This is a genomic window from Streptomyces sp. NPDC020742 (genome assembly GCF_040641675.1).
Taxonomy (GTDB): Bacteria; Actinomycetota; Actinomycetes; order Streptomycetales; family Streptomycetaceae; genus Streptomyces.
The window spans coordinates 1-55,521 of the sequence record NZ_JBFAEA010000002.1 but is presented as its reverse complement, the minus strand read 5'-3'; the positions used below and the strand labels follow the sequence as shown (position 1 = coordinate 55,521).

58 protein-coding genes and 2 pseudogenes (1 of these 60 only partly in view) are annotated in these 55,521 nt (G+C 72.3%); 23 read left to right on the top strand and 37 right to left on the bottom strand.

The features are described from left to right. The 5 genes from AB0G84_RS04280 to AB0G84_RS04260 form a co-directional block, all read right to left on the bottom strand. On the bottom strand, window positions 1-909 hold the 5' portion of the coding sequence (locus tag AB0G84_RS04280) for a lysylphosphatidylglycerol synthase transmembrane domain-containing protein (RefSeq protein WP_361315291.1). The gene continues 102 nt to the left of window position 1, outside the view; only the first 909 of its 1,011 coding nucleotides appear in the window; it begins with the start codon at window positions 907-909; the stop codon falls past the left edge of the window. After that, entirely contained in the window at window positions 906-1,751 is an 846-nt protein-coding gene (locus AB0G84_RS04275; protein ID WP_361316769.1) for a class I SAM-dependent methyltransferase, read from the bottom strand. The genes AB0G84_RS04280 and AB0G84_RS04275 overlap by 4 nt, the downstream gene beginning before the upstream one ends. A gap of 5 nt (window positions 1,752-1,756) precedes the next feature. Then, window positions 1,757-2,875 carry a glycosyltransferase family 4 protein gene (locus AB0G84_RS04270; RefSeq protein ID WP_361315289.1) on the bottom strand — a complete coding sequence of 373 codons (1,119 nt, stop codon included), beginning with the start codon at window positions 2,873-2,875 and terminating at the stop codon, window positions 1,757-1,759. After that, on the bottom strand, window positions 2,872-3,270 hold the full coding sequence (locus AB0G84_RS04265) for a 6-carboxytetrahydropterin synthase (RefSeq protein ID WP_361315286.1): 399 nt from the start codon (window positions 3,268-3,270) through the stop codon (window positions 2,872-2,874). Before AB0G84_RS04265 ends, AB0G84_RS04270 begins: the two co-directional genes overlap by 4 nt. A 99-nt stretch (window positions 3,271-3,369) precedes the next feature. Continuing rightward, window positions 3,370-4,359, bottom strand: a complete 990-nt coding sequence (locus AB0G84_RS04260; protein WP_361315283.1) for an FAD-dependent oxidoreductase — start codon at window positions 4,357-4,359, stop codon at window positions 3,370-3,372. Window positions 4,360-4,470: 111 nt separating this feature from the next. Between AB0G84_RS04260 and AB0G84_RS04255 the strand changes: the two genes are divergently transcribed. Then, on the top strand, window positions 4,471-5,232 hold the full coding sequence (locus tag AB0G84_RS04255) for a CDP-alcohol phosphatidyltransferase family protein (protein WP_361315281.1): 762 nt from the start codon (window positions 4,471-4,473) through the stop codon (window positions 5,230-5,232). On the opposite strand, the gene AB0G84_RS04250 is transcribed toward AB0G84_RS04255, so the two are convergent. Beyond that, window positions 5,201-5,377, bottom strand: coding sequence for a hypothetical protein (locus AB0G84_RS04250; protein ID WP_361315279.1), 177 nt, complete (start codon window positions 5,375-5,377; stop codon window positions 5,201-5,203). The two genes, AB0G84_RS04255 and AB0G84_RS04250, sit on opposite strands and share 32 nt — an antisense overlap. Window positions 5,378-5,602: 225 nt before the next feature. Further along, the gene (locus tag AB0G84_RS04245; RefSeq protein ID WP_361316766.1) at window positions 5,603-5,971 is read right to left on the bottom strand and encodes a metalloregulator ArsR/SmtB family transcription factor; all 369 of its coding nucleotides are present in this window, start codon (window positions 5,969-5,971) and stop codon (window positions 5,603-5,605) included. A gap of 380 nt (window positions 5,972-6,351) precedes the next feature. Here AB0G84_RS04245 and AB0G84_RS04240 point away from each other — a divergent pair, with 380 nt between their 5' ends. Continuing rightward, window positions 6,352-6,726, top strand: coding sequence for a VOC family protein (locus AB0G84_RS04240; protein WP_361315276.1), 375 nt, complete (start codon window positions 6,352-6,354; stop codon window positions 6,724-6,726). 12 nt (window positions 6,727-6,738) lie between these two features. On the opposite strand, the gene AB0G84_RS04235 is transcribed toward AB0G84_RS04240, so the two are convergent. After that, entirely contained in the window at window positions 6,739-7,638 is a 900-nt protein-coding gene (locus AB0G84_RS04235; RefSeq protein WP_361315274.1) for a siderophore-interacting protein, read from the bottom strand. A 256-nt stretch (window positions 7,639-7,894) separates the two neighbouring features. Between AB0G84_RS04235 and AB0G84_RS04230 the strand changes: the two genes are divergently transcribed. From AB0G84_RS04230 to AB0G84_RS04220, 3 genes are all read left to right on the top strand, one after another. Further along, the gene (locus tag AB0G84_RS04230; protein WP_361315271.1) at window positions 7,895-8,695 is read left to right on the top strand and encodes a TetR/AcrR family transcriptional regulator C-terminal domain-containing protein; all 801 of its coding nucleotides are present in this window, start codon (window positions 7,895-7,897) and stop codon (window positions 8,693-8,695) included. Window positions 8,696-9,166: 471 nt separating this feature from the next. Then, a complete protein-coding gene (locus AB0G84_RS04225; RefSeq protein WP_361315269.1) occupies window positions 9,167-10,228 on the top strand; it encodes a right-handed parallel beta-helix repeat-containing protein in 1,062 nt (353 codons plus the stop codon). A 24-nt stretch (window positions 10,229-10,252) separates the two neighbouring features. Then, a complete protein-coding gene (locus tag AB0G84_RS04220) occupies window positions 10,253-11,281 on the top strand; it encodes a methyltransferase (RefSeq protein WP_361315266.1) in 1,029 nt (342 codons plus the stop codon). Window positions 11,282-11,411: 130 nt separating this feature from the next. On the opposite strand, the gene AB0G84_RS04215 is transcribed toward AB0G84_RS04220, so the two are convergent. From AB0G84_RS04215 to AB0G84_RS04185, 7 genes are all read right to left on the bottom strand, one after another. Then, window positions 11,412-11,744, bottom strand: a complete 333-nt coding sequence (locus AB0G84_RS04215) for a TcmI family type II polyketide cyclase (RefSeq protein ID WP_361315264.1) — start codon at window positions 11,742-11,744, stop codon at window positions 11,412-11,414. A 56-nt stretch (window positions 11,745-11,800) separates the two neighbouring features. Then, entirely contained in the window at window positions 11,801-12,274 is a 474-nt protein-coding gene (locus AB0G84_RS04210; RefSeq protein WP_361315261.1) for an SRPBCC family protein, read from the bottom strand. A gap of 1 nt (window position 12,275) precedes the next feature. Then, window positions 12,276-12,566: an acyl carrier protein gene (locus AB0G84_RS04205; RefSeq protein ID WP_361315258.1), complete on the bottom strand. Its 291-nt coding sequence runs from the start codon at window positions 12,564-12,566 to the stop codon at window positions 12,276-12,278. Between the two features lie 15 nt (window positions 12,567-12,581). Beyond that, window positions 12,582-13,832 carry a ketosynthase chain-length factor gene (locus tag AB0G84_RS04200; protein ID WP_361315256.1) on the bottom strand — a complete coding sequence of 417 codons (1,251 nt, stop codon included), beginning with the start codon at window positions 13,830-13,832 and terminating at the stop codon, window positions 12,582-12,584. Continuing rightward, entirely contained in the window at window positions 13,829-15,097 is a 1,269-nt protein-coding gene (locus AB0G84_RS04195) for a beta-ketoacyl-[acyl-carrier-protein] synthase family protein (protein ID WP_361315253.1), read from the bottom strand. Before AB0G84_RS04195 ends, AB0G84_RS04200 begins: the two co-directional genes overlap by 4 nt. A gap of 100 nt (window positions 15,098-15,197) precedes the next feature. Beyond that, entirely contained in the window at window positions 15,198-15,632 is a 435-nt protein-coding gene (locus tag AB0G84_RS04190; RefSeq protein ID WP_361315250.1) for a cupin domain-containing protein, read from the bottom strand. A 68-nt stretch (window positions 15,633-15,700) separates the two neighbouring features. Next, the gene (locus AB0G84_RS04185; RefSeq protein ID WP_361315248.1) at window positions 15,701-16,819 is read right to left on the bottom strand and encodes a SchA/CurD-like domain-containing protein; all 1,119 of its coding nucleotides are present in this window, start codon (window positions 16,817-16,819) and stop codon (window positions 15,701-15,703) included. 252 nt (window positions 16,820-17,071) lie between these two features. On the opposite strand from AB0G84_RS04185, the gene AB0G84_RS04180 reads away from it, so the two are divergent. Together AB0G84_RS04180 and AB0G84_RS04175 are read left to right on the top strand one after the other, a co-directional pair. Next, window positions 17,072-18,721: an FAD-dependent monooxygenase gene (locus AB0G84_RS04180; RefSeq protein WP_361315246.1), complete on the top strand. Its 1,650-nt coding sequence runs from the start codon at window positions 17,072-17,074 to the stop codon at window positions 18,719-18,721. Window positions 18,722-19,173: 452 nt separating this feature from the next. Continuing rightward, entirely contained in the window at window positions 19,174-19,662 is a 489-nt protein-coding gene (locus tag AB0G84_RS04175; RefSeq protein WP_361315243.1) for a glutathione peroxidase, read from the top strand. 15 nt (window positions 19,663-19,677) lie between these two features. Here the strand turns inward: AB0G84_RS04175 and AB0G84_RS04170 are convergent, their stop codons facing one another. Then, window positions 19,678-20,112 carry an STAS domain-containing protein gene (locus tag AB0G84_RS04170; RefSeq protein ID WP_361315240.1) on the bottom strand — a complete coding sequence of 145 codons (435 nt, stop codon included), beginning with the start codon at window positions 20,110-20,112 and terminating at the stop codon, window positions 19,678-19,680. 491 nt (window positions 20,113-20,603) lie between these two features. Then, window positions 20,604-21,017: a cytidine deaminase gene (locus tag AB0G84_RS04165; protein ID WP_361315238.1), complete on the bottom strand. Its 414-nt coding sequence runs from the start codon at window positions 21,015-21,017 to the stop codon at window positions 20,604-20,606. A 421-nt stretch (window positions 21,018-21,438) separates the two neighbouring features. On the opposite strand from AB0G84_RS04165, the gene AB0G84_RS04160 reads away from it, so the two are divergent. Next, entirely contained in the window at window positions 21,439-23,001 is a 1,563-nt protein-coding gene (locus AB0G84_RS04160; protein ID WP_361315236.1) for a GAF domain-containing protein, read from the top strand. A 113-nt stretch (window positions 23,002-23,114) separates the two neighbouring features. Here the strand turns inward: AB0G84_RS04160 and AB0G84_RS04155 are convergent, their stop codons facing one another. The 5 genes from AB0G84_RS04155 to AB0G84_RS04135 all read right to left on the bottom strand — a co-directional run bounded on the left by AB0G84_RS04155 (window position 23,115) and on the right by AB0G84_RS04135 (window position 27,710). Then, window positions 23,115-23,606, bottom strand: a complete 492-nt coding sequence (locus AB0G84_RS04155; protein WP_361315234.1) for a hypothetical protein — start codon at window positions 23,604-23,606, stop codon at window positions 23,115-23,117. Between the two features lie 90 nt (window positions 23,607-23,696). Next, entirely contained in the window at window positions 23,697-24,206 is a 510-nt protein-coding gene (locus tag AB0G84_RS04150; RefSeq protein ID WP_361315232.1) for a hypothetical protein, read from the bottom strand. 158 nt (window positions 24,207-24,364) lie between these two features. Next, on the bottom strand, window positions 24,365-25,075 hold the full coding sequence (locus AB0G84_RS04145) for a DUF4328 domain-containing protein (RefSeq protein ID WP_361315230.1): 711 nt from the start codon (window positions 25,073-25,075) through the stop codon (window positions 24,365-24,367). Window positions 25,076-25,212: 137 nt separating this feature from the next. After that, window positions 25,213-26,730, bottom strand: coding sequence for a transferase (locus AB0G84_RS04140; RefSeq protein ID WP_361315228.1), 1,518 nt, complete (start codon window positions 26,728-26,730; stop codon window positions 25,213-25,215). 143 nt (window positions 26,731-26,873) lie between these two features. Next, window positions 26,874-27,710 carry an ATP-grasp domain-containing protein gene (locus AB0G84_RS04135; protein ID WP_361315225.1) on the bottom strand — a complete coding sequence of 279 codons (837 nt, stop codon included), beginning with the start codon at window positions 27,708-27,710 and terminating at the stop codon, window positions 26,874-26,876. Window positions 27,711-27,937: 227 nt separating this feature from the next. Between AB0G84_RS04135 and AB0G84_RS04130 the strand changes: the two genes are divergently transcribed. The 7 genes and pseudogenes from AB0G84_RS04130 to AB0G84_RS04100 form a co-directional block, all read left to right on the top strand. Continuing rightward, entirely contained in the window at window positions 27,938-29,965 is a 2,028-nt protein-coding gene (locus tag AB0G84_RS04130; RefSeq protein WP_361315223.1) for an ABC transporter ATP-binding protein, read from the top strand. Window positions 29,966-30,027: 62 nt separating this feature from the next. Further along, on the top strand, window positions 30,028-30,510 hold the full coding sequence (locus AB0G84_RS04125) for a nuclear transport factor 2 family protein (RefSeq protein ID WP_361315221.1): 483 nt from the start codon (window positions 30,028-30,030) through the stop codon (window positions 30,508-30,510). Window positions 30,511-30,618: 108 nt separating this feature from the next. Beyond that, a complete protein-coding gene (gene lnt / locus AB0G84_RS04120) occupies window positions 30,619-32,151 on the top strand; it encodes an apolipoprotein N-acyltransferase (protein WP_361315219.1) in 1,533 nt (510 codons plus the stop codon). Window positions 32,152-32,427: 276 nt separating this feature from the next. Beyond that, a complete protein-coding gene (locus AB0G84_RS04115) occupies window positions 32,428-33,528 on the top strand; it encodes a hypothetical protein (protein WP_361315216.1) in 1,101 nt (366 codons plus the stop codon). A 23-nt stretch (window positions 33,529-33,551) separates the two neighbouring features. After that, window positions 33,552-33,842: a hypothetical protein gene (locus AB0G84_RS04110; RefSeq protein ID WP_361315214.1), complete on the top strand. Its 291-nt coding sequence runs from the start codon at window positions 33,552-33,554 to the stop codon at window positions 33,840-33,842. A 145-nt stretch (window positions 33,843-33,987) separates the two neighbouring features. Continuing rightward, window positions 33,988-34,351: pseudogene (locus AB0G84_RS04105) on the top strand (IS5/IS1182 family transposase); the annotation flags it as partial. 14 nt (window positions 34,352-34,365) lie between these two features. Then, window positions 34,366-34,512, top strand: a pseudogene (locus AB0G84_RS04100) (TetR/AcrR family transcriptional regulator); the annotation flags it as partial. 160 nt (window positions 34,513-34,672) lie between these two features. On the opposite strand, the gene AB0G84_RS04095 reads toward AB0G84_RS04100, so the two are convergent. Beyond that, window positions 34,673-35,590, bottom strand: coding sequence for a Gfo/Idh/MocA family oxidoreductase (locus AB0G84_RS04095; protein WP_361315211.1), 918 nt, complete (start codon window positions 35,588-35,590; stop codon window positions 34,673-34,675). Continuing rightward, window positions 35,587-36,948, bottom strand: coding sequence for an FAD-dependent monooxygenase (locus AB0G84_RS04090; protein ID WP_361315209.1), 1,362 nt, complete (start codon window positions 36,946-36,948; stop codon window positions 35,587-35,589). The genes AB0G84_RS04095 and AB0G84_RS04090 overlap by 4 nt, the downstream gene beginning before the upstream one ends. Window positions 36,949-37,064: 116 nt before the next feature. Between AB0G84_RS04090 and AB0G84_RS04085 the strand changes: the two genes are divergently transcribed. Then, complete coding sequence (locus tag AB0G84_RS04085; protein WP_361315207.1) at window positions 37,065-37,727, top strand: TetR/AcrR family transcriptional regulator; 663 nt, start codon at window positions 37,065-37,067, stop codon at window positions 37,725-37,727. Window positions 37,728-37,743: 16 nt separating this feature from the next. On the opposite strand, the gene AB0G84_RS04080 is transcribed toward AB0G84_RS04085, so the two are convergent. The 11 genes from AB0G84_RS04080 to AB0G84_RS04030 form a co-directional block, all read right to left on the bottom strand. Beyond that, window positions 37,744-38,283 (bottom strand): hypothetical protein, encoded by a 540-nt coding sequence (locus tag AB0G84_RS04080; protein ID WP_361316762.1) that lies wholly within the window; start codon window positions 38,281-38,283, stop codon window positions 37,744-37,746. A 141-nt stretch (window positions 38,284-38,424) separates the two neighbouring features. Continuing rightward, window positions 38,425-39,105: a uracil-DNA glycosylase gene (locus AB0G84_RS04075; protein WP_361316759.1), complete on the bottom strand. Its 681-nt coding sequence runs from the start codon at window positions 39,103-39,105 to the stop codon at window positions 38,425-38,427. Window positions 39,106-39,449: 344 nt separating this feature from the next. Continuing rightward, window positions 39,450-40,220 (bottom strand): SDR family oxidoreductase, encoded by a 771-nt coding sequence (locus AB0G84_RS04070; RefSeq protein ID WP_361315204.1) that lies wholly within the window; start codon window positions 40,218-40,220, stop codon window positions 39,450-39,452. Between the two features lie 27 nt (window positions 40,221-40,247). Then, window positions 40,248-41,009: a 3-oxoacyl-ACP reductase FabG gene (gene fabG / locus AB0G84_RS04065; protein WP_361315201.1), complete on the bottom strand. Its 762-nt coding sequence runs from the start codon at window positions 41,007-41,009 to the stop codon at window positions 40,248-40,250. Between the two features lie 239 nt (window positions 41,010-41,248). After that, entirely contained in the window at window positions 41,249-41,644 is a 396-nt protein-coding gene (locus AB0G84_RS04060) for a DUF3037 domain-containing protein (protein ID WP_361315199.1), read from the bottom strand. After that, complete coding sequence (locus AB0G84_RS04055; protein ID WP_361315197.1) at window positions 41,641-42,465, bottom strand: HipA family kinase; 825 nt, start codon at window positions 42,463-42,465, stop codon at window positions 41,641-41,643. Before AB0G84_RS04055 ends, AB0G84_RS04060 begins: the two co-directional genes overlap by 4 nt. A gap of 40 nt (window positions 42,466-42,505) precedes the next feature. Next, window positions 42,506-43,081: a hypothetical protein gene (locus AB0G84_RS04050; protein WP_361316756.1), complete on the bottom strand. Its 576-nt coding sequence runs from the start codon at window positions 43,079-43,081 to the stop codon at window positions 42,506-42,508. Between the two features lie 426 nt (window positions 43,082-43,507). Continuing rightward, window positions 43,508-43,828, bottom strand: coding sequence for a DUF3817 domain-containing protein (locus tag AB0G84_RS04045; RefSeq protein WP_361315194.1), 321 nt, complete (start codon window positions 43,826-43,828; stop codon window positions 43,508-43,510). Further along, window positions 43,825-44,301 (bottom strand): hypothetical protein, encoded by a 477-nt coding sequence (locus AB0G84_RS04040; protein ID WP_361315191.1) that lies wholly within the window; start codon window positions 44,299-44,301, stop codon window positions 43,825-43,827. Before AB0G84_RS04040 ends, AB0G84_RS04045 begins: the two co-directional genes overlap by 4 nt. Beyond that, complete coding sequence (locus AB0G84_RS04035) at window positions 44,298-44,615, bottom strand: hypothetical protein (RefSeq protein WP_361315188.1); 318 nt, start codon at window positions 44,613-44,615, stop codon at window positions 44,298-44,300. Before AB0G84_RS04035 ends, AB0G84_RS04040 begins: the two co-directional genes overlap by 4 nt. A gap of 70 nt (window positions 44,616-44,685) precedes the next feature. After that, the gene (locus AB0G84_RS04030; protein WP_361315185.1) at window positions 44,686-45,375 is read right to left on the bottom strand and encodes a DJ-1/PfpI family protein; all 690 of its coding nucleotides are present in this window, start codon (window positions 45,373-45,375) and stop codon (window positions 44,686-44,688) included. 197 nt (window positions 45,376-45,572) lie between these two features. Here AB0G84_RS04030 and AB0G84_RS04025 point away from each other — a divergent pair, with 197 nt between their 5' ends. Together AB0G84_RS04025 and AB0G84_RS04020 are read left to right on the top strand one after the other, a co-directional pair. Next, the gene (locus AB0G84_RS04025) at window positions 45,573-46,511 is read left to right on the top strand and encodes a helix-turn-helix domain-containing protein (protein WP_361315182.1); all 939 of its coding nucleotides are present in this window, start codon (window positions 45,573-45,575) and stop codon (window positions 46,509-46,511) included. 416 nt (window positions 46,512-46,927) lie between these two features. Next, entirely contained in the window at window positions 46,928-47,719 is a 792-nt protein-coding gene (locus tag AB0G84_RS04020) for a DJ-1/PfpI family protein (protein WP_361315180.1), read from the top strand. Window positions 47,720-48,453: 734 nt separating this feature from the next. Here AB0G84_RS04020 and AB0G84_RS04015 read toward each other — a convergent pair. Both AB0G84_RS04015 and AB0G84_RS04010 read right to left on the bottom strand, forming a co-directional pair. Continuing rightward, on the bottom strand, window positions 48,454-48,996 hold the full coding sequence (locus tag AB0G84_RS04015; protein WP_361315177.1) for a DUF1707 domain-containing protein: 543 nt from the start codon (window positions 48,994-48,996) through the stop codon (window positions 48,454-48,456). Between the two features lie 250 nt (window positions 48,997-49,246). Beyond that, window positions 49,247-49,900: a GntR family transcriptional regulator gene (locus AB0G84_RS04010; RefSeq protein ID WP_361315175.1), complete on the bottom strand. Its 654-nt coding sequence runs from the start codon at window positions 49,898-49,900 to the stop codon at window positions 49,247-49,249. Window positions 49,901-50,000: 100 nt separating this feature from the next. Between AB0G84_RS04010 and AB0G84_RS04005 the strand changes: the two genes are divergently transcribed. The 5 genes from AB0G84_RS04005 to AB0G84_RS03985 are packed head-to-tail and all read left to right on the top strand — an operon-like array spanning window position 50,001 to window position 55,382. Further along, the gene (locus AB0G84_RS04005) at window positions 50,001-50,297 is read left to right on the top strand and encodes a hypothetical protein (protein WP_361315174.1); all 297 of its coding nucleotides are present in this window, start codon (window positions 50,001-50,003) and stop codon (window positions 50,295-50,297) included. Continuing rightward, window positions 50,297-51,589: a sarcosine oxidase subunit beta family protein gene (locus AB0G84_RS04000; protein WP_361315173.1), complete on the top strand. Its 1,293-nt coding sequence runs from the start codon at window positions 50,297-50,299 to the stop codon at window positions 51,587-51,589. The genes AB0G84_RS04005 and AB0G84_RS04000 overlap by 1 nt, the downstream gene beginning before the upstream one ends. Window positions 51,590-51,614: 25 nt before the next feature. Next, window positions 51,615-51,941 (top strand): sarcosine oxidase subunit delta, encoded by a 327-nt coding sequence (locus AB0G84_RS03995; RefSeq protein ID WP_361315171.1) that lies wholly within the window; start codon window positions 51,615-51,617, stop codon window positions 51,939-51,941. Beyond that, complete coding sequence (locus AB0G84_RS03990; protein WP_361315168.1) at window positions 51,938-54,799, top strand: 2Fe-2S iron-sulfur cluster-binding protein; 2,862 nt, start codon at window positions 51,938-51,940, stop codon at window positions 54,797-54,799. The genes AB0G84_RS03995 and AB0G84_RS03990 overlap by 4 nt, the downstream gene beginning before the upstream one ends. Next, window positions 54,789-55,382 (top strand): sarcosine oxidase subunit gamma family protein, encoded by a 594-nt coding sequence (locus AB0G84_RS03985; RefSeq protein ID WP_361315165.1) that lies wholly within the window; start codon window positions 54,789-54,791, stop codon window positions 55,380-55,382. Before AB0G84_RS03990 ends, AB0G84_RS03985 begins: the two co-directional genes overlap by 11 nt. Window positions 55,383-55,521: the final 139 nt, after the last annotated feature.

The window sequence follows — 55,521 nt, the reverse complement described above, 5'->3', positions numbered from 1 at the left end:
CAGCACCGCGGCGCCGGGCAGGCTCGCCGCGAAGGCGAGCACGCCGTAGACCACGGCGCTGGTCAGGCCCTGGGCGGCGCCCAGTCCGGCGGCGCCGAAGGCCCAGGCGGCGACGCCCTCGCGGGGGCCCCAGCCGCCGACGTTCAGGGGCAGGGCCATGGCCAGCAGCGCTAGCACGATCAGCGGGAGCAGTTCGGCGAGCGGCGCGCTGACCCCGGCGACCCGGGCGGCCAGCACGAACATGGCGAGGTAGCCGGCGAGCACCACCGCGGACGAGAGCGCGACGCCGGGCCAGATGCCGGGGCCGAACAGGCCCTGGCGGGCCTCGGCCAGCGCCGCGCGCAGGGCCCGGGCACCGCGCGAGGTGCCGCGGCGCCGCCGCAGCCACAGCGCGACGGCGAGCAGCAGTACCGCCGCCCCCGCCACCGGCAGGGCGACACCGGGCGCGGCCAGGGCCCGTCGGGCCGGTGCGGGCACCGTCGACGGCCGGACGAGCAGCGCCACCGCCCCGGCGACGCACAGCACCAACTGGCCGGCGGCGCGTTCCAGCACCACGGCGCGCACGCCCCGGCCGAGGTCCCCGGCGGACCGGCCGTGCCGTACGGCGCGGTGGACGTCTCCCAGTACGCCCCCGGGCAGCGCCGCGTTCAGGAACAGCGCCCGGTAGTAGTCCGCCACGGCCGGGCCGAGCGGCAGCCGCAGCCCCAGCCCGCGGGCCACCAGGCACCAGCGCCAGGCGCTGAACACCGTGGTCAGCAGGCCGAGTCCGAGCCCGGCCAGCAGGGTGCCGGCGTCGATCCGGCGCAGCCCGTCCAGGAAGGCGGCCGAGCCCAGGTGCCCTACCAGCACCGCCAGGATGCCCACCCCCGCGAGCATCCGCAGCCACCCCGCCCAGCCGGGCCGCTTCATCCCCCGCCCCCCGGCAGCGCCAGCAGGTCGGTGTGGTGCACCGTCACCGCCAGCTCGCCCGCCGCGTTGGCCTCCAGCCGCCGCTGCAGATAGCCGGCCGCCTCGGCCGCCAGCTCCGGGCGCTGGACCTGTGCGGCGGCGACCCAGCCGCGCAGCCAGGGGTCGATCAGCGTCGACTCCGCGGAGCCGAGCCGCCAGGGGCTCGGCATCAACCGGACCGCGGCGCCCCGTCGTTCGAACGCCTCGGCCGCCGCCTCGATCGCGTCCGGGCCGAGCAGGGCCCGGCCCTGATCGGCGCGCCGCTGGTGCGCGTTGAAGGCGTCGGTCAGCGCGCCGTCGAGCGGATCGGCCGGGGTCAGCTCGACCCGTCCGGCGACGGAGAGCGCCAGCAGCACCGGGACGCCGGCCCGGGTGCAGGCCTCCGCGAGGCCCTCTACCTCGTCGAGGGTGAGCAGGTCGAGCAGCGCCGAGGCGGTGACCAGGGAGGTGCCGGTCAGGTCCGCGGCGGTGAGGCCGGCCAGGTCCCCGCGCATGGTGGTGGCCGTGACGGGGGTGCCGTCGGCGGCCGATCCTGGCATCCGCCGGGCGGCCAGCGCCAGCAGGTCGGGGTCGTGGTCATGGAGCGTCCAGCGCTGCGGACCGGGCAGCCGGACGGCGAGCCAGCGCGCCATCGAGCCGGTGCCGCAGCCCAGATCGCGGATCACCAGGCCGTCCGGGCTTGGGTGGGCGGACAGCCGGGCGCGCAGCGGGTGCAGCAGTTCGGGCGCGCGGGCCGCGGCGTCCGCGCGTTCGCGCAACTCCAGCCAGCGCGGCGCGAAGCGGGGGCTGCCCACCGCGTCCACGGCGTTCACCGGTCGCCCCGGGGTGTGTGCCGGAGCCGTTCCAGCGCTCCGGCCAGACTGTGCGACGTCATCTCCCACTCCTCCAGCATGGCACGGCGTCCGCGTGCCGATTTCCTGAGTTGGTCCCGCAGTTCGGGGTCGCCCAGCCAGTCGGCCAGTGCGCCGGCCAGCGCGTGCGGCCGGTCGGACGGGACGAGCAGGCCCGGCAGACTGCCGTCCGGCGCCCGTCCCAGGGCCTCCGGCACCCCGTCGACGGCCGTCGCCAGCACCGGGATCCCGCGGGCCAGCGCCTCGGTGACCACCATCCCGTAGGTCTCCGCGTACGAGGGCAGTACGAGCAGGTCGGCGGCGGCATAGCGGGCGGCCAGGTCGGCGCCGGCCAGCGGCCCGGTGAAGCCGACCCGGTCGCCGAGTCCCGACTCCTGGGCGAGGGAGCGCAGTTGGTCGAGGTATCCCGTGTCATGTCCGGCCCCGCCGACCAGGGTGCAGCTCCAGGGCAGGCCGGCCAGCGTCGCCAGGGCCTCGATCAGCCGGTGCTGCCCCTTGCGCGGGGTGAGCGAGGCGACGCACAGCAGCGCGCCGGCGCCGTCGGTTCCGGGCGCGAGGGGCGCGGGGTCGGTGCCCGGGCGGGCGACCGTAACGCGCCCGGCCGGCAGGCCGTGGTGGGCAGCGAGCCGGTCGGCGGCCCACGTGCTGGTGACGACCACGGTCTGCACGGAGTGCAGGGTGCGGCGTTCCAGGGCGTCGAGCTCGGCCGCCACCTCGGGGGCGAGCCCGGTCTCGTCGCCCAGCGGCAGGTGCACCAGTACGGCGAGCCGCAGCCGCGCGGACTCGGGGGCGAGCACCTCCGGCACACCGCAGGCGACCAGGCCGTCGAGCAGCACCACCGCGCCGTCGGGCAGCGCCGCCAGACGGTGCGCCAGCCCGGCCCGGGCGGTGCGGTCGGGCCGCGGCCAGCTGCCGGGCAGGGCATACCGGCTCACCTGCCACCCCGCCGCCGGCAGGTCCCGGCAGACCCGGAGGTCGTAGGTGTTGCCGCCGCTGGGCGCCGTCGGATCGTCGACCCCGCCGGGCAGCAGGAAGTGCACCCGCCGGGCCGTCGGGCCGGCGCCGGTGTCCGTCACAGGGCGCGCTCGTAGGTCGCCCAGGCGATGTGCGATTCATGCAGCGTGACGGATATGCCCGCCAGCTCGCGGGCACCCTCGCCCAGGCCGCCGGCGTGCACCCGGTCGGCGAGCCGGTCGGCGATGACCTTGGCGAGCGCCTCGGTCGAGGTGTTGATTCCGGCGAAGGCCGGCTCGTCGTCGAGGTTGCGGTAGTTCAACTCACCGACCACGGCGTTGAGTTCCCGGGTGGCCAGGCCGATGTCGACGACGATGTTGTCCTCGTCGAGCTCCGGTCGGCGGAAGGTGGCGTCCACGAGGAAGGTCGCGCCGTGCAGACGCTGCGCGGGTCCGAAAACCGCGCCGCGGAAGCTGTGCGCGATCATCAGGTGATCGCGGACGGTGATGCTGAACACGGGTGTTCCTCCGGTGTGATGTCGGTCTCGGTGACGGGGGTGGACGAGGGGGCGGGGCCTGGCCGGGCGGGACCGGGCGGGGTGGCCCGGCCGGGTGCCCTAGGAGCCGTCCGGGGGCGCGTACCGGATGCGGTGGCAGAGCGCCGGCAGCGCGCCGGAGGCGAGTTCGGGCAGCACCGACGGCAGGTCCTCGAAGGCGGATTCGCCGGTGACCAGCGCGTCGAAGGCGGGGTCGGCGAGGAGGTCCAGGGCGAGCGCGAGCCGGTCGGCGTAGGTCCGGCCGGGCCGGGCGGCCGGGGAGACGGTGCCCACCTGGCTGCTGCGGACGGTCAGCCGACGCGCGTGGAAGGCCTCCCCCAGCGGCAGGCTGATCCGCCGGTCGCCGTACCAGCTCAGCTCGATGACGGTGCCTTCGGGCGCGAGCAGTCCGAGCGCGTGCGTCAGCCCCTCCTCGGTGGCGCTGGCGTGCACGACCAGGTCACAGTCGCCGAGCGCGTCCTGCGGCAGAGCGAAGTCCACCCCGAGCGCCGCGGCGGTCTGCGCGCGGGCCGGGTCGGCGTCCACCAGCTGTACCCGGAGCCCGGGGTACCGGGCGAGCAGCGCGGCGACGCTACAGCCGACCATGCCCGCGCCGACCACCGCGATCCGGTCCCCGACCTGTGGTGAGGCGTCCCACAGGGCGTTCACCGCGGTCTCCACGGTGCCCGCCAGTATCGCGCGGCCGGCAGGGACCGTCTCCGGTACCGGGGTGACCGCGCTCGCCGGGACGACGTAGTGCGTCTGGTGCGGGTAGAGGCAGAAGACCGTACGGCCGGCCAGCTCGGGCGGCCCCTCCTCGACGACGCCGACGCTGAGGTAGCCGTACTTGACCGGTGCCGGGAAGTCCCCGTCCTGGAACGGCGCCCGCATCGCCTGGTGCTGGCTCGTGGGCACCCCGCCGCGGAAGACCAGGGTCTCGGTGCCGCGGCTCACTCCGGAGTACAGGGTGCGCACCAGCACCTCGCCGGGGCCGGGGGCCGGAAGCGTCACGGTACGGATCTCTCCCCGGCCGGCAGTCCTTAGCCAAAACGCACAAGCAACGCGTGCCACCGGGGATCCTCCTGGACGCTACGACGGGGGTTCGTTGATGCTGGAGATCATCAGGGTGCCGTCACCATACGCGGCGCTCCTGGACTGCGCCACAAGTCGAAGGGAGGCACGGTGGCCCTGCAAGAGCACTACGACACGCGGCTCTTCGTGCCGGACACCACGGCCGGCCTCGGCGTGCAACTGCTGGTGTTGGAGGTGCTGTGCCGGCTGGCCGGCCTGGGCACCCTGGGCTGGCTCACCGGGTTCGCGTTCACCGTGATCACCTGGGTGTTGCTCACGCTGGCGCTCCAGCGGTCGTGGACCGGGCCGTTCGGCCCGGCCAACCGCGTCACCCTGGCCCGGACGATCCTGGTCGGCGGGGTGACCGCGCTGGTCGCGGACTCCTTCGACCGGCCGCCGCCGGTCACGGTGCTGGTCGCGATGGCCACCGTCGCGCTGATCCTGGACGGGGTGGACGGGAAGGTGGCCCGGCGCACCGGTACGGCCACGCCACTGGGGGCGCGCTTCGACATGGAGGTCGACGCCTTCCTCATCCTGGTCCTGTGCGTCTACCTCGCGCTCCCCCTGGGGGCCTGGGTGCTGGCGATCGGCCTGATGCGGTACGCCTTCGTCGCGGCGTCCTGGGCACTGCCCTGGCTCCAGGGCGCTCTACCGCACAGCATGGCCCGCAAGACCGTGGCCGCCCTCCAGGGCATCGTGCTGGTGCTGGCCGCGGCCGGGATCGTGCCGCAGGCCCTGGCCGCGGGCGCGGTGGCGCTGGCGCTGGCACTGTTGGTGTGGTCGTTCGGCCGGGATGTGGTGTGGTTGTGGCGGACCAGGGACCGGACCGGTGCCGGGCCGCTCAGGTCCCCGCGTGCCGCCCCAGGTAGATGACGAGCGCGAGGAAGACCAGCACCAGGTTCGTGACGACGATGTAGAGCAGCACCTGTCGCAGCGGGCTGCGCCGGGACGGCCGGTGGGCGAACAGCACCGAGCCCGGCAGCCGCGCCAGTTGGGCTCCCGGACGGACCGCGGCCATACCGGGCCGCCGGACTCCGCAGCGCGGGGAGGAGCGGTGCCGGGCGGGGGCCTCCGGGCAGGCGCGGCCGTGTCCCCGGGGCGTGCGCAGCGGCCCCGGCGCCGGTGGGCGGCCCCGGCAGGGGCGGGTGGTACCCGGCCCGGAGGGCGAGGGTATGCAGGTGCGGGAGCGGACCGCCCGCCAGGGCGGGGGCCCCTTGCGTCGCGGTGTGCCGGGCATCGACGATCACCCCGCCCCGGCCACCGGCACCGCGCCCGTCTCGGCCTGCCGCAGCTCGGTCAGCAGCGCGTGCTGTCCGGTGAGCACATCGGCGAGGACCCGCCGGGCGGCGCACAGCAGCTCCGCGACGTGGCAGCCGGCCAGTTCGTAGACGACGGTGGAGCCGCTGCGGGTGGCGGACACCATGCCGGCCCGGCGCAGCACCGCCAACTGCTGGGAGAGCGCGGACGGTTCGACCTGGAGCTCGCCGAGCAGCGCGCGTACCGGCATCGGCCCGTTCTGCAGCAGCTCCAACACCCGGATGCGCAGCGGATGTCCCAGCATCCGGAAGATTTCGGCCTTGGCCTGATAGAGCGGGATCCGGTCGCCGTTCATCTCCCCGCCCCGCTTCCGCGTGCCGTGCTCACCGCGCGCACCCGCTCCCCTGCCGATCCGGCGCACTTGCCCACGCATGCCCTCCGCGCCAGGGCCGCCGGCCCTCGCGTCACCTGTTGAATTGCGGAATTCTGCAACTGTAGACGACACGGGCCGGGAGCTGAACGGCGGTGGAACAACGGGCCGTCCAATCCCGGCCACCGGCACCGGTATCGGACAGGTGCCGGGGGCCGGGTCGAGTGGCGGGGTTGGGTGCCGGGGGCCGAGTTGGGTGCCGGGGGCCGGGCCCGGGCGAGGTGCCGGCCACCGGGCAGCCGGTCCCGCCGCGATTCCCCGGAACCCGGTGGACAGCGCCTCCTCGCCCTTGCACAGTGACGCCCATGACCTCACTGGTACGCCACCTCACCTTCGACTGCACCGACGCCTACCGGCTGGCCCGCTTCTGGGCAGAGGTGCTGAACGGTTCGCTGGCCGACGACGACGTCCCGGGGGACCCGGAGGCCACCGTCACCTCCGCCGGCGCCGCGCTGCTGTTCGTCTCCGTGCCGGATGCCAAGACGGTGAAGAACCGGGTGCACCTGGACCTCCAGCCGCAGGACCGCAGCCGGGACGAGGAGGTCGAGCGGCTGCTGGCGCTCGGTGCGACGCTGGTGGCCGACCACCGCCGTCCGGACGGGACGGGGTGGGCGACGATGGCCGATTTCGAGGGCAATGAGTTCTGTGTGGAGCGCAGCGCGGCGGAGCGGGCCGGCTGAGTCGGCGTTCCGTCAGCCCCGGCCGGTCCGGGCGGCCTCGACGCGCTCCCGGGCCTCGGCGAGGTCCTCCTCGGTGGGGGCGTCGTCCTGGCTGAGCCGGCGGCGCCAGTAGCCGGTGAAGTCGATCTGCCGCTTGTCGAGGCCGCGTTGGGCCACCAGGTGGCGCCGTAGCGTCCGGACCGTGCCGGCCTCACCGGCCAGCCAGACGAACGGTGCGCCGGCCGGGAAGGACAGGGCTCGGACGGCGGCCGGCAGTGCCTCGCCGCCTCCGGGCGGGGCGCCGTCGCGGTGCACCCAGTGCACGGTGAGGTCCGCCCGGGTCGTGAACGTCTGCTCGTCGGCCGCACCGTCCACCTCGATGCAGGCCAGCGCCCGGATGCCGGGCGGCAGCGACTCGACCAGGGAGCCGATGGCCGGCAGCGCGGTCTCGTCGCCGGCCAGCAGCAACCAGTCGGCGCTGGCCGTCGGCAACGGCCGGGCGTAGTCCGCCGAGGGGCCGTAGCGGGCGAGGGTGTCGCCCACCGCGGCGGCAGCCGCCCAGCGGGTCGCCGGTCCGCTCTCCGGAGCGCCCGCCGGTCCGTCCGGCCCGGCGGCACCATGGAGGACGAAGTCGACGGTGAGCCAATGCCGTTGGGGGTCGTAGGAGCGCACCGTGTAGCTGCGCATCCAGGGCCGTTCGTCCTCGGGGAGGGCGAGGTACGCCTGGTACCAGCGCATCGCGTCGCCACCCGCGGACGCCTCGGGCAGCCGGGGAGCGGACTGCCCGGGCCGGGGGAACAGCAGCTTGAGCTGCTGGTCCGGCCAGGTGGGGAAGGCATCGAGGCCCTCCCCGGCGAAGCTGATGCGAACCATGTGCGGGGTGATCCGCGCTACGTCGGTGACCTGGATGAACGCGACGGGCACAGCCGTCATCGGAGCCTCCTTGAGGACGTGGGGGGGGTGGGCCGGAAGGTGGCGGGGCAGGGCGGAACGGGTCCCACCGCGCGGGCGGTCGGAGGCGGCCCGGCGGGCGCGGACGTCGGCGAGTCGCCGGCGGCGACCGGCTCGGCGCCGCACCGTTCCGGGCCCACCAGCCCCCTTCCCCCGCCCGCCTTGACCTCCCCCTGATATCTTTACGCCGTAAAGAATTCGCTCCGCGACGTTACTTTATGCCGTAAGGAGACTGCAAGTGGTGGTATTCGCCGGCCAGGGGGACCCCCGCCGTTCACTGGCCCTGCTCTGGCGCGCCGAGGCCACCGACGGGCCGGGGGCCAAGAAGGGGCCGGGGCCCAGGCCCGCGCTGAGCGTCGAGGCAATCGTCACGGCCGGGATCGCGGTCGCCGACGCTGAGGGCATGGCGGCGCTGTCCATGCGCGCCGTCGGCGAGCGACTGGGGCGGACCGCGATGGCGCTCTACACCTACGTCCCCGGCAAGGGCGAGCTGGTGGACCTGATGTACGACCAGGTGCTGGCCGAGTTGCCGGAGGACTACGACCTCACGCCGGGCTGGCGGGCCGCGCTGACGGCCTGGGCCGAGGACACCTGGGAGTTCCACCTCCGTCACCCCTGGGTCCTCCAGGTCTCCCAGGCCCGGCCGGTGCTCGGCCCCCACGAATACCGCACCCTGGAGACCCTGCTGCGGCTGCTGCACGCCACGGAGCTGAGCCCGGGGGTGCTGCGCCGGATCGTGGGGACCCTGCTGCACTTCGTACGGGGTGCCGCGGGGACCGTCGTGGAGTCCCGGCTGGCCGCCGCGTCGACCGGGGTCTCCGACGAGGAGTGGTGGCGGGCACGGTCCGGCACGCTCCTGGAGGTGGTCCCGGACTTCGCGGAGCGCTTCCCGCTCCTGGTCCGGCTGGAGACCGAGGGTGCGGCGCCGGTCGCCGACGCGTCCGTCCCCTATCTGGAGCGCGAGGCGCGCGAGACCTTCGAGGTCGGGCTGGCCGTCGTCCTGGACGGGATCGCGGCGGCCGTCGCACGGGCCCGCTGAGCCGGCCGCTGGGGCGCGGCACCCCTCCCCCGCACGGCCGTTGGGGTGATGAAAGCGGGCGCGGCGGCCCGGTGCGGGTGTCGTCGGGCGCGCTCCGTGCGTTGATCTCCCATGACTGTCTTCCGCGTCCGACCGTGGTTCCTGCCGACCAGCCTCACGGTGTTCCTGACCGAGGCATGGCCGGACGGCCCGGCTGACGCCCCGTCGGATACCGAGTGCGACAGTCAGGGCGAGACCCACCCCGATACTCGGTCGGCCGAGGCAGGGCCGACCGGGTGTCCTCCGTCCGCCGATCCCTCCGGCGCCGCAGCCGAGGACCCTTCCGGGCCCGCTGACCGGGCCTGATGCACCGCCCGGCGGGTCGCGGGGGAACCGGAGTTGACGGCGTGTCGAAAGCTGGCGTCCGCACGCACCGTCGTCATCGGGTCACCACATGTGGCGGGCGGTGGTGATCGCCCATAGCTTCGCCTCATGGCGCTACGACAGATCAAATACATGGGCTGCGTCGCGGCGGTGCTGGCCGGCGGACTGGGCGCGGCCGACCCCGGAGACGCCGAGAACCGGCATGTCATCCGCCCCGGCCACTCGATCCAGGCTGCGGTGGACGCGGCCAGGCCGGGCGACACCATCCTGCTGCGACCCGGGGTCTACCGCGGGAGCGTACTCATCAACAAGCCCCGGCTGCGGCTGATCGGCGCGGGGCGGAAGACGGTGATCGTCCCCGGCGGCCGGCGGGCCGCCGCGAACGCCTGCGGGCGGAGCGGCAGCGGAATCTGCGTGCTGGGCGGCCGCCGCATCCTGCGGGACGTCAGCATCCGCTCGCTGACCGTCGAGGGCTTCAAGCGGAACGGCATCTGGGCCTCCCGCACCGACCGGATGTCCGTGCACCGGGTGACCGCCCGGAGGAACGGTGTGTGGGGCATCGCGCAGGAGAAGTCCACCCGCGCGGTGATCCGGGACAACTACGTCACCCGCAACGGCGACTCGGGCATCTTCCTCGCCAACGCGATCAAGGAGGAGGGCGGAGCCACCGACACCCGGGGCGCACTGATCACCCAGAACCTGCTCACCCGCAACCGGATCGGCGTGACGATCCGGCGGGTCAGAAATCTGACGGTGGGCCACAACACCATCATCAGGAACTGCGGCGGGGTCTTCATCGTCGGCGACGAGTCCCGCCCGCGGGCCGGCGCACTGACCGTACGGGACAACGACATCTCCCGGAACAACAAGCACTGCCCCGCCACCAAACGGCTGCCCTTCCTCCAGGGCTCCGGAGTCGTGCTCACCGGCACCGAGCGGGCCCTGGTGCGGCACAACCTGATCCGCGACAACCGGGGGAGGTCCCCGCTCTCCGGCGGTGTCGTCCTGTTCCCCAGCTTCGTCAAGGCGCTCAACGAGCGCAATGTCATCGCCGACAACATCGTGCTGCGCAACAGGCCGGCAGACCTGATCAACAAGGACCGCCGCGGCAAGGGCAACCGATTCATCCGCAACGTGTGCCGGACCTCGAAGCCGGCCCGGCTGTGCTGACGTCCAACGGAGAATAGAGGCGGAATGACCACCGTAAGTCCCAGCCCCCAGCCGGCGATGCGGCTGCGGGAGCTCATCTTCGGGGCCGCGTGCGCGGCGGCGGTACGGGCCGCGGCACGGCTCGGCGTCGCCGACGCGCTCGACGACCGGCCCGCCACGGCCGAGGAGTTGGCCGCCGCCGTGCACACCGAGCCACGGCCACTGCAGCGGCTGCTGCGCGCGCTGTCCTGCTACGGGATCTTCGCGGAGACCGACGACGGGAAGTACGAGCACACCGAGATGTCCCGGATGCTGCGCGAGGACGTCCCGGGCAGCCTGCGCTACATCTCCCTGTGGTGCACCGAGCCGTGGACCTGGGAGGCCTGGCCCCGGCTCGACGACGCGGTGCGCACCGGCCGCGGCGTCTTCGACGACCTGTACGGCAAGGGCTTCTTCGACTACCTCCACGAGGACGCGCCCGAGTCCGCACGGGTCTTCGACCGGGCCATGACCACCTCCAGCAAGCAGTCCGCCGAGGACCTCGCCGGACTGCTGGACCTGACCGGGGCGTCGTCGGTCGCGGACATCGGCGGCGGCCAGGGCCATGTGCTGGCCAGCCTGCTGGAGAAGTACCCGGACCTGCACGGCACGCTGCTCGATCTGCCCTCGGTGGTGGCGCATCCGGACCCCCGGCTGCGCTCGGGCGGCGCGCTCGCCCCGCGGGTGCGCATCGTCCCAGGGGACTGCCGCGAGGAGATCCCGGTACAGGCCGATGTGTACATCATCAAGAACATCCTGGAGTGGGACGACGAGAGCACCAGCCGGACCCTGACCAATGTGGTCAAGGCCGCCCGCGCCGGAGCCCGTGTGGTGATCATCGAGAACATCGTCGACGACAGCCCCTCGATGCGCTTCACCACGGCCATGGACCTGCTGCTGCTCCTCAACGTCGGCGGTGCCAAGCACACCACGACGAGCCTGGTCGGCCGGATCGCCGAGGCCGGGCTGGAGGTCGGCGAGATCCGGCCGGTCAACCCGTATCTGCACGCCTTCGAATGCACCGTCCCGGCGTGACCAGGTCGGTTCCGTGAGGACGCCCGCGCACAGCAGGCCGCCCGGCGAGGAGAGCTCTCCTCGCCGGGCGGCCCTGCCGGTTCCCGGGCCGGCGCACGGGCCGGGGGATCGCCCCGGACCCACCAGTGCGTCAGCCGCTGCCGTCGCGCTCCCAGGAGTAGAACTGCTGGGCCATCGCGTCCTTGGGGCTCCGCCAGGTCTCCGGGTCGTACGCGCTGACGAAGGCGGACAGCTTGTCGCTCACCGCGCGGAACTCGGGGTGCTCGGTGACCTTGGCGATCTCCGGTCCCGGCGGCCGGTCGGATTCGATGAGGTGCAGGTACACGTCACCGAACTGGAAGAGGGTCCGCCGCGACACGCCGACCAGGTGCGGCAGTTCCGTACGGTCGGAGGCCCGGAAGACCTCGGCGATGTCCGGAGCCGAACCGGGTTTCATGCGGGCGACGATCAGAGCGTGATGCATCGGGGGGTTCCCTTCGTTGCCGCCGGGTGGCGGTCCGGACGCGGCCTCGCGGTCCGTCAGCGGACGGGGGCGGAGCGGAGCTCGCGGTCCCGCTGCTCGATCTTGTCCCGGATGAGCTCCATCTGGATCCGGGAGTTGCGGTTGATGAGCTCGGTCATCCCCTTGTCGTCCACCGGGGCCTGGGGCTTCATCGCGAAGTCCTGGGTCCAGTGCATCGAGGTGCCGCCCGGGATCTCGGTGTACTTCCAGTGGATGTCCATGTGCTCGAACGGACCGGTCTCCACCCGGCGGGCGCGCACGGTGCGGTTCCTGCGGTCCATGACGCGCTCGGAGACCCAGCTCCAGACGGTGCCGTTGTCGTCCGGGTGCATCGTCAGCCGGAAGGTGGTCTTGTCGCCCTCCCGGGACAGCACCTCGACCGCGGCGTACTCGCTGAACAGCTTCGGCCAGTCCTCGATGTCGTTGGTGATGTCCCAGACGAGGTCGAGCGGGGCCGCGATGGTGATCTCGTTCTCGGTGTGGCCGGGCATGTCAGGCTCCTCTCGTGGGCACGGTCGCCTTTTCGGCGTCGGCCTTGGCGTTGTGGGTGTTGACCAGCGCGAGGAAGTCGCGCGGGGTCTTGCAGCGCTCCGCGTCGGTCGGCATCGGCCGGCCGTGCCGGTTCTCCAGCTCGCCGACGATGCCGAGCAGGCCGAGCGAGTCGAGGCCGAACTCGGCGAAGGACGCATCGGCGCGGTTGGCCAGGTCCTTCGGGTCGACGGTGAGGCCGGCGGCCGACTTCATCAGCGCTGCCAGCTCATTGAGCGTCAGTTGAGCGGTCATGTGGATTTCTCCTTCTCACGAGGGGGACGCAGGGCCCTGCCGCAGCACCATTGCCGCGTTCGAGCCCATCAGTCCCCGACTCAGCACCAACGCCGTCCGCAACGCGGCGGGCCGGGCACGGCCCGTCACCACGTCAAGGTCGTGGCACACGTCGACGACGTTGGGGGTGGGCGGCACCACGCCGTTCTCCATGGCGAGCACCGCTGCCGCGATGTCCAGGACGGGAGCACCGCAGTACGCCCGTCCGGTGCCGGTCTTGGGAGCGGTCACCGGGACCCGCGTGGCGTGCCGGCCCAGGGCGTCCGCGAGCGCCAGTGCCTCGGCCCGGTCGGCCGAGGGGACACCGAGCGCATCGGCGAACACCACGTCGATCTCCTCCGGGGCGCACCGCGCATCGGCCAGCGCACCGCGGACCGCGTGGGCGAGCCCCTCCCGGGACTCCTCCCACCGCGAGGCGCCGGTGAAGGTCGCGGCGTGCCCGGCGAGCACGGCCCGCGCGGGGGCGCCACGGCTCTCGGCCGCCGACTCCTCCTCGACGACCAGCATCGCGCCGCCCTCGGCGGGTACGAATCCGCAGGCGCCGTCGGTGAACGGGCGGTAGGCCCGGTCCGGCTCCTCGCTCCTGCTCAGGTCCTCGTAACCGAGCTGACAGACCACCGAGTACGGGGCCAGCGGCGCCTCGGCGGCGCCCACGACCACGGCGTCGGTGCCGCGCCGGATGGTGCGGCAGGCGTGCGCCAGGGCGTCCAGGCCGCCCGCCTCGTCGCTGGCGACGACTCCACAGGGCCCCTTGAAGCCGCCGCGGATGGAGATCTGTCCGGTGCTGGCCGCGTAGAACCAGGCGATGGACTGGTACGGGCCGACGTGCCGGGAGCCCTGGCCCCAGAGCCGTTGCAGCTCCCGCTGGCCGAACTCACCGCCGCCGGAGCCGGCGGCAGTGACCACACCCACCGCAAACGGGGAGTCGCCGTAGTCGGCGCGGCCCAGGCGGGCGTCGTCCAGGGCCAGGTTGGCCGCGGCCATGGCGAAGTGCGTGAACCGGTCGGTCTGGACGAGGTAGCGCTCCTCGATCAGATCCGCCGGGTCGAAGCCGCGCACCTCACCGGCGACCTTCAGCGGCAGGTGCTCGCATCCGTCGCGGGTCACCCGGTCCAGGACGCTGATGCCCTCTCTGGTCGCCTTCCAGAAGGCGTCGGTGCTCACCCCGTTGGGGGCGATCACGCCGATGCCGGTGACGACCGAGCGTCTCTCCTTGGGGGATCTCATGCTGCCCTCCCGCCCTGTCGGGTGAGTACCACCGCTGACTGGAACCCGCCGAAGCCGCTGCCGACCGAGAGGACCGAGCGCAGCGGCAGCTCCCGCGCCGTCCTGGGTACGTAGTCGAGGTCGCACTCCGGGTCCGGAGTCTCGTAGTTCGCCGTGGGCGGCACGACCTGGTGGGTCAGCGCCAGCACACAGGCGACGATCTCGATGGCGCCGATCGCGCCGAGCGAGTGGCCCACCATGGATTTGATGGAGCTCATCGGCACGTTGTAGGCGTGCTTGCCGAGCGACCGCTTGACGGCGGCGGTCTCGTGGCGGTCGTTCTGCTGGGTGCCCGAGCCGTGCGCGTTGACGTAGTCGACCTGAGTGGCGTCGACCCGGGCGTGGCTGAGGGCGTGGTTGATCGCCTCGGCCATCTCCAGGCCCTCCTGGGTGAGCCCGGTCATGTGGTAGGCGTTGCCGAAGGTGGCGTAGCCACGGATCTCGCAGAGGACGGTCGCACCGCGGGCGCGGGCGTGCTCCAGCTCCTCCAGCACGAGGACGGCGCCGCCCTCCCCCATGACGAATCCGTCGCGGTGCGCGTCGAACGGCCGGGAGGCGTGGGCGGGGTCGTCGTTGTTCGCGGAGGTCGCCTTGATCGCGTCGAAGCAGGCCACCGTGATCGGGGAGATCGGCGAGTCCGAGGCCCCGGCGACGCAGACGTCCACCCGGCCCTCCTCGATGGACTGGAAGGCGTACCCGATGGCGTCGAGGCCGGAGGTGCAGCCCGTCGAGACGGTCTGCACCGGGCCGTGCGCACCGACCTGCTCGGCCACCGCGGAGGCGAGCGAACTCGGGGAGAACGCCCGCTCCAGGTAGCGGCCCGCCGGCCGGTGGTCGACGTCCCACCGCTGTCCACGGCTGCTGACGGCGACGTAGTCGTGCTCCAGCCGCGTCGTGCCGCCGACCGCGGTGCCCAGGGACACCCCGATCCGCCAGGGGTCTTCCTTCTCCATGTCCAGGCCGGCCTCCCGGAGAGCCTCCTCGGCGGCGACCATGGCGAACTGGATGTACCGGTCCGAGCGGGCGATCTGCTCCTGGGTCAGTCCGTGGGCCCGGGCGTCGAAGTCGCACTCGGCGGCGATCCGTGAGCGGAAGCCCTCCGGGTTGAAGAGGGTGATGCCGCGGGTCGCCGTACGCCCGGCGGACAGCAGGTCCCAGAAGGCGGGCACTCCCACCCCGCCGGGCGCGACGATCCCGACCCCGGTGACCGCCACGCGGCGGCTCATGCCGAGACCTCGCCGCGCTCGGCCCCGCGTTCGCGGGGCGCGCACCCATCGACGGATCTCCCCCGGTCTCCGACCGGGGGGACCCCCATGCTGTGCTCGCTCATGACACCGGCTCCGTCCGTTCGGGGGGCGCGGCCGCCGTGCCCTCCTCGGTTCCCTCGGTGTCGACGTGACCCAGCTCGGGGCGCGGGGCCAGCGGACCGAGGTGGAAGACCATCCGGGCCTCCACGTCCCCCACATTGCGGAAGCGGTGCCGCATATAGGGGGGAATGAGTAGCCCCTGGTCGGGGCGCATCGGGTACGCCTCGCCGTCCAGGTCCACCTCGAGCGCGCCCTGGACGACGTACACGAACTCCTCGGAGTACGGGTGGTAGTGCTCACCGATGCGCTCCCCGGGCTGCACGAGTGCCATGCCCATGAAGCCGCTCGTGGCGCCCACCGCGCTGGGTGTCAGCATGGCGCGCAGATCACCTCCGCGCCGGCGGTTGGGCTGGGTCTCGCTGAGGTCCACGATGCGTGGGCGGTGCGTGGTCATGGCTGATTCCTCCAGGGGCGTGAAGCCGGCGGGTTGGGTGGGGTGAGGGGCCTGCGACGCCGGTGCGGTCAGGCGTCCGAGGCCCGGCGGTCGGTGATCAGCGCCATGTCGGAGCGCGTCAGGAAGCTCGCGAGCTCACGGTCGGTGGACAGGCCACCGGCCGCCTCGGGGTCGAGCAGCCGACGCAGCACGGCCGTCTTGCGGGAACCGCGGACCCCCAGCGAGAGCGTCGGGTCAGCGTCGAGGGGGACCGTCAGGTCGATGAGCCGGACCACGATGTCGTCGCGCTGGAAGATGGTGCTGCCGGCGATCGGGCACGCCGGGTCGTCGGCGGCCAGCTCGTCCTGACGGGCCAGCATCCTGGCCAGCGCCATACCGCAGCCTTCCTTGGCGGGGTAGTACAGCGCGTGCCGCCGTACGCCCTTGGGCTGCTTGCCGTTCGCGGCGACGTGGTGCACCGCGGGCAGGGCGGCGCGGGTGAAGAAGACCCGGGCGGAGTTGGGGTCGCTCAGATCGCGGTCCTGCTCCAGGTACGGGTTGATGGCCTCCTCGACGGCCCGGACCTCGGGCTGGCGGGAGATGTGCCGCAGCGCGGCGACCAGGTCGCCCTGCACCTCCACCGCGCGCACGACACGGTTGCCGTGCAGGAACAGGGAGGTGCGGCGCAGCCGGGTGGTGTCGTCGACCCGGGCCTCCGGGGAGGTGTAGCCGGCGAGGATCTCGGCCACCTTGTCCTCGCTGCCCGGCTTCACCGTGAAGGTCAGGGCGTGCCGGACCACTCCGTCGCCGACGCGCGGGTTGGCCTGCAGCCGGCCCTTGGGGGGCTCGGGGGTGTGGGTCGCGACGTTGGAGGTCTCGCGCAGCACGCTGAAGCGCAGCGAGCGGGTGTCGCGGACGCAGCTGTGCAGCGGCTGCACCATCTTGACGTGCTCCTCGCTGTTGACCCAGGCGAGGAAGGGCGGTGCGCTCTCCCACTCGCTGGTGATCAGCCATTGCGAGGGGTTCTCGATGGACTGGCACAGCTGGTCGGTGATGTGTCCGGGGACGGACGCGACCTGGTTGCGCAGGTGCTCGTAGGCCTCCAGGAAGCGCTGCTGGGCTCCTTCGTGGAGGTCCAGGAGCAGCACGACCCGGAGCCGGGAGCCGTCGAAGGCTGACTGGGATATACGTTCCGACAGCGTTGTCATCGTCTACGCATCTCCTTCGGGGCTCGGTGGCCCCTGTGGTGCGTCGTCAGTTCCGGTGCGATCCGGGTGACTGAGCCGGATGGTGGGACGGCCCGGGCGGTGTGCCGGGAGGCGTCCCGGATTCGATCGTGGCCGCCGCCCACGGGCGGCGCGAGATCTGTGAGCCATGCAGGTGAACCGTGATCGAACACGTCCACGGCCGGGCATGCGTGCTCCATCTGCCCCCAATGTGCCTTGGAGCTGGAGCACGCCATGAATCCCACCGTCGAAGACCGGGTCCCGGTACTGGTCGTGGGCGGGTCCCTGGTGGGCCTGTCCGCGTCGCTGTTCCTGGGACGCCTGGGTGTGCGGCATCTGCTGGTCGAGAAGCACTCCGACACCTCGCATCACCCACGCGGACGAGGCAACAACGTCCGCACCATGGAGCTGTTCCGGGTCGCCGGAGCGGAGGACCGGATCCGTGAGGCGGCCTCGGTCCTGGCCGACAACCACGGGATCCTGCAGGCCCGTTCGCTCACCGGCGACGAGCAGGAGTGGCTGTTCAAGGAGATCGACCCGGGCGGCGGACTGGCCCGGATCAGCCCCTCGGGATGGTGTCTGTGCAGCCAGAACGACCTGGAGCCGGTGCTGGTGCAGTGCGCCCGGGAGCTCGGCGGCGACCTGCGGTTCTCCACCGAGCTGGTGTCGTTCGAACAGGACGGGCAGGGCGTGACCGCGGTCCTGAAGAGCCGGGAGACCGGTGCGCACTCCACCGTGCGCGCGGACTACCTCATCGCGGCCGACGGCCCCCGCAGCCCGGTCCGCGAGCGGCTGGGCATCGGCCAGACGGGACCCGGCGCGCTCTTCCACAACGTCAGCATCACCTTCCGCGCCCCCGGCCTCGCCGAGGTGGTGGGCGACCGCCGGTTCATCGCCTGCTACCTGACCAACCCCGAGGCCGACGGCGCGCTGCTGCCCGTCGACAACCACCGGGACTGGGTCTTCCACGCCCCCTGGCACCCCGAGGACGGCGAGACCCTGGAGGACTTCACCGACGAGCGGTGCATCGACCACATCCGCCGGGCAACGGGCGTGCCGGACCTGGACGTTGAGATCACCGGCAAGGCGCCCTGGCACGCCGCGGAGCGGGTGGCCGAGCGGTACGGCGCCGGCCGGGTCTTCCTCGTCGGCGACTCGGCCCACGAGATGTCCCCCACCGGAGCGTTCGGCTCCAACACCGGCATCCAGGACGCCCACAACCTCGCCTGGAAGCTGGCGGCGGTGCTGGACGGCGCGGCCGGACCGGGGCTGCTGGAGACGTACGAGGCGGAGCGCCAGCCGGTGGCGCGCGAGACCAGTGCCCGCGCCTCGGCGCGCTCCGCCGAGCACAGCCACCCCGGGTATGTGCCGGCGCCCGGCGCGGGCGGCGGCCGGCAGCGCGGGGTGCTCACCGTCGCGCTCGGCTACTGCTACCCGCGCGGCGCGGTGCTCGGCGCCGACCCGGAGCTGCCGGTGGTGCCCGAGGCGCTGCGGTCGACCGGCGAGCCGGGCACCCGCGCCCCGCACATGTGGCTGCGGGACGGGGACCGGCGCCGCTCGACCCTGGACCTCTACGAGTCCTCGTTCGTGCTGCTCACCGGCTCGGACGGGGATATGTGGCGCACCGCGGTGAAGGGCGCCGTGCAGCGCTTCGACGTCCGGCTTGACTGCTATCTGATCGGCCATGAGCCGGACGACGACCTGGCTCCGGAGGAGGGCGCCGACTGGGCCGAGAAGCACGGCACCACGCCCGAGGGAGCGGTCCTGGTCCGTCCCGACGGCTTCGTCGCCTGGCGGGCCGAGGGCCGGGTGGCCGACCCCGAGGCGGCGCTGCGCGAGGTCTTCGAGGGCCTGCTGTGCCGGACACCGGACCTGACGACGTAACAGAGACAAGGTCACCAGGACGTGTGACGGAAGGTGTGAGAGAGAACCGAGGGGCCGGCGGGGCAACCCGCCGGCCCCTCGGCGCGGGGAACGTATCTTCTGCCCGTCACCACCGCAGGGGCTTCTGCGGACCGTCCCGGCCGCGTCCCGCAACCCGGGGACGGATTTCCGGTTGAGTCCGGGCATGGACGCCAAGCAGCCCGTCTCGCACCGATTTCAGCGCCTCGCCCTCCCCCGCCAGCCGCCGCTGCCCGCGCCGGGGCGCCGTGCACGACGCCGCTCCGAGGAGGACACGCCGATCTTCGACCAGTTGCTGAAGGAGTGGCAGGCGGGCACCCTGCGCCCGACCGTTTCCTGGCCGTCCGACGATCCGGGGAAGATCCGGGCGGGCGCCGCTGTTGGGACCGATGATGGCCGTCCCTCTCCGCGGAACCGTGACAAGGAGCCCGACCGTGAGCCTGTACGACATTCCCCTGCGCACCCTGACCGGTGAGCCCGCCTCCCTGGCCGACTACCGGGGCAAGGCCCTGCTGGTGGTGAATGTGGCGTCCAAGTGCGGGCTGACCCCGCAGTACGAGGGCCTGGAGCGACTGCAGCGGCGCTACGAGGACCGCGGTTTCAGCGTGCTGGGCTTCCCCAGCAACCAGTTCGCCGGGCAGGAGCCGGGCACCGCCGAGGAGATCGCCACGTTCTGCTCGACGACGTACGGCGTCAGCTTCCCGCTCTTCGAGAAGACCGAGGTCAACGGCGCGGCCAGGCATCCGCTGTACGCGGAGCTGACCACCGCCGAGGATGCCGAGGGGACGGCGGGCGACGTCCAGTGGAACTTCGAGAAGTTCCTGCTCGACACCGACGGCCGGGTGGCCGGCCGCTTCCGGCCGCGCACGGAGCCGGAGGCCGCGGAGCTGGTCGCCGCCATCGAGGCGGCGCTGCCCGCCTGAGCCGTCCGGCCGCGGTCAGGCCACGGCGATGTCCGTGGCCTCGGCCTCGTCCGGGGACGCACCGTCGGCTGCGGGTTCCTCGGCCGCCGTGCCGTCGGCCGGGCCGGCGTCGGCGGACACCAGCTCGAAGTCGTTGCTCAGTCCGGTCATCCGGAGCAGCCGCGCGACGCTGCCGCCGGCGAGGACGCCGCTCAGCCGGAGCCGGCCGCCGCGCTGCCGGGTCCGGTAGCGGGCGCGGCTGAGCAGGGACAGCCCCGCGCAGTCGATGAAGGTGACCGCGCGGAGATCGATGAGGAGATCGGCGCCCTGGTCGCCGGTGAGCTCGTCCAGGCGGTCGGCGAGCACCGACACGGCCAGGATGTCCAGGTCACCGCGGAGTTCGAGGACGGTCGTGCCGCCCGCGGCGCGGCGGGGACCGACAAGTCTCGGGTAGTACTGACCTTCTTCCATCGGCCCGACCCACTTTCGTTCCGGGGCGCGAGTTCTCGCCACGCGTCCCCGGCGGAGACATACGGAAAGGTGTGGGGGGCGCCCGGCGCGATCCGGGCGGGTCGGCCCGTTTCCGGGTCGTGGGTGGTGCGGTGCGTGACGACTGTGCCACTACGTTTCTGCAGCTGCGCCCGTAGTTGTCTACGGCTTACCCGCCGAGCGCCCCGCTCAAGTCCCGGCGCACGCCTCATCCATAGGTTGTCTCAAAGTCGCCCTTTGCGGGCGGGCCGAGCGGGGTGAACCGCGGCGCGCGGTCCGGCGCGAGGGGGCGGTCGACCGCCTCCCGCCCCACCTCCTCACCGCTCCGGCCCCGGCCCGACGGCGACGGCGACGGCGACGGCGACGGGCCAGGAGCCGCCCACCGGAGCCGGCCCGCCGGATGGCACCGTCCGCCCGGCCGGAAGTGGCGCCCTGTTGTCGGCCGGCGGTGCCGGCTCGCGCCGAGCGGCGGTCTACTCGGCGTCGAGCTGGTGGTCGGCCCAGACGTAGCTTTCGGGGAGCAGGTCGGTGATGAGGACGGTTCGAACGCGGTCGCCCTCGCCGACGATGACCTTGAGGGCGGGGAAGTAGTCGAGCAGGACCTGGCGGCACCGGCCGCACGGGGGGACGACCCCCCGGTCGCGGTCGCCCACGGCGACGATCGTGTCCAGCTCATAGGCGCCCTGGGCGGCTGCCGTGCCGACCAGGACCAGCTCGGCGCAGGGGCCTCCGGTGAAGTGGTAGGCGTTCACCGCCGTGACGATCCGGCCGTCCTGAGCGCGGGCCGCGGCCGCCATGGTGTGGTTGTCGCCCCGGCAGCGGGTGCGTGCGACGTACGCCGCGGCTTCGATCAGTTCGTGATCGACGGGGTGGGTCTGCGTGGTCATCTTCTCTGCCTTCGTCGGGTGTCGGACGACGTTGACCCGAGTGAAGGAGGGCGCGCAAGCGCATAGTTGGCCGCGGCCCGGTGGACCGGCGCTACTGGTCACGTCCCGGCCGGCGTGATGCGAGGCTCCGCCCCGCCGGGTCACCCCCAAGGCGGTCCGTGAACCGGGGTGGTGAACGTCGCGCCGTTGCCCGGATGCCCAGGGCAACGACATCAGCGCCGGCGCGCGGTCGGATGCGGGACGAGCCGGCTCAAGCGGCACCCGCGGGCCCTACGAGACACCGCGAACGCGCCACCCGCTACGAGGCGACCGCACTGGCCGCAGTCCCTGAAGAACGGCGGTGACCAGCACTTTCGCCACAGGCGCCGACCCGGCTCACTCCGTTGGACACTGTCTTAGACTGGCCGGAACGCCCGAACGAGTGAGGTGTGTCCTGACGTCGCCCGACCCGGCAGCCGAGCCCCCTGCCGCCGCAGCGGACCTCGCCGAGCGCACCGCGCAGGACCTGCGCGAGCTGGCCGGCGGGGCGGTCGCCCGGCTTCCGGAGCTGCTGGAGGCCATGGCCGCGGTCGGCGCCGACCACGATCTGCACCGTGCGCTGGCCCGGATCGCCGAGACCGCGGCCTCGCTCACCGGGGCCCGCCACGCCGCCATCCGCCTGCGCGGCACGGACGGCGACCCGGCGGAAGACACGGACGGCGAGCTGATCGCCCACGGCACCGACCCCGGGGACGAGCAGGGTGGCGCCGGTGACCGTCTGGAGGTGCCCATCACCTTCCACGGCGAGCGCTTCGGCGGTCTGACCCTCGCCGGGAAGCGGGGCAGCGGGGCGCCCGGAGCTGCTGGAGCGTCGCCCCGGGAGCGGTTCACCGAAGAGGACCTGCACCTGGTGCGGGTGCTGGCCACCGAGGCAGGCATCGCGATGGGCAATGCCCGGATGCACGCCGCGGCACGGCAGCGCACCCGCTGGATCGACGGCGCGGCCTCGGTCACCACCGCGCTGCTGGCCGGACCCGAGGCCCATGCCACGGCCGAGGACGCACTGACCGTCGTCGCGGAGAAGGGCCGCGAGCTCGCCGAGGCGGCCACCGGCGCGGTCCTGCTGCCGCACGCGGAGGGCGGCATGGAGGTCGTGGCGATCTCCACGGAGCTGTCCGAGGCGATCCGCACCGAGGCGTACCGGGGCCGGATCCCGGAACGGAGCCCGGTCCTGCACCAGATCAACGCCGGGCTCGCGGTCTTCGCCGATGACTTCGCCGCCGACGCCCGCTCCGTCTCCCGGCTGTCCCGGCACTACGGCCCGACGATGCTGTTGCCGCTGCGCAGCAACGGGCGGGTGCTGGGGGCCCTGGCGCTGTGCCGGCTGCCCGGCGGCCCGCGGTTCAGCCACTCCGAACGCACCCTGGGAACCCAGTTCGCCGCCCAGGCCGCGCTGGCGCTCGTACTCGCCGACCGGCACCGCGACCGCGAGCGGCTCGCCGTCTACGAGGACCGCGACCGGATCGCCCGTGATCTGCACGACCTGGTCATCCAGCGGCTGTTCGCCACCGGCATGCTGCTGGAGAGCGCCCGGCACAAGGCGCAGGTGCCGGAGGTGCAGGAGGGCGTCGGCCGGGCGGTCGACGAGTTGGACGCCACGATCCAGGAGATACGGACCACGATCATCGCGTTGCAGCAGGGCCCGCCGGAGGCCCCGCCCGGTCTGCGGACCCGCATCCTGCGGGAGGCGGGCGCGGCCGCCGAGGTGCTCGGTAGCCGCCCGTCGGTGCAGTTCGTGGGCCCGGTGGACGCACGCGTCGACGAGGCGACCGGGCGGGACCTGCTGACCGCACTCCACACCACGCTGACCGCGAAGGGCCCAGGCCGCGCCGAGGTCGTCGTCGACGCCGCCACCACGCTCACGGACGGCCGCGCCGCGGTCCGGCTGACGGTCACCCGCCCGGGCACCGGCGCGGCACCACTGGTCTGGGAGCGTCCGCTCTAGGGCCCTTCGTCGGGCTGCGTCCCGACGCCCCACCAGCCCTGGCCTGCGGTTCTGCCACCTCTACGGGCGGGAGCCGCAGCGCGGATCCCGGCACCCGGAACCGAGCATGGATGTCAGGTGCCGGACCTGAATGCACCAGGGGGCCACACGACGTCGACGGCCAAACCGGCCGAGCGGGCCACGGCCACGGTGTCTGCCGTACCGCCGCCGCGACCTGTGGGGGCGCTGCCGTCCCAGACCGCGACGAGGCGGTCCGCGCCCTGGAGCAGCCACCGATTCGCCGCTTCGTAGGCGGCGCGCCCCGCGTGCTCGTGGGGCATGACCACCACTTCGGCGGCGGCGTCGCGCAGCGCGTCGAACGCGGCGAGGTCTGCGGGGCGGACCACCGCTTCCCGGTAGTCCCGGGACGGGATGATCGCTGACAGTCGGCCGCCGAGCGAGAGGATCTCCTCGGCGAAGAGGGAGTCGGCGCCGCGAGCCAGGCACGAGCGCCCCACCAGCGCGTCGTCACGCAGGTCGGCCAGGAGTTCACGGAGGTCTGTGCGGATGGCACCGACTGCCTCGTCAGCCAGGTCGAGATGACCGGTGACGGCGATGGTGACCACGTGACAGTCCTCTTCCGGCCGAGGCGATGTGCCCTTCACCCTAACCCGCTCCGGCGGCGTGGTGAGGGAAGAAGGGAGTATCCGCGGCCGTCACACGACGGCGGCGAATCCCAGGACGTAGGCCAAGGCGAAGAGGAGCGGGACCCAGCGTTCGACACGGCTGAGCGGGACATAGACGCGCCAGTCCCGCCCCTCACTGAGCGCGCGCCACTCAGCGGCGACGAAGGCGCGGGCCGGTAACCGCTCCTCGAACGCTCCGATCACCTCGAACTTGCCCTTGTTCAACTGCTGGTAGGAACGAATGGTGAACCACCAGGTGGCGCACACGCCCAGCAGGACCAACAGGGCCGCGAGGGCCAGGGCGACCGGAGCCCGACGGTGGTGTTCCTGGGACACCCAGGTGCCGAGGAAGACGAGCAGACCGCTGTGGAGGGTCAGGAAGAAGGTGTTGGCGAGATTGCGCCGGGCGCTGACCCGGTCGGCCATCTCCACGCACAGCTTGTACTGCTCGAAGACCGCGGTGCGATACGTCGCAGCCGTGTCGCGGTAGTCGTTCGTGTCGATGTCTTCGTTCCACAACGAGTCGCTGATTCCGGCCATGGTGGCGTCTCTCTCCGGTCGTTGCCCTCGCCGAGCCTGCCGCGGTCATGGGCGGGCAGGCCGGCGGGCGTGGGGGTGAGGGTGAGTGGGGTCGGCCGGTGGGGTGCCCGCCGTCTTCGCGGCGGGCTGCGCCACCGGGTCCACCGCAGCGGATTCCCTCACACCGCGTTCCGGGCCTGCCCGTGGGTCTGCCACGCGGTGATGCGCCGGACGATGACGAAGAGCAGCACTGCGGCCGCCAGGTAGAGCACCGTCAGCAGGGTGGACACGTTCGCGTTGGACAGCACGTCCTGCTCGCTGTCGAACGTCGAAGCCATGCGCCATTGGATCGGCTTGACGACGAAGGTGGCGACCACGAACAGCGCCCACCAGGCGTTGACCAGGGTGACGGGGACGGACCGCTGGGGTGCGCTGGCCCGCCAGATGTCCCGCACGACCTGGTACGGGATCCACAGGTTGACCACTGGGGCGGTCCAGCCGCCCACCACCCAGCCCCGGGCCCGGCGGTGCGCGGCGGCACCGCTCATCAGCTCGGCGTTGATCCGAGCCCGCCACAGCCAGACCAGGAACGGCACGCCGGCCGCGATCCCTACCAGCGCCCCCGGCCAAAACCCTCCCAGCATCGCGAGGGCACCGGAGTCGGCGGCCTCGAGGTCCGCGGCCGTCGCCCTCCCGGCCAGGTAGTCGTGGACGACGACGTAGTCGTGCCAGTTGCCCACCGAGACCAGTACCTCACGCACGAGCATGAACGAGATCAGTACCGTCGCGGCGGTGGCCGCACCGGTCAGCGACCTGCGCTGCTGCGCACCGGCCGGAGCCGCGCTCGTGGGAATGCCCTGCTGTGGCGTGCCCTGCTGTGAACCGTCCATGATCCTCCCCCGAAGACCGTTCGACCCGCTCCGCACTGCTTCTCCGCATTGCTCGCAGTCGGGATGCTAATGGGCGCTGCCCTGTTGTGTCCCCCTTTTCTCCGAGCATCATGCGGATCCGCCGCCACGGAATGGCGCTACCGGGGACCGAACAGCGGCAACGCCCGGGACACGAGCCAGGCCAGCAGGGACAGGGCCGTGACAAGAGTGAAGCCCTTCCACAACGACGTCTGGGTGGCGAGGGTGGCCCTCCAGGCCATCGTCCGCCTACGGACCCCCACGGACGCCAAGGCGACCTTCATGGCGCGGGCCAGGTGGTGCGCGGGCGAGAGCACCATCGTCGAAACCAGGCCTGCCTTCATGGAGCGGGCCACGTGGCGCAGGAGCGCGTCCCGCGGGGCCTTGTCACGGGGTACGGGCCCCACCGGGTGCACATGGGGCGTCCATGCGCCGTCGAAGGTGATGACGGCGGAGGTCCAGGCGTCGCCCCCGGCCGCCTCGTTCAGCCGGGACGGGGTCGGCAGGTGCGCGTCCAACCGTTCGGCCACCTCCGGGAGCCCACCCGGCGCCAGCAGGACGAGCTTTCCCGCAGGCTGGGTGGCGCGGGCCTGCTGGACCTCCCACCACAGCCCTTCGCCCAAGCCCAGGCGCAGCACGATGAGTTGGGACAGCTCCATCAGCCGCAGCACCGTGGGCTGCCAGTCGTCGAGCGGCAGGTAGAACCGCGCCGCCCCCAGCCGCGGCAGCGGCTCCCCGGGCCTGCCCACCGTGATCACGGGGCCGACGGCGCCCAACGCCCCGGTGAGCTGCTCCTCCCGCGAGTGGATACTGATGTACGCCGCCGAGTCGTCGACCTGGGCCGCGAGGTCGTCGTCGGCGAAGCTGCGCAGGTAGAGCACGGGTGCGCGGCCGTCGGCCAGCAGGGCCTGGGCCGCGCCGCGTGCCGAGCGCGGGCGGGTCCAGCGCAGGATCAGCACCCCGGCCCCCAGCGCAGCCAGGCCACCGACCAGCAACAGCATGAAGGTCATCGGTGGCATCTCGTAGCCCTTCCGCTGCGCCGTACTGGCGGCGAAGACGCCCCCCGCGAACAGCCCGTATCCGACGCCGCTGGCCACCAGGAACACCGGCCGCCGCCACCATGGCCGCCGCGGGACGAACCGGCTGACCACGCCGATGATCTCCGCAGCGCCCGACCGGCGACGACGCCGCAGCCACAGCGCCGGCACGAGGAGCACCAGGGGCGGCGCCGCCCAGTACCACGCGGTCGCGCTCGACGAGCCGAGCTTCCGGTCGAGCCCCGCCTGGTCCCGTTCGACTTCGGCCGCCAGCCCGCCGACACGCTCGCGGGCCAGGGGGACCCGGCCCTGCTCGGCGTCGCGGGCGACAGCGGAGACCAGGGACCGGCTCCGTCCTGGCGGGGCGTTCTTCTCGAACCACGCGTCGCCCGCACGGATTTCCGCGCGCGCAGACACGACCCCGTCGGCATAGCGGTCCAGCGCGGCGGTGAACGCGGTGGCCCGCGCCGGGGCGCCGCGGAAGCGCTCGCAGGCCCGCAGGTCCATGCCCGCGGTGACCGCCAAGTGCAGCGCGACATAGGCCGTGACGATGGCGACCGCCGTGATCAGTCGGGCGAACGCCCGTAAGCCCGAGGACACCTCGGCCCACCCCCTCACCCCGCACCGGAACCGCCGTCCGGCGCGGACCGCGTCCGTCCTACCACCTCGGAGCAGGCGCCCGTGGGCGGTTCGGGCCACAACCGCCCAACCCGGGGCCCGGCGTCGCGGTGCCGCTGGCCCCCTCAGGGGCGCACCGCGCCCCGATCCGCACCCGCCGGTCTGACGAACGGCCGGTCGCGCGACGCCAGATGGGCCTCCGGGCCGGCGGACCGCAGCACCGTGTCCAGTGCCAGGTCCGGGTCGCTGGTGTAACGCCCGCTCGCCCAGGCCGCGTTGGCCTCGATGATCGCCCAACGCCCTTCGGTGCGGCCGACGTCGAGGACGATCGCGGACGGCAGTGTGGTGCCGCACCGGGCGAGCACGTCGGCGCCGAAGGCGGCGGCGTCCGCGGCCAGCGGCCCCGGGGACAGGAGGCCGTCCTCGGCGTAGCGGCTGCCGGTGCACACCTGCCTGTCCAGCACGTACAGCCGGTGTTCGACGGTGAAGGGGACGATGTCGGAGACCAGCACCACGGTGTCCGGGTCGACCGCGTCCGGGCCAGGGAGCCGGGAGCCGTCGGCGTATGCCATGGCGCGGATGGTCTTGTCGTTGGGCGACTTGACGAAGGCCGGGCGGCGCAGGGCGTACGCCTCGCTGAGCGGCAGCGCGCGGATCTCCCGCCGCAGGAGGTCGCGGGGCAGCCCGGCGAGCCAGTCCGCGGGCGCTTCGAGCGGGGCGATCCCGAGCGGGGCGGCCACCGCGTCGGCGAAGGACGGCCCGGCGTGCAGATGAGTGGCGCGCAGGCCGTGCGGCACGGTGAAGTCCGGCAGTTGAACGGTGTGCAGGCCGCGCCGACGGGCGGTGTCGCGCAGGGTGGCGGCCGAGTCGGTCAGCCGCGGCGGCAGCAGCAGCGTCGCCCCGCCGGTGTCCGTCCGCGGCTCTCCGGCGGCTCCGTCCCCGTCCGTTCCCCCCTGGCGCATGACCGGCAGCGTAGCGAGGGGACGGGCTGGGCTGCGCGGGGTTTTCCGAGTCGGGTGGCGGCCCGGATCCGGGCCGGGTGGCGGCCGGGATCCGGGCCGGGTGGCGGCCGGGAGGGTGATCGTTCAGGAATCGCTTGACCTCAATATTGGTTGAGGTTTTAGGTTCCCGTTATGTCGCCGGTCACTCACGGCGATCCCGTGACGACCCCGGCACACTGGAGGCCACCATGGACATGGAAGTCACCGCCTGGCACGCGCTGCACAGCACGATGACCGCGCAACAGGGCCGGCGCCCCTTCTCCCGGGGCACGCTGCGCCGCATCCTGGCGTTCGCCCGGCCGCACCGGCGGCAGCTGGTGTGGTTCCTGGTGCTGAGCACGGTGACCGCGATGCTCGCAGTGGCCACACCGCTGCTGGCCGGCCGGGTGGTGGACACCATCGTCGGCCGCGGCTCGCCGACCGTGGTGCTCGGGCTGTCCGGCCTGATCGCCGTCATCGCGCTGGCCGAGGCCGCACTGGGCCTGCTGACCCGCTGGCTGTCGGCGAGCCTGGGCGAGGGACTCATCCTCGACCTGCGCACCGCGGTGTACGACCACGTACAGCGGATGCCGATCGCGTTCTTCACCCGCACCCGCACCGGCGCCCTGGTCAGCAGGCTCAACAACGATGTGATCGGCGCCCAGCGGGCGTTCAGCGACACCCTCTCCGGCGTCATCAGCAACATCGTCACGCTGCTGCTCACCCTTGGCGTGATGCTCAGCCTCTCCTGGCAGATCACCCTGATCGCGCTGGTGCTGCTGCCGGTGTTCGTGCTGCCGGCCCGCCGCGTCGGCCGGCGGCTGGCAGAGCTGCGCCGGGAGGGCGCGGACCACAACGCCGCAATGGGCACCCAGATGACCGAGCGGTTCTCCGCGCCCGGTGCCACCCTGGTCAAGCTGATGGGCCGGCCGGCCCGCGAGTCCGCCGAATTCGCGGGCCGGGCCCGCCGGGTGCGCGACATCGGCGTCCGCTCGGCCATGGTGCAGACGTACTTCGTCACCGCGCTCACCCTGGTCTCCGCGCTGGCGCTGGCGGTCGTGTACGGCCTGGGCGGCTTCCTCGCCCTGCGCGGCCAGCTGGAAGCCGGCGCGATCGTCTCGCTGGCGCTGCTGCTCACCCGGCTGTACGCCCCGCTGACCGCGCTGTCCGGCGCGCACATCGAGGTGATGAGCGCGCTGGTCAGCTTCGAGCGGGTCTTTGAGGTGCTCGACCTCACGCCGCTGATCACCGAGAAGCCGGACGCCCGCGCCGTTCCCGCCGGCCCGGTGTCGGTGGAGTTCGACTCCGTACGCTTCGGCTACCCGGCCGCCGACAAGGTCTCGCTGGCCTCCCTGGAGGAGGTCGCCACCCTCGACACCCGGGGCGGCGAGGAGGTGCTGCGCGGCATCTCCTTCCGCGCCGAGCCCGGCCAGATGGTCGCCCTGGTCGGCTCCTCGGGCGCCGGGAAGTCGACCGTGGCACAACTGCTGCCGCGGCTGTACGACACCGATGCCGGGGCGGTGCGGCTGTCCGGCGTGGACGTCCGGGAGCTGACCGCCGCCTCGCTGCGGGACACCCTCGGCATGGTCACCCAGGACGGCCACCTCTTCCACGACTCGATCCGCGAGAACCTGCTGCTGGCCCGGCCGGAGGCGACCGAGGAGGAGCTCTGGGACGCGCTTGGCCGGGCCCGGCTGGAGGAGCTGGTCGCCGGGCTGCCCGACGGCCTGGACACCGTCGTGGGCGAGCGCGGCTACCGGCTCTCGGGCGGCGAGCGGCAGCGGCTGACCATCGCCCGGCTGCTGCTGGCCCACCCCCGGGTGGTGATCCTGGACGAGGCCACCGCCCACCTGGACAACACCTCCGAGGCGGCGGTGCAGGAGGCCCTGACCGAGGCGCTGGAGGGCCGTACCGCGCTGGTCATCGCGCACCGGCTGTCGACCGTACGGGCCGCCGACCTGATCCTGGTCGTGGAGGACGGGCGGATCGTGGAGCGCGGGACGCACCGGACGCTGCTGGCGGCCGACGGGCGGTACGCCGAGCTCTACCGGACGCAGTTCACCGACGCGGAGGCCCGGTGGCAGACCGAGCGGGAGGCCGCGTCCGGGTCCGTGACCGAGGCGGCGGCAGAAGCCGCGGAGCAGGCCGCGGAGGAGACCGCGGAAGGGGCCGCGGAGCAGGCCGGCCGCCGCGATCCGGGTCCGGAACCGGCCACCGCGCCGGCGCTGGTGAACTGACCTGGCACCGGAAGGCCCCCGCCCCCTTGGCGGGGGCCCGCGGCGTGCCGAAGACTGAAGAGATGACGCAGCGCGCGGAACACTCCATGGTCATGGACCGGCTCGCCCTCGACGACCTGGTCACGGGCTATGCGCTCGCCGTCGACGACGGTGATTGGGCGAGCTACCGGACCCTGTTCACCCCGGACGCCCGGGTGGACTACCGCTCCGCCGGCGGGATCGAGGGCCGCGCCGAGGACGTCGCGGCCTGGCTCGCCGACACGCTCCGGCACTTCGCGATCCGGCAGCACCTGATCGTCAACCGGCGGATCACCCTGGGTCGGCGCGACGGCGCGACCGGCGAGACCGCCGCCGTCCGGGCCGACTACCTCAACCCGATGCGGCTCGCCGGCTCTCCACCGGATACCGAGGGCGGCCCGACCGCCCCCAACTACACCTGCGCCGGCCGCTACGACTTCACCGCGCGGCGCACCCCCGACGGCTGGCGGCTGACCGGGGTGGTCGTCCACGAGAAGTGGCGGCAGGTCCTGCCCGCGGACGGCTGACGGCCCGCAGGGGCCGGATCCGGCCGTCCCGGCGACGCCCCCTTTCCTTGATCGGCCCGCCCGCGCACACTGGCCGTCCAACCGCGGCAACCGGCACAGGGAGGCCGAATGGACAGCTCGCCCGGCCCCCGCCCCCGGTGGCTCGGCTCCCCCTGGGGCCGGGGGGCCGCCGCGGCGTTCGCGGGTGCCGTGCCCGCCCTCACCTTCCCCGCGCCGTCCTGGTGGTGGCTGGCCTTCGCCGCGCTGGTGCCCTGGCTGCTGCTGGTGCGGTCGGCACCCACCTACCGGCGGGCGGCGCTGGACGGCTGGCTGGGCGGCACCGGCTTCATGCTGGCGGTGCACCACTGGCTGCTGCCCAGCCTGCATGTGTTCATCCTGGTGCTGGCGCTGCTGCTGGGTGCGCTGTGGGCGCCGTGGGGGCTGCTGGTACGGGCGCTGCTGGGCCCCGGAGCCGGTGCCGGGCGGTGCACGGCCGCGCTGGTCCTGGTGCCCTCCGGTTGGCTGATGGTCGAACTGGTCCGCTCCTGGCAGTACTTGGGCGGTCCCTGGGGGCTGCTGGGTGCCAGCCAGTGGCAGGTGCCGCCCGCCCTGCGACTGGCCTCGCTCGGCGGGGTCTGGCTGGTCAGCCTGCTGATCGTGGCGGTGAACACCGCCCTGGCCGAGCTGATCGCCCGCCCCGCGGGGCGGCTGCCCGCGGTCGCCGGGCTGCTGGGGTGCGCCCTGGCGGTCACCACGGCCTGGTTCTGGGCGCCGGTCCCCCGCCCCGCGGGCACGGTCCGGATCGCGGTCGTACAGCCCGGCCTCACCGGCACCCCCACCGAACGGCTGGCCCGCAGCGAGGCGCTCACCCGGTCGCTGGCGGGCCGCGGGGTGCGCCTGGTGGTCTGGGGCGAGAGCAGCCTCTACCGGGACCCCGCCGACCACCCCGAACTCGCCGCCCGGCTCGCCGCGCTCTCCCGAGGGACCGGCGCCGAACTGCTGGTCAACGCCGATGCGCCGGTCAAGGGCAGGTCCGGCATCCGCAAGAGCGCGGTGCTCATCGGCCCGGCCGGCCCGACCGGCGCCCGCTACTCCAAGATGCGGCTGGTGCCGTTCGGCGAGTACATACCCCTGCGGTCCGTCCTGGGCTGGGCGACCAAGGTCGGCAAGGCCGCCCCCACCGACCGGATCCGCGGCACCCACCAGGTGGTGATGCGGGTCGCCACCGCCGGCGGGCTACGGATCGGTCCGCTGGTGTGCTTCGAGACCGCCTTCCCCGACATGAGCCGCCACCTGGCCCAGGACGGCGCCCAGGTGCTGGTCGCCCAGTCCTCGACCTCGACGTTCCAGGACAGCTGGGCGCCCGCACAGCACGCCTCGCTGGGCGCCCTGCGCGCCGCGGAGACCTGGCGGCCGATGGTGCACGCCACGCTCACCGGCGTCAGTGCGGTCTACGGCCCCCGCGGCGAGGAACTCGGCGACCGACTGGGCACCGACCGCAGCGCGGCGGCCGTCTACGACCTGCCGCTGGCCCGCGGCACCAGCCCGTACGTCCGCTTCGGCGACTGGCCGGTGTACGGGGCGCTGGGCGCGCTGCTGCTCTGGGGCGGGTACGCATCGGTCGGCGCGCTCAACAGGCGGCGGGCGGCGGCGCGTCGCTGACCTGCTCGAGACCCCCCGTGCGCGCCGTACAGGAGTGCGCGGTGCAGGGCCGGCCGCCGCCCCACCGCCTCGTCGCTCCTCGCTGATCGCCACGACCGGCGAGCTGATCCGGAGATCATGAGCGAAAGCCGTGGCCCGGCCCGGCGGGCCGTGGAAGGCTCGGAGACCGGCCGCACCGGCCGCTGCCGCACCGGCCGCTCTCCGTGGGTGTGACGCCCCGCAGTGCGCCGCTCGCCTTCCCGCTTTCCCTTTCTCCCATTGCGAGGTTGCCCGCCCATGTCCACCGACCTGTACGGCGTCCGGGTGCTCGACGTCGCGCCCGACCGGCGCCGGGTGACGTTCGAGATCTTCGTCGTCTACTACGACACGGAGTCCCGGACCTGCGCACCGCTGCCGGACGAACCCGGCTTCTTCCTGCATCTGCTGTGGGAGCGGGCCCGCTGGGACGGTCCGCTGGGCGAACTGATCACCGTCGACCGGATCCTGGACCAGGACTGGGTCGACAGCCACGCCCGATGGTTCATCGACGACGTCGAACGGATCTCCTGCGACAACTACCCGCCCACGGAGGACCACTTCGCCCGGCTGCACGACTTCTACTACGAGCGGGCCGGCGGCTGGCAGGACGAAGACCTGCTCGTCCAGGGCCAGTACACCGTGCATGTGACCGATCCCCGCTGGACCCAGCCGCTGCGCCCCGGGGACTCCTGGGGCACGGCGGCCTACCCCGGGGCCGCCGATCGCCTGCGCCGCGAGGAGGCCCCGCGCGTCCCGGACCTGCGCCACCGCACGGCCACGCTCACCCCGTTCGAAGGGCTGTCCGAGGAAGCGGGCACCCCGGGCGACCTCGCCTTCTCCGACGACGGCCGCTATCTGGCGGTCACCAGCGAGCGCGACGGGGTGGTCGTCTACGACACCGCCGACTGGACCGAACACACCCGCACCTCCTCGGGGTTGGGGCTCTTCCCCGGCCTCATGTGGGTGCCGGGGGAACATGTGGTGGCGCTGAACGAGCGCTTCGGCGGCGCCGCCCGGTGGGCGTACGACGTGGCCGGCGGCGCCCCCGTCGACATCCCCCGGAGCCGGGCCGCGCCCGTTCGCGCACCGGGCGGTACCGCGTGGAGTACGGGGACAGCTACTGGGTCGAATGCGTCAACTCCCCTTCCGAGCACGGCGCGGACGCGGACACCGGCTCAGGCACGGACGAGGGTGCGAAGACTCCGGAGTTCATCGCCGAGTGCGTGGCGTTCACCGCGGACGAGTCCCGGATGTTCGTCGGCGGCATGGGCTCGGAGATCTTCGTGGTGGACCTGCCGACCGGCAGGATCCTGGACACCTTCCCCGACGCCGGGGAACGGGCGTCGGGACTGGCAGTGAGCCCGGACGGCGACTATCTCGCGGTGACCGTGCAGACGAACCGGTACCGCGAGCCCGAGGAGTACGAGCTCCGTGTCCTGCGGGTCGCCGACCACACGATCGTCACGCGCCATCGCGGCGGACCCTACGGCGGGCCGCTGGCTTGGTCACCGGACGGCCGCTGGCTGGCCGCCAACGTGACCACGGGAAGCGACGGTTACGGCGGCGAGACCCGGATCTTCCCGATCGGTCTGCCGAGCGATCCGCCGCCCGCGCTGTCGCCGGGAGCCGCCGAACTGGGGCCAACCACCACCACTAAGAGCGTCCAGCGGTAGGCGTGTGTCGGACGCGGCCAAGGCTGCGGCCGGAGCACCGGGGGCCGTGCTGGGAACGCTCACCGGCACGTCCGGGACCAGCGCGATCGAGGTGACCGTCTCACCCGATGACCACTACGCCTTCGTCAGCCATCCCGCCAGGACGCTCATCGCCGCCCTCGTACACGGCTCCGGCTACGAGCGCATCGCCGGCGCCGACTGTCGGACCGCACGATCAGACGCCGCGTCAAGTATGGGGCCGAGCTCGATAGCCGAGCAGATTCACGCACTCGCCCCTGGGGCGTACGACCGCGTGATCGGCCTGGAGCTCGACGAACTGTCCGTTGACGGCTGCATCACCAAGGCCCCCTGCGGCGGCGAGGCCGCCGAGCGCTCCCCGGTGGACGGGGGCAAGCAGGGCCTGAAGCGCTCGGTGGCCACCGCGGGCACCGCTGTCCCGCTGTCCCGCTGTCCCGCTGGGCATCATCTCGGCTGGGGCCAACCGCCACGGCTCCCCCCTGCTCGTGCCCCCTCAAGGCCGCCGACCTTCTGCGCCCACCCCGACGAGGTCGAGGCCCGCGCCCTGCTCGCCTTCTGCACGGCCATCGGCAGTCACTTCCTCGCCGCCGACCGCCCCGGCAGCACCCGCGCCCCGGTCATCGCCCGCGCCGCCGACATCATCCTCGACGTCCCGCACGACAACCCCGGTGCATACCCCCTTGCCAGGCCCCTGACAGCCGCCGCAGCCGACCCTCCCGACCGGTGCCCCCGCGGCTTCCCTGCTCGGTTCCGCGGGAGGAGGGACGGTGGCGCCGGCTCGTCCCCGGCGCCTCAGGCGTCCTCCCCGGCCCTCAGCCGTCCTGCGTCACCTCGCGCACGATGCGTTCGCACAACTCGTGGGTCTTCAGGGCGTCATCGGCGCTGAGCACCACCCCGGCACGCACCGAGTCGAGGAACGCCAGCACCGCTTGCTCGATGCCCCGCTGCCGCGCGACCGACACCCAGTCGCCACGGCGGCGGATGGTCGGCTGTCCCTTGTGGTCGATCACCTCGGCGAGGTTCACCACCTCGCGCTTGGTGTCCTGCCCCGACACTTCGAGGCGCTCCTCGGCCGACCCGCTCAGCCGGTTCATGATCCCGATCGCCGTGAACCCGTCCCGCTCCGGGGAGCTGCCGGACAGTTGGAGCACCACGTGCTGCATCAGCCCGTCGCGGATCCTCGCGCGTACGTCGATGTGGTCCACCTCGCCGGGGACGAGGAACCGCAGGGTGTCCACGACGTGGATGAAGTCGTCCAGCACCAGCGTGCGCGGGTCCTCGGGCAGTCCGATGCGGTTCTTCTGCATCACGATCAGCTCGCGGGCGTGCTCGCGGCACTGCGAATAGGCGGGTGCGAAGCGCCGGTTGAAGCCCACGGCCAGGCCCACGCCCCGCTCCTCGGCGAGGGCGACGATCCGCCGGGACTCGGCCAGTTCGTAGGAGAGCGGCTTGTCGACGTAGGTCGGTACGCCGGCCTCGATCAGCCGGGTCACGATCCCGGGGTGCGCCGCGGTCGCCGCGTGCACGAAGGCCGCGTCCAGGCCGGTGGCGAGCAGCGCGTCCAGGTCGGTGTGGAGCTGCTGCCCGGGCAGGTGGTAGGCGGCACCGGTCTGTTCGAGCGTGGCCGCGGTGCGGGTGTGCAGATGGAGTTCCAGGCCCGGATGGGTGCCCAGTACGGGGAGGTACGCCTTCCGGGCGATGTCGCCGAGTCCGATGCAGCCGACCTTCACTGATGCTCCTTGGGGTGCGCCGCGGGCCGGGTGTCCCGCCCCCGGGCAGGATACGCGGGGGCCGGCGGGTACCAGTCGGCGATCCCGTCCAGGGCGCGCACCGCCAAGTCCGGCGCCAGGCGGGCGGGCACCACCATCAGCGCGGCGCGCAGCGCACGGGCGGGCCGGGAGCGCCAGGTGGTGAGCCGGCCGATCCGCTCGGCCCGGCGGACCACGGCGCTGGTGCGCGGCAGCCGCTGCCGGGTGTACGCGGCGAGTGCGGCGGTCAGGTCGGCGTCCGGCCCGGCCTCGTGTGCCAGCACCACGGCGTCCTCGATGGTCTGGCAGCCGCCCTGACCGAGGTTGGGGGTCATGGGGTGGACGGCATCGCCCAGCAGGGCGACCCGTCCCCGGTGGAAGGCGGGCGGCGGGGCGGCGGCGGTGTAGACGTCGTTGCGGAGCACGGCGGCCGGCTCGACGGCGGCCAGCAGCGCCGGGACGGGCGGGTGCCAGCTGCCGAACCGGCGCCGCAGCTCCGCCCGCTCGTCGTCGACGGCCCGGCCGCCGGGCGGGACGGCCGCGGTGGCGTAGGCGTAGATCCGCCCGTCCCGCAGCGGCACGGTGCCCCATAGGCCGCCGGGCCCCCAGGTCTCGTGTGCCGTGCAGGGGCCTGCCGGGGCGGGGACGACGAAGCGCCAGGCGGTGAAGCCGGCGTAGCGCGGTTCGGGCTGGCCGGGGAAGACCGCGCGGCGGACCCCGGAGTGGATGCCGTCGGCAGCCACGACCAGGTCCGCGGTCAACTCCCGGCCCACGCACCTCCCGGTCTCGCCTCCCCCGCCGGCCCCGTCGCCCCCGGCCCCGTCTCCTCGGGTCTCGCCTCCGCCGGCCTCCACGACCCGGACGCGCGCGGGGCGGCCGCCGGGCCGCGGGTCCCCCGGGTCGACCAGCGACGCCGTGACCCCGGTGCGGACCATGCCCTCCGGCAGCCGGCCGGCCAGCGTCCCGGTCAGCTCCGCGCGGTGCACGACCAGGACCGGTCCGCCGAAGCGCCGTACGGCCGCGGCGTCGTCCGTCCGGGCGAGCCGCCGACCGCCGGGGAGCCGGAGTTCGCCGGTGGCCTGGCGGGCGGCCAGGGCCCGTACGGCGTCACCGATCTCGAGGGTGTCCAGGGCGCGCTGGGCGTTGGGGGCGAGGCCGATGCCGGCGCCGTTGCGCCGTGGGGTGCCTCCGCCGTCCGCCGGGTGTCCGGACGCGGAGCCCGGATCCGGTCCGGCGGCACGCTCCAGGACGGTGACCGCCCAGCCGCGGCGGTCCAGTGCCACCGCGGCGGTGAGCCCACCGATGCCCCCGCCGATCACGAGGGCGGTGCGTTGCTCCATGACGCCTCCCGGATGCCGTTCCCGCACCGTGCCACGGCAGTTGCCGCAACACTACAGCCGTAGTGCCTTACCTCCGGCCAGACTACACCCGTAGTGAACCCGGTAGGCTCGCCGTCATGACCGCCCGCGACGACCATGCCCCGGCAGCCGCCTCCCGCCTTCAGCTGATCGCCGATGCGGCGCTGCGGCTGCTCGCCGAACGGGGGATGCGCGGGCTGACCCACCGGGCCGTCGACGAGGCGGCCGGGCTGCCGCAGGGCTCCACCTCGAACCTGGCGCGTACCCGGGCGGCCCTGCTGGCGGCGGCCGTACGACGGCTGGCCGAACGGGAGGCGGCGGCGCTGGCGCCGGCCGAGCTGCCGGTGCGCGGGGGCGGTCCCAAGGGCGCGGGGACAGGGGCCGGCAGCACCGCGGCGCGGGCGACCGGCAGCCCCGCGGCCGATGCGCTCGCCGAGGTGCTCTCGCTGGCGCTGCACCGCTACCTCTCCGGGCACCGGGAGCTGCTGGTCGCCCGTTACGAACTGGCCCTGGAGGCCACCCGTCGACCGGAGCTGCGGGAGATCTACGACCGGGCCGGCCGGGGCTTTCGGGAACCGCTGGTGGCGATGCTGGCGACGGCCGGCTCGGTGGAGCCCGAACGGCATGCGCTCAGCCTGGTCGCCTGGTGCGACGGGGTGCTCTTCTCCTGTACGGCGGGCCAGTTCCACGCGGCGGTACCCGATCGCGCGGCGCTGCGCACGTCCTGCCGGGAGCTGCTGGCCGGGATGCTCCGCGGGTAGCGGCCTGGGCGGTGGCTCAGCGCGCCGGTCCGGCCGCCCCGTCGAGCTGGAGCTGCAACCGGTCGATCGCGTCCCTGAGGCCCTGGCGGTACTCGCCGTCGGCGAGGGCGTCGGCCGAGGCGCGGGCCCGCCGGAGCTGGGCGCGGGCGTCGGCCGGCCGGTCGAGGGCAACGTAGTCGGCCGCGATGTTGAGGTGCAGCGAAGGGAAGAAGGCCCGCAGCGCCACCAGGGGATGGCGGGGGCCGGGACCGTCGGCGACGCTCGTCCCCCCGGGGGCGGCGGCCGGGCCGGCCGGCCGCTCGGTGACGAAGCCCTCGGCCGCCTCCAGGGCCCGTAGGTCCCAGTCGAGCTCGTCCCTGGGATCGTCCTGGGTGTCGGCCATGTAGTGGGCCAGGGCGCAGCGGTGGAAGGCGTCTCCCTTCGGCCCGATCTCGTGCCACAACGCCGACAGGCGGTTGCGGGCCTCCTCCCGGTCGCCGGCGCGGTGCAGCATGATCGCCTGGCCGATCCGGGTCAGCACTCCGTCCTCGGGCGTGGCCGCCCGCCGCTCGTACACCACCGCGCGCTCCCGGTACTCGCTCACCACCGACACTGTCGTTTCCCTGACGCTAACCGCCGGAGGTGATCTTCGCTCGGTGTGCGCGACGCGCCGGGCGGCAGGACCGGGGTGCGCCTGCCGCTCGGTGTGCCCGGCGGCTCAGCCCAGGTCGGGGATCCGCCAGTCGATCGGGGTGTGGCCCTGCGCGGCGATCGCGGCGTTGATCTGGGTGAAGGGGCGGGAGCCGAAGAACTTCTTCGCCGACAGCGGGGAGGGGTGGGCGCCCTGCACCACGGTGTGCCGCTCCGTGTCGATCAGCGGCAGCTTCTTCTTGGCGTAGTTCCCCCACAGCACGAACACCGCCGGGTCGGGCCGGGACGCCACCGCGCGGATCACCGCGTCGGTGACCTTCTCCCACCCCTTGCCCTTGTGCGAGTTGGGCTCCGCCTCGCGGACGGTGAGCACCGCGTTCAGCAGCAGGACGCCCTGCTCGGCCCACGGCATCAGGTAGCCGTTGTCCGGGACCGGGTGGCCCAGCTCCTCCTGCATCTCCTTGTAGATGTTCCGCAGCGACGGCGGCGTCTTGACGCCCGGCTGCACCGAGAAGCACAGGCCGTGGCCCTGGCCCGCGCCGTGGTACGGGTCCTGGCCGAGGATGAGCACCTTCACCTGGTCGTACGGCGTCGCCTCCAGTGCCGCGAAGACCTGCTCGCGGGGCGGGTAGACCGGGCCGTTGGCACGCTCCTCCTCGACGAAGTCGGTCAGCTCCTTGAAGTAGGGCTGCTCCAGCTCCTCGCCGAGTACCCCACGCCAGGACTCGGGCAGCAGCATGTCGGTCACCACGTCAACAACCTCCGGTGTGCATTGCGTTCTCCTGGAGAACCTACCGGCGACCACTGACAACGCCGTCCGCGGGCTTCCCCGGCCCCCGGCCCCGCTCACCGCCCGGCGCGCAGTGGCACAGGGCCTGCCGCCGTGCCGGCCGCCGTGCCGGGCCCGCCGACGCGAGAGTGGTGCCGGCCCCGTCCGGAACCGGCACCACCGACTCTGCCACCTGGCAGCGCACACCGGGCACGACGCCAGGGAACCCCGGAAGGGCACCCCGGCGGACTCAGGCCTCAGCGGGCTCGGGCCCCGGCCGCTCAGGGTCCGCCGCTCAGGGTTCGCCGCTCCGGCCCCGGCGCTCAGGCCCCAGCGTTGAGGAACAGACCGCCGTCGACGACCAGCGTCTGTCCGGTGATCCAGCCCGAGGCGTCGGACAGCAGGAAGGCCGCGGCCCCGCCGATGTCCTCCGGGACGCCGAGCCGCGCCATCGGGTAGGCGGCCGCCGCCTCCTCCTCGCGGTTCTCGTACAGCGCCGCCGCGAACTTGGTCTTGATCACCGCGGGCGCGATGGAGTTGACCCGTACCACCGGCGCGAACTCGTGGGCCAGCTGGAGGGTCAGGTTCGCCATCGCGGCCTTGCTGATGCCGTAGGCACCTATGAACGGCGAGGCGCTCAGGCCGGCGATCGAGGCGATGTTGACGATCGCGCCGCCGTTGTCCTTCTGCCAGGCGTGCCAGGTGCGCTGGGCGAACCCCAGCGCGGAGACGACATTGGTCTCGAACACCTTGCGCGCGACATTGAGGTCGAGGTCGGCGATCGCCCCGAACACCGGGTTCGTCCCGGCGTTGTTGACGAGGTAGTCGACCCGGCCGAAGGCCTCCATCGCGCGCTCGACGGCGACCGCCTGGTGGGCCTCGTCGTGCGCCTTGCCGGCCACGCCGATCACCCGGTCAGCGCCCAGCTTCTCCGCGGCCTCCTTGAGGGCGTCCTCGTTGCGGCCGGTGATCACGACCCGGTCGCCCCGGGCGACCAGCGCCTCGGCGATGCCGTAGCCGATCCCGCGGCTGGCCCCGGTGACCAGCGCCACCTTGCCGGAGGGCTCCGGGAGCCCGCTGTCCTGCTCGGTCATCTGCTTGTGCTCCTGGGGTGGTGGGAGTCAGTTGAGCGGGCCGCCGGCGACGTACAGGACCTGGCCGGAGACAAAGCCGGCCGCGTCGCCGGTGAAGAAGGCGATCGCGTTGGCGATGTCGTCGGGCACGCCCACCCGCTGCACCGGGATCTGGGTGGCGGCCGCCGCCTGGAAGTCCTCGAAGCCCATGCCGACCCGCTCGGCGGTGGCGGCGGTCATGTCGGTGGCGATGAAGCCGGGGGCGACGGCGTTGGCGGTGACACCGAACTTGCCGAGCTCGATGGCGAGGGTCTTGGTGAAGCCCTGCAGACCGGCCTTGGCGGCGGAGTAGTTGACCTGACCGCGGTTGCCCAGCGCCGAGCTGGAGGAGAGGTTGACGATCCGGCCGAACTTCGCGTCCACCATGTGCTTCTGGCAGGCGCGGGACATCAGGAACGCGCCGCGCAGGTGCACGCTCAGGACGGTGTCCCAGTCGCTCTCGCTCATCTTGAACAGCAGGTTGTCGCGGAGCACACCGGCGTTGTTGACCAGGACGGTGGGCGCACCGAGCTCGGCGGCGACCCGCTCGACAGCCGCCTCGACCTGCTCGGCGTCGGAGACGTCGCAGCCCACCGCGATCGCCTTGCCGCCGGCCGCGGTGATCTTCCCGACGGTCTCCTTGCAGGCGGCCTCGTCGAGGTCGAGTACGGCGACGGCACGGCCCTCGGCGGCCAGGCGTACGGCGGTGGCAGCGCCGATACCGCGGGCCGCGCCCGTCACGATGGCGACGCGCTGCTCGGTGGTGGACATGCGGGTTCTCCTCACCCTCGAAACCTCGACAAGCGGTCCGCCACACCGATCCCGCGAGTGAGCAACCGCTTAGTACCCTGAGCAGGGCTGACGCTAGAAGCCCGGCAGGTCGCTGTCAACGCCCCACCACCGCGCCGTTGCCGACCTCACCACCGGGGATGCGCACATTCGCGCCACACACACGAGGCGCCCGGCCCGCCGTACGGCAGACCGGGCGCCCGGGGAACCACCCGCCGGTGTCAGCGCACCAGCAGCTCCAGCAGTCGCTCCGCCTCGCCGGCCGGATCGGCGGTCAGGCCGGTGTGCACCGGCCCCGGCTGGACGATGGTGCTGCGCGGTGCGATCAGCCAGCGGAACCGGCGCCCGGCGTCGTCCCCCGCCGCCTGACCGGCCCGTTCACCGCCCGCACAGACGCCCTCGACGGCGCCCAGCGCGGCCCGTACGCCGTCGACGTCGGCCGCCGGGTCGAGGGCCAGCAGCCGTGCCTCGTCCAGATGGGTCCGGGCCTCCACGAAGCGCCGGGCGCGGCAGTACACGATCACCCCGGCATTGATCATCTCGCCGCGCTCCACCCGGGGCACGACCTTCAACAGCGCGTACTCGAAGACATCACGTCCGTTGTGCAGCCCGGTCACTTCACTGCCCTCCGCGGCAACTTCCCGGCCAGCCACGCCGGCGCCTGCGACGGCTTGTCCTTGGTGGGCTCTCCGATGGTGATCTGGTCGCTGATCGTCCGCGCGCGGGCCAGCAGCGTACGGACGTACGCCCGGCGCAGCTCCTCGGGCGAGTCGAAGCCCGGCTCGTCGGTCAGCCATTCGTCCGGGACGTCCGCCGCGATCTCGGTCAGCAGCTCCTCGGTGATCCGCGGCGCGAACTCCTCGGCCGCGGCGGCGAGATCGGGCCCGAAGGTGGCGAGCACATGGTCGGAGGCGTCGTAGGGGCGGGCCGCCGCCTTCTCCGCGCCGGGCCAGTTGTGGTGCCAGATCATCGCGGCCCCATGGTCGATCAGCCACAACTCCTCGTGCCAGACAAGGAGGTTGGGGTTGCGCCAGGACCGGTCGACGTTGTTGATCAGCGCGTCGAACCACACCACGCGCCCCGCCTCGCGGGCGCTCACCTCGAAGGCGAGCGGATCGAAGCCCAGCGATCCCGGGAGGTAGTCCATGCCCAGATTCAGCCCGCCGCTGGCCTTCAGCAGCTCCTGGACCTCCTGGTCGGGCTCGCCGAGCCCGATGACGGGGTCGAGCTGCATCCGCACCAGATCCGGCACCCGCAGTCCGAGCCGGCGCCCCAGCTGCCCGCAGATGATCTCGGCGACCAGGGTCTTGCGCCCCTGCCCGGCACCGGTGAACTTCATGATGTAGGTACCAAGGTCGTCGGCTTCGACGATTCCCGGAAGCGAGCCACCCTCACGCAAGGGCGTGACATAGCGGGTCGCCGTGACTTCTGTCAGCATTTTCCCAGGCTATCCGAACCAGCGGCCTTACAATCCACAATTAAATCCGGACCCGCACAAGCCGGGGAATCCGCGGCGAACAGCCCTGGGGAGAATCCGGGGAGTTTCTACCGGCACGGTGGATCCCCCTTCCTCTCGAGCAGTCCGTCAATGGCGGTGCGCCCCTTGCTTCCGGCTTCCGGCCTCCGGCATGAAGTGAGCATAGTAACCGAGGGTGATCGCGGGCGAGGAGTGCCCGAGCCCCTCCCCGGTTTCGCGGGCTGATCGCGTCACGGACTCGCAGCGCCGTCTCCAACAGCCCAGCGTCGCGTCGCTCTTGTGGCGCCGTGGGCCACCGCACGGACTTCGCGTCCATGGGGTTCCTGGCGAGCCGCTTGTCGTCGACGGCCCTCTCCAGAATGGAGGAAAGTTCGGACAGGATGCTGCGCCTATGGTCGACCGAGGAGACGGTGGCCTCCAACTTCGCTACGTACGCGCGCAAATCCGCCGCCGTGATGTTCCTGAGTGCGAGCTCACCCAGATGCGGAACGATGTGAAGGCGCACTCTCCGTTCCTGGTTGTCCCGAGTCTCCGGAACGCCGCCTCGGTGGAGACTGCCTCCTACACCTCTCCGCACTATGGCCGCGGGCCCGGTTGGGCCCGCAGCCTCAGCGTGATCGACCTGCTGCTCCACGAGGGCCCGCGCGCTCTCGCCCTTCTCCACGCCGGTGTGCGGACCGACACGGAGGTCGCCGCATCATGACGCTCCTCGAATTCACGTCCGCCATGCCTACGCGGCGCACCGTGGACCAGCCCCGCATCGCCGGTCCGTACCGGCAGCTGCTGGCTGCGCTCGGCGAGGACCCCGACCGCGACGGTCTGCGCGGCACACCGGGACGGGTTGCCTCCTGGTGCAACGGGACCGGCAGGAGTGATCTTCGCTCTCCGACGTGCGCTCGCTGCGGGTGGTTGCACCGCCTGTTCCGCTGTGAGCCCTTCGCCAAGACCGCCCTACCTTCTCGAGCGGCGTTTCAGGGCCCGGCCGGGTAGCTGATGCCGACGATCACCGGCGACACGAGGTTGATGACGGGATGACCTCTTCCGTCTGGGCGCGGGCCGCATCGACGCGGTCGCGTTGTCGCAGCGCGAGCAGCCCGCCGATGCCCGGAACGACGGCCAGGACCTTGGCGGCGGCCGGGGCCTGTTCGACCCGGCAGGTCGCGATCACGACGAACAGGTAGGCGCAGCCGTGGGTGGGGCCCATCAAGGACGAGATGGGCTTGAGGTGGACGGTGAACACGTTGGCCAGCATCACGATCAGCGAGACCAGCTCGGCGTGAGCCGCGATGCGCAGATGGCGCGGAGACCGCAGGTGCACGGTCACACTCCCGTGGTGGAGCCGGGACGGATGATCATCAGTACGGTGACTGTGGCCCAGAGCAGGTTGAAGATGCCGGTGAGCATGGCGAGACGACCCGGTGTCAACGGGGTTGGCGCTGGCGACGGCGAGGCGGAACTCGTCGTCTCGGCCAGAGCACGGTCCTGTGCCGGCAGGATCAGCAGGGCCAGTACGCCGGCGGCCGCCGCGGTCAGCAGGATCGAGGTGATCAGCCAGGCGTCGCCGAGGACACCGAGACTGCTGGCCGTGGCGAAGCCGAAGAGGGGAACCGCGATGCCAATGCCCGCGTAGACCCGGCAGATGCGGTGCAGCGTCCGCAGGGTCGTCCGGGCGTCGCCGTCGCCGGAGTCGCCGAGGGCGCGGCGCAGCGTCGCGGGGAACATGCTCGCGGCGACGGTGACCGGGCCGACGGCGACGAGGGCGGCCAGGACATGCAGCGACAGGAGGAGCTTGGTCACGCCTGGTGCTCCGGGGCGGTCCGGCGCTCGCCGGTGACCTTCGAGGACGGAAGGCGGCCGGCCTTGGAGGTGCCCTGGAGCGTGTCGCCGTCGACCGTCACGTCGAACGCCAGGTTCAGCCGCATGGGCTTGGTGACGGCCTGCTTCCAGGTGAGCCGGTCGCCGTCGCGGGCGACGTCGTTCAGCGGTACTTCCTCGCCGGCTCCGTGGGCGACGCCGGTCAGGACGCCGTCCTGCTCACGGAGTTCGACCACGGCCTTCATCTTGCCGATGGGGGTGGCGAGGGACAGGTTCCAGGTGCCTTCGACGGACATGCTGATGTTCTTCCTGACTGTGCAAGGGGGAGGGTGAGCGACTGGCCCGCGATGGGCGCGGGCCGAGTGTTCAGAGGGTGGCGGGCGTCGGACCCTGGGCGCGCCAGACGGTGCCGCGACGCTCGTGGGAGAAGAGCTCTTCGACGGCGTGCGCGATGCGGGGGCCCACCTCGCGCTCCAGCAGGTACAGGCCCAGATCGAGCCCGGAGGTGACGCCGGCGCCGGTGACCAGGTCGCCGTCGTCCACGACGCGGGCGCGGACCGGGTGGGCGCCGGTGGCGTCCAGCATGTCGAGGCCCATGTGGTGGGTGGTGGCGTGGCGTCCCTCCAGCAGACCGGCCATGGCCAGGACGAGCGAGCCGCCGCAGACGGTGGCGACCGTGATGTCCGGGTCGTCCATTGCCTGCTTGAGGAGTGCGGGCAACTCGGTGGTCAGCGTGCGGCCCAGCAGCACCGAGATGAACTCGTCCTGCTTCCACTCGCCGGCACCCACCTCTTCTTCCGGAACCTCGCCGGGTTCGCCGACTCGGCCGGCGGCACCGGGCACCAGGAGCAAGTCCGCGCGCTCCAGGTCGAGGGCGCCGGTGGCGCGCAGCGTCAGTCCTCCGGCGCCGCTGATCACCTCGCGCGGGCCCTCCGCGGAGACCAGCTCGACGGTCACCGCACCGTCCGACGCCGCGCCACCGGCGTTCAGGACCTCAAAGGGGGCGATGACATCGAGCGGGTCGAAACCATCAAACAGGACAACCTGGATGTGCATGAGCGTTCCTTCGGGTGTCGATTCCTCTCGGACGTTCCGAAGTCAACCGACTGTCGCCGTGATCGCCCAGTGGCACGAGTGACAGGTTTCAACGGGATAGTGCCAAGGGCTTCCGGAATGCTCAGAACCGCGGTGACATGAAGCTACCCGGATACCGGTCCGGAGCCGTCAAGCCGCTGAGGAGATAGGTTCCGGCCATGCACACCGTCGCCGTTCTCGCGCTGGATCAGGTGATCCCGTTCGATCTGTCCGCCCCGATCGAGGTCTTCTCCCGGACCCGTCTGCCCGACGGGCGGCCCGGCTACCAGATCCGGGTGTGCGCCGAGCGCGACGAGATCGACGCCGGAGCCTTCACCCTGCGCGCCCCCTGGGGCCTGGAGGGCCTCCAGGACGCGGACACGATCATCGTGCCGGGCGTCACCGACCCCACAGCCCCACTCTCCTCCCCCGTGCGCGACGCGCTGCGGTCGGCCGCTGCCGACGGCACGCGGATCGCCTCCATCTGCGTAGGCACTTTCCCGCTGGCCGCCACCGGGCTCCTTGACGGGCTGCGCGTCACGACCCACTGGCACGCGGCCGGGCTTCTGGCCGACACCCACCCGGACATCGACGTCGACCCGAACGTCCTCTACGTCGACAACGGCCAGTTCCTCACCTCGGCCGGCGCGGCCGCGGGCATGGACCTGTGCCTGCACATGATCCGCCGTGACTACGGCTCGGCTGTCGCCGCCGATGCCGCCCGGCTGTCGGTGATGCCTCTCGAACGGGAGGGCGGGCAGGCGCAGTTCATCGCCTTCGACCACGCGCCCACACCGCAGGGCTCCGAGCTAGAGGGGTTGCTCACGTGGCTGCGGGAAAATCTGGCCCGCGACCTCATCCTCGCCGACATCGCTGAGCGGGCCGGCACGAGCACCCGGACCCTGATCCGGCGGTTCCGCGACCAAACGGGCACCACCCCGCTCCAGTGGCTCCACCGAGCCCGCATCCGCCAGGCGCAGCACCTGCTCGAAACCACGGAGCACTCCGTGGAACGCATCGGCAGCCAGGTCGGCTTCGGCTCCCCCACCACCTTCCGCGACCGCTTCAAACGCACGACCGGCGTCAGCCCGCAGACCTACCGACGCACGTTCAACTGAGCTCACCGCCACCTGAGGGAATGGGCCGATGCGCTGCCGGGTGACCGCCTGGGGGCGCTCGTGCTGACTCAACTGCTCGGGTTGCCGTATGCCGACACTGCGGAAGCAGTCCGCTGCCCGAGGCGGCACCATTCGCTCCGGGGCCTCCCGAGCCCGCTTGGCCTTGGCTGAGCGGATAGCAGATGAGCCTGCTCGTACCAGGCTGCACCTGCGGTCGCCTGACACGTGAAGGGGCGCCTGTCCGGCCGCCACGCCAACTCGTCGCGGCTAACGGCCGGATGGGGCGCATCCGAGCCAGAGGCTGCTGGCAATTATCCGTTGAGATACGGCAAGAATGCCACTCCTCGTGATCCCGACCTCCGACTAGCGTCACAGCTGGAACACCGCAAGCGTCTGGATTTCGGAGGTCCCGGTAGATGGCGGATCACACGGCGAACTGGCCCGACCACCTGGAAGGCGATGCACGGCCGCTGGAAGTCGGCATCCTTCTTTTCAACGGACACACCACACTTGACTTCGTTGGTCCATACACCGCATTTTCGGCCGTGGGCATGAAGATCCACCTCGTGTCGAAGACGCTCGACCCCGTCCTCTCGGAGGACTGCGTACTGGCCATCGCTCCAACCGCCACCTTCGACGACTGTCCTGAACGGCTCGACATCCTGTTGGTACCTGGCGGGTTCGTGGAGAAGGCGATGCTCGACCAGGCCACCATCGCCTTCCTGGCGGACCGTGGTGCGACGGCCTCTTACATCACCTCGGTCTGCAACGGCGCACTCATCCTTGCGGCAGCCGGACTGCTCGACGGCTACCGCTCAGCCACGCACTGGGCGAGCCGGGACCATCTGGCCCAACTCGGCGTCGAGGTATCGACGGAACGTGTGTGCATCGACCGGAACAGGTTTTCCGGTGGCGGTGTGACCGCGGGCATCGATTTCGGGCTCACGGTCATCGCCCACACGCTGGGCGAGAAGGCCGCGAAGTTCGCACAGCTCGTGATGGAATACGACCCGAAGCCGCCGTTCAACGCCGGATCACCCCAAGGCGCAGGACCCGAAATGGTGGCGCTGTTCGACAAGTTCACGGCCGGCCCCGACACCACTCTCCGGAACGCCGTGTCCCAGGTGATGGAACAGCGAGCAGCGTCGAGCCCGCACCGGGCATCAGGGGAGAATGCCGGCCTCGCCGCCAGCATCGTCAACACCTGACCGCCCCTGTCGCCGCACCACAAGCCTGACAACATCCACCGTCTGTGGTGCTCCATGCGGTCGGAATCCACGGCCGTACCGGGTCCGAGGCGTATCACCTACGTCGTCCTTCCCGGTCCCGTGTCATTGCACTCCGGGGCGGTATGCCGAAATCGCGTGGTATCCCGCGTCCCTCTCCAACCAACGGCCACTCTCATCTCCGCACTCGCCCGCCTGCACCAGCTCCTCGTCGCAGACCAGCACCCCGACGCTTCCCCTACGCCCCGGTAGCCCCTCTCGATCGACCGCTTACGAGGCGCAGGCCCGGCGATCGAACAGCGGACAGCCCTATCAGGCGATGATGCGGCCTCGCATGAATGAGTGGTTCCGAGAGACCACCCCCGAGCCATGTCCGATTTGCTCCTGCACTTCGTTCTCAGAACCCCTCACAAAAAAGCTTTCGCGCAGTGCCTCTTGCGATGGCTTCTACGACATGCCAGACCCCGACAGGCTCTTGACGTGATCGGAATCTTCCTCGGTCCCAGCTGATGAGCACCTCAGACGCCGTGGCACAGATTGGCGGTACCGTCCGGTGGCGGCGGTGTCGTAGCGCAGGTGTTCTGCCTTGCTGGTCAGGCAGTTCACGGCCTCGCCTGCTGGGTCCAGTGGCCGCGGCCCGGCAGCGGGATCGGCGCACGGCGCCAGGTTGGGCATCAACTCCGCCAGACAGGTGGCCACTAGTGGCGGACGGGGCCTCAACGTCGCGCGTGGCGGATCTTCAACCGTCCGAACCCCATGGTTCCAGAGATGCGGATCGTCGGCCCGCCGGGGCGGGAGCGCCGCCGGGGCTTGTAGAGCGTGTCCTTCCACCCGGTGTGCAGGTCCTCGGTGTCGACGATCGCGTCGCGAGGCACCGTGATGTGGGCCCTGCCGGTGCCGAGTTGCAACTCGATGTCGACTACCGGATGCTCGATGACCGCCCGCGACAGGTCCAAGTGCACCCTTCCGAATGCGGACGCGACCGTCAGGCTCCGAGGTACCCGCCAGGCTCCGCGCCGCTGGATCCGTCCGCCGGCGGCGGCGATCGTGGACGTGCTGCCCGCACTTTCTTCCGGGAGCGAGGCCAGAGCCGACTCGAGCTCGCTGTGCGTCGTGGCGGTGAGCACGTGGTGGAGGCGTTCGTCCAACTCCTCGTGCGGGATGTGCCCTTCGGCGTACGCCTCCTGCAGGCGCTGCACGGCCGTGCCGCGGTCGTCTTCTCTGATCAGTCGCGTCGGGTCTTCCGGCAGGGAGGTCACCGATTCACTCTAGCGCTGCGTCTACGCCGCGAACGCGTCAAGGCCCGTAGAGGGCAAGGCATTTGGGGGGACGGCCGACCGCCCGTCATCACGGCCTTGATCGCCCCGCCCGGCGACCCCATGCGGTCGCAGCACCAGCCGGACCCGCCCCACCACCGTTATGTGTGCTCGACGAGGACCCGACGGCTGTCGGCCGGCCGGGCCCGACCTGGCTGCCCTGCTGCGGAGGGGTGCGCGGACGCGGCAACGGTCAGATGAGGCGGCGAATCGCCGCCTCGAACCCTTCCACGTGGGCGGCGGCAAGGGCTGCCGCCCGCTCCGCATCACGGTCGATGATGGCGCGCAGCAGCGGCCCGTGCTCGTGGACGTGGCCCGCCAGACCGGGCAGCCGATCGACGAAGAGGCACCAGATCCGCGTGGCCAGGTTGTCGTACCTGACCAAGGTGTCCTCAAGGTGGGGATTGTGGGTCGCGGCGTAGATGGCACGGTGCACGGCCATGTCGAGCCGGATCAGGTCCGAGCCCCCCTCGGACACTTCAGCCAGCTGCGCGAGCAACCGGCCGAGCGCAGCGCGTTCACCCTCGGTGGCACGTTGGGCCGCCAGGGCCGCAGCGAGGGGCTCAAGCTGCTGACGGACTTCTGAGATGTGTCCGAGATCGGCGATCTGGACCTCGGTGGCGAAGGTCCCACGCCGCGGGTAGGCGACGATGAGGCGTTCGTGCTCCAGCCGCTTGAGGGCCTCCCGGACCGGGGTGCGCCCGAAGCCGAGTTCAGCGGCGAGCCGCTCGTCGTTGACGGGCTCGCCGGGGCAGATCTGGAGCATCACGAGACGGTCCGAGAGGGAGCGATAGGCCTGCTCGGCCAGCGTTCCGCGCCCCTGACCAGTGACGGTCGGAGAAGTCACTCCTCACCCTCCCTTGACGCCAGCCGATCCGGGCTCCTAATGTATCACAATGAGAAGTTGATATATCAGTCGCCTCTCAGTCGCGCACCAGGGAGTTCTCATGACTGCCCGCACCCCCGATCAGCGAGCGGCCCGATCTGCGGTTCTCGGTGCTCAGCTCGACGACTCCGATCCCGAGATCGCCACTGCCATCGAGGCGGAACTGGCCCGGCAGCGCGGCACCCTGAAGATGATCGCGAGCGAGAACTTCGCGACCCTGGCGGTCATGCAGGCCCAGGGATCGGTGCTGAACAGGTACGCCGAGGGCTACCCGGGGCGCCGCTACTACGGAGGCTGCGAGCACGTCGACGCGATCGAGCAACTCGCGCAGCCCACCGCCCGGGAGGCTGGTCAGTGATGCACCCGCACCAGAACGCTCCCTCCCGTCCGTCTCCCACCACCCTCGATCGAGCTTCGCGCCCCGCTGCCGGGCCCGGGGACGTCCTGCCCGACCACCCCGATTTCCTGTGGCGCAACCCCGACCCCAAGCCGTCCTACGACGTCATCATCGTCGGCGGCGGCGGGCACGGCCTGGCCACCGCCTACTACCTGGCCAAGAACCACGGCATCACCAACATCGCGGTCCTGGAGAAGGGGTGGCTCGCGGGCGGCAACATGGCCCGCAACACCACCATCATCCGCTCCAACTACCTCTGGGACGAAAGCTCCGGCATCTACGAGCACTCGCTGAAGCTGTGGGAGACCCTGGAAGAGGACCTCGACTACCCCCTTCTCTTCAGCCAGCGCGGCGTGCTCAACCTCGCGCACAGCCTGCAGGACATCCGCGACAGCAAGCGCCGTGTCTCTGCCAACCAGCTCAACGGGATCGACGCCGAATGGCTGGAGCCGGACGAGGTCGCGCAGGTCTGCCCCATCGTCAACACCTCATCCGACGTGCGCTACCCGGTACTGGGTGCCACCTACCAGCCGCGCGCAGGCATCGCCAAGCACGACTACGTCGCCTGGGGCTTCGCACGCAGGGTCAACGACTACGGCATCGACCTGATCCAGGACTGCGAAGTCACCGGCATCGACACGCACAACGGCCGGGTGACCGGGGTGCGGACCACGCGGGGCCGGATAGCCGCCGGGAAGATCGCGCTCGCCGCCGCGGGGCACTCCTCGACGCTGGCCGCCATGGTCGGTCTGCGGCTCCCCCTGCAGAGCCACCCGCTGCAGGCGCTGGTGTCGGAGCTGCTGGAACCGGTGCACCCGACCGTGGTGATGTCGAACGCCGTTCATGTGTACGTCTCGCAGGCCCATAAGGGCGAGCTCGTCATGGGCGCCGGGATCGACAGCTACAACGGCTACGGTCAGCGCGGCGCGTTCCACATCCTGGAACGTCAGATGGCCGCCGCACTGGAGCTGTTCCCGATCTTCGCCCGTGCCCACATGCTGCGTACCTGGGCCGGCATCGTCGACGTCACTCCGGACGCTTCTCCCCTTGTGGGCCTGACCCCCGTCGAGGGTCTCTACCTCAACTGTGGTTGGGGCACTGGCGGATTCAAGGCCACTCCGGGCGTCGGCTGGTGTTACGCGCACACCATCGCGACCGGCGCACCGCACCCCTACAACGCGCCCTTCACCCTCTCCCGCTTCACCACCGGCGCCCTGGTCGACGAGCACGGCGCAGCCGCCGTAGCCCACTGACCGCCGCCCCGCCAAGGAGATCGACATGCAGCTCATAGCCTGCCCCTGGTGCGGTGAGCGCGAAGAAGCCGAGTTCCACTACGGAGGACAGGCGCACGTCGCCTACCCCGACGACCCGTACGCGCTCGATGACGAGCAGTGGGCCCAGTACGTCTTCTTCCGCGACAACCCCAAGGGCCCGTTCGCCGAACGGTGGGTCCACTCGGCCGGCTGCCGACGCTGGTTCAACGCCCTGCGCGACACCGCAACCCACGAGTTCCTCGCGGTCTACGACATCCGCGCCGAGCACCCCCGCACCACGAGTGCCGAACCCGCCGCACCGCAGCGGAAGGGCCAGGAGGCCAGCCGATGAACCATCCGTTCCGTGCCCGCGGCCACGGTCACATCGACCGCGGCACCACGCTCTCCTTCACCTTCGACGGCACCGCTTACACCGGGCATCCCGGCGACACCCTTGCCTCGGCCCTGCTGGCCAACGGGGTGCACCAGGTGGCCACCAGCATCACGTACGGAAGGCCGCGCGGTGTCCTGGCCGCTGGGGCCGAAGAGCCCAACGCACTCGTGCAGATCGAAGCCCCCTTCCCCGAGCCGATGCTCACGGCCACCACCGTGGAGCTCTATGAGGGCCTCGTGGCACGGGGACTGTCCGGCCGGGGCCGGCTGAGCAACCAGCCGGACACGGCCCGCTACGACACCATGCACGCCCACTGCGACGTCCTGGTCGTCGGCGCCGGGCCGGCCGGGCTGTCCGCCACGCTGGCGGCCGCCCGGGCCGGGGCCCGCGTGGTCCTCGTCGACGAACTCCCGCGCCCCGGCGGGTCCCTGCTCGGTACCCAGGAACTGCTCGACGGCGCGCCGGCGACCGCGTGGGTCGCCGGGGTCGTCGCGGAGCTCGACGCCTGCCCCGACGTGCGGGTGCTGCAGCGCACCACCGCCTTCGGCTCCTACGACGACGGCCTCGTCCTGGCGCTGGAGAAGCGCACGGACCACCTCGGCGCCGCCGCGCCCGCCCACCTCTCGCGGCAGCGGATCTGGCGCATCCGAGCCAGGCACCTCGTCTTCGCCACCGGCGCCTACGAGCGGCCGGTCGCCTTCGACGACAACGACCGCCCCGGGATCATGCTGGCCGGATCGGCCCGCACCTACCTCAACCGCTTCGGCGTCCTGCCCGGGCAGCAGGCCGTCGTCTTCACCACGAACGACAGCGCCTACCCGGCAGCGCTCGAACTGGCCGACGCAGGCCTGGAGATCGCCACGGTGCTGGACGCCCGCGAGGAGGTACCGGACCACTGGCGGGCCGCGTGCGACGAGCGGGGCATCGACCTGCGCCCGGGGCACGTCGTCACCGGAACCAGCGGCATCGGGCGCGTCTCCCGCGCCCATGTCGCCGCCTTCGGCCAAGGCCGCCTCGGCGAGCGGCAGGGGATCGATTGCGACCTGCTGCTCGTCTCCGGGGGCTGGAACCCGGCCGTGGCGCTGTTCAGCCAGGCCCGCGGCGCCTTGCGCTACGACGCCGCGATCGGAGCCTTCGTGCCCGCCCGGGCGAGGGACGGCGTCTGCACGGCGGGGGCGGCCAGCGGTACCTTCACCCTGGCCGGCTGTCTGGCCGACGGTGCTGACGCCGCCTGGCAGGCTCTCTCGGCGCTCGGCAGGACCGGCGGGATGATCGCCCTGCCCTCCGCCGCCAGGCTCCCGGATGCGGCGCCCGGCCGGGTGCTGTGGCGGGTCCCGAGCCCGCAGGACGGCCAGGACGGCTCGCACCAGTTCGTCGACCTACAGCGCGACGCCCTCGTCTCCGACGTGCTGCGGGCGGTCGGGGCGGGCTTGCGGTCGGTGGAGCACGTCAAGCGCTATACCACCATCGGCACCGCCCACGACCAGGGCCGCACCTCGGGCGTGCTGGCCTCGGGCGTCGTCGCCGAGGCGCTCGGGGTGGACGTTGCCGAGCTCGGCACCACCCGCTTTCGTCCGCCCGCCGTGCCGGTGTCCTTCGCCGCCCTCGCGGGCCGCAACCGCGGCGATCTGTTCGATCCGGTCCGGGTGACGGCGCTGCACCCCTGGCATGTCGAGCACGGCGCCCTGTTCGAGGACGTCGGCCAGTGGAAGCGGCCCTGGTACTACCCGCAGGCGGGCGAGTCCATGGACGAGGCGGTGCTGCGTGAGTGCCGGGCGGCCCGTACGAGCGTCGCCATGATGGACGCCTCCACGCTCGGCAAGATCAACGTGCAGGGCCCGGATGCCGGGGTGCTGCTGGACCGGCTCTACACGAACATGATGAGCACCCTCAAAGTGAGCCGGATCCGCTACGGCGTGATGTGCGGAGTCGACGGCATGGCCCTCGACGACGGCACCGTGATCCGTGTGGCCGAGCAGGAGTTCCTCCTCACCACCACCACCGGGAACGCGGCCAAGGTCCTGGAGTGGATGGAGGAGTGGCTGCAGACGGAGTGGCCCGACCTGCGCGTACACCTCACCTCGGTCACCGAGCACTGGGTGACCATCCCCCTGGTCGGCCCCCGCTCCCGCGATGTGCTGGCTCTGGTGGCTCCCGATCTGGACGTCGACAACGACGCCTTCCCGTTCATGTCGTGGCAGGACGCCACCGTCGCCGGCCTCCCGGCGCGGGTGTGCCGCATCAGCTTCTCCGGTGAACTCGCCTACGAGATCAACGTGTCCGCCTGGGACGGCATCACCGTGTGGAAGGCCCTGTACGCGGCCGGCAGCACGTTCGGCATCACCCCGTACGGCACCGAGGCGATGCACGTGCTGCGCGCGGAGAAGGCGTACCCGATCATCGGGCAGGACACTGACGGCACCGTCACTCCGCAGGACCTGGGCATGGCGTGGGTCGTTTCCAAGAAGAAGGCGGACTTCCTCGGCAAGCGGTCCTTCACCCGCGAGGAGAACCAGCGCGGCGACCGGAAGCAGCTGGTGGGACTGCTGCCGGCCGACGAGCACGTGCTCCTGCCCGAAGGCGCGCAGATCATCGCCACCAGCAGCACTCCGGCGCCCCCGGTACCCATGCTGGGCCATGTCACCTCCAGCTACCGCAGCGACGCCCTGCAGCGGACGTTCGCCCTGGCCCTGGTACGTTCGGGAGCGGAGCGCATCGGCGAAACCCTCTACGTCCCGGTGGACGGCCAAACCGTCCCGGTGACCGTGACCGCCCCTGTGTTCTTCGACAAGGAGGGAACTCGCCGTGACGGTTGAGACGTCCACCCGCTTCAGCCCGCTCTCGGAATGGCAGGACACCCTGGCGCAGCTGCCCGCCGGGCTGCACGTGCGGGAACTGTCCTTCCTGACCCAGCTCACCCTGCGGCTCCAGCCCGGCGGTCCAGCGGCAAAGGCCGTCGAGGCTTCCTTGGGGGTCACGCTGCCGGGCTCCCTACGCGCCGAGATCGCGGGCGAGGTCACGGCACTGTGGATGGGCCCCGACGAGTGGCTGCTGGTGGCCCCCGACGGCCGGCGGCACGACCTCCTCACACAGCTGCGATCGGCGATCGGTGACGAGTTCGGCACCGTCACCGACGTCTCGGCGCAGCGCACCACGCTGGCCCTCTCCGGGCACCTCGTCCGCACGGTGCTGGCCCAGGGCTGTGCCATCGATCTGGATCCGCGGGTGACACCCGCCGGCTCGTGCCTGACAACCGTGCTGGCACAGGCCCCAATCACCCTGGTGGTGCAGGGAGAAGCAACGCCCAGTGTGTGGCTGCTGGTGCGTTCCTCGTTCGCGTCCTACCTGGCCACCTGGCTCGTCGATGCCTGCACGGAATACCGGGGAGACACCGGATGAGGCCGCACCGTTGAGGCGTCAGTTGTCGGTGCCGTCGCCGGGGGCGGCATCGGTGGGGGTGGTGTGCCAGTTGGTGACGATGGGCTTGTCGACGGTGACGGAGCCGGTGGTGACGCTCGCCGGGTTCGGGTCGGACGTG

Coding starts and splice junctions, on each gene's coding strand:
- AB0G84_RS04250 (WP_361315279.1), bottom strand. CDS start 5,377: ATGGCCGCGGTCCGTCCGGGAGCCCAACTGGCGCGGCTGCCGGGCTCG.
- AB0G84_RS04245 (WP_361316766.1), bottom strand. CDS start 5,971: ATGAACGGCGACCGGATCCCGCTCTATCAGGCCAAGGCCGAAATCTTC.
- AB0G84_RS04240 (WP_361315276.1), top strand. CDS start 6,352: ATGACCTCACTGGTACGCCACCTCACCTTCGACTGCACCGACGCCTAC.
- AB0G84_RS04235 (WP_361315274.1), bottom strand. CDS start 7,638: ATGACGGCTGTGCCCGTCGCGTTCATCCAGGTCACCGACGTAGCGCGG.
- AB0G84_RS04225 (WP_361315269.1), top strand. CDS start 9,167: ATGGCGCTACGACAGATCAAATACATGGGCTGCGTCGCGGCGGTGCTG.
- AB0G84_RS04220 (WP_361315266.1), top strand. CDS start 10,253: ATGACCACCGTAAGTCCCAGCCCCCAGCCGGCGATGCGGCTGCGGGAG.
- AB0G84_RS04215 (WP_361315264.1), bottom strand. CDS start 11,744: ATGCATCACGCTCTGATCGTCGCCCGCATGAAACCCGGTTCGGCTCCG.
- AB0G84_RS04210 (WP_361315261.1), bottom strand. CDS start 12,274: ATGCCCGGCCACACCGAGAACGAGATCACCATCGCGGCCCCGCTCGAC.
- AB0G84_RS04205 (WP_361315258.1), bottom strand. CDS start 12,566: ATGACCGCTCAACTGACGCTCAATGAGCTGGCAGCGCTGATGAAGTCG.
- AB0G84_RS04200 (WP_361315256.1), bottom strand. CDS start 13,832: ATGAGATCCCCCAAGGAGAGACGCTCGGTCGTCACCGGCATCGGCGTG.
- AB0G84_RS04195 (WP_361315253.1), bottom strand. CDS start 15,097: ATGAGCCGCCGCGTGGCGGTCACCGGGGTCGGGATCGTCGCGCCCGGC.
- AB0G84_RS04190 (WP_361315250.1), bottom strand. CDS start 15,632: ATGACCACGCACCGCCCACGCATCGTGGACCTCAGCGAGACCCAGCCC.
- AB0G84_RS04185 (WP_361315248.1), bottom strand. CDS start 16,819: ATGACAACGCTGTCGGAACGTATATCCCAGTCAGCCTTCGACGGCTCC.
- AB0G84_RS04180 (WP_361315246.1), top strand. CDS start 17,072: ATGAATCCCACCGTCGAAGACCGGGTCCCGGTACTGGTCGTGGGCGGG.
- AB0G84_RS04170 (WP_361315240.1), bottom strand. CDS start 20,112: ATGGAAGAAGGTCAGTACTACCCGAGACTTGTCGGTCCCCGCCGCGCC.
- AB0G84_RS04165 (WP_361315238.1), bottom strand. CDS start 21,017: ATGACCACGCAGACCCACCCCGTCGATCACGAACTGATCGAAGCCGCG.
- AB0G84_RS04150 (WP_361315232.1), bottom strand. CDS start 24,206: ATGGCCGGAATCAGCGACTCGTTGTGGAACGAAGACATCGACACGAAC.
- AB0G84_RS04145 (WP_361315230.1), bottom strand. CDS start 25,075: ATGGACGGTTCACAGCAGGGCACGCCACAGCAGGGCATTCCCACGAGC.
- AB0G84_RS04135 (WP_361315225.1), bottom strand. CDS start 27,710: ATGCGCCAGGGGGGAACGGACGGGGACGGAGCCGCCGGAGAGCCGCGG.
- AB0G84_RS04130 (WP_361315223.1), top strand. CDS start 27,938: ATGGACATGGAAGTCACCGCCTGGCACGCGCTGCACAGCACGATGACC.
- AB0G84_RS04125 (WP_361315221.1), top strand. CDS start 30,028: ATGACGCAGCGCGCGGAACACTCCATGGTCATGGACCGGCTCGCCCTC.
- lnt (WP_361315219.1), top strand. CDS start 30,619: ATGGACAGCTCGCCCGGCCCCCGCCCCCGGTGGCTCGGCTCCCCCTGG.
- AB0G84_RS04115 (WP_361315216.1), top strand. CDS start 32,428: ATGTCCACCGACCTGTACGGCGTCCGGGTGCTCGACGTCGCGCCCGAC.
- AB0G84_RS04090 (WP_361315209.1), bottom strand. CDS start 36,948: ATGGAGCAACGCACCGCCCTCGTGATCGGCGGGGGCATCGGTGGGCTC.
- AB0G84_RS04085 (WP_361315207.1), top strand. CDS start 37,065: ATGACCGCCCGCGACGACCATGCCCCGGCAGCCGCCTCCCGCCTTCAG.
- AB0G84_RS04070 (WP_361315204.1), bottom strand. CDS start 40,220: ATGACCGAGCAGGACAGCGGGCTCCCGGAGCCCTCCGGCAAGGTGGCG.
- fabG (WP_361315201.1), bottom strand. CDS start 41,009: ATGTCCACCACCGAGCAGCGCGTCGCCATCGTGACGGGCGCGGCCCGC.
- AB0G84_RS04055 (WP_361315197.1), bottom strand. CDS start 42,465: ATGCTGACAGAAGTCACGGCGACCCGCTATGTCACGCCCTTGCGTGAG.
- AB0G84_RS04035 (WP_361315188.1), bottom strand. CDS start 44,615: ATGTCCGTCGAAGGCACCTGGAACCTGTCCCTCGCCACCCCCATCGGC.
- AB0G84_RS04030 (WP_361315185.1), bottom strand. CDS start 45,375: ATGCACATCCAGGTTGTCCTGTTTGATGGTTTCGACCCGCTCGATGTC.
- AB0G84_RS04025 (WP_361315182.1), top strand. CDS start 45,573: ATGCACACCGTCGCCGTTCTCGCGCTGGATCAGGTGATCCCGTTCGAT.
- AB0G84_RS04020 (WP_361315180.1), top strand. CDS start 46,928: ATGGCGGATCACACGGCGAACTGGCCCGACCACCTGGAAGGCGATGCA.
- AB0G84_RS04005 (WP_361315174.1), top strand. CDS start 50,001: ATGACTGCCCGCACCCCCGATCAGCGAGCGGCCCGATCTGCGGTTCTC.
- AB0G84_RS04000 (WP_361315173.1), top strand. CDS start 50,297: ATGCACCCGCACCAGAACGCTCCCTCCCGTCCGTCTCCCACCACCCTC.
- AB0G84_RS03995 (WP_361315171.1), top strand. CDS start 51,615: ATGCAGCTCATAGCCTGCCCCTGGTGCGGTGAGCGCGAAGAAGCCGAG.
- AB0G84_RS03990 (WP_361315168.1), top strand. CDS start 51,938: ATGAACCATCCGTTCCGTGCCCGCGGCCACGGTCACATCGACCGCGGC.